Genomic DNA, 56,319 nt, shown 5'->3' with positions numbered 1-56,319 from the left:
ACCAAAGAGACCCTGAGATCAGAGCGATTTAATAAAACTTTTTTAGAGCTGGGCATTGATCCGGAAAGAGTGTCGCGAGAGTTTGAGGACGATTATGTACGCATTACTCCTACTAAAACCAATCTTTTTGCTGGCTCAGAGAAGGTCCTGACCTATCTTCAACAAAAATATACGTTACATATTATATCCAATGGTTTTAAGGAATCGACGTTAATGAAGATGTCCGTTTGTAACCTCAACCCTTATTTCAGCAATGTGATTATCTCCGAAGACGTGGGTGTGAACAAGCCAGACAAACGGATTTTTGAATATGCGCTTGAGAAAGCAAGCGCCGGCAAGGAAGAATCTATCATGATTGGCGACAGTTTGGAGGCTGATGTACGTGGTGCGTTAGACTTTGGCATTAAAGCAATCTACTTTAACCCATTAAAAGCCGAAAAACCAGAAGATGTGGAATGGGAAATTCATCAACTGGAAGAGTTATTACATCATTTTTAACCTCGTTTTTTAGCATATGGGAGCAATTAGCGACTACCGATGGATTCAACAAATTGTTGATAAATACAAGGCAAAACTTAAGAAAATTGATGACGCTCAATGGCAAGTAACTCCTCCGATTCACGGTTGGTCATACAGCGAGGTCTACTACCACATATTTGACGCAAGCATTCTTTCGCTGATCCAGCTTACGGAGAGCGCTGAAGGCCGTGGCAAGAGTAAACCAACTGCCTTTGCAGTCAAACTCATACTCTTTCTAGGCATGTTGCCGCCGGGTAAAAGATTTACGGCTCCTAAAACACTTGCTGAACGCGTAAAAAAAGTTGAAAAGGACGACATGCTAGTGCTCATGGAGGTCTTTTTAAAACAACTGCAGACGGCTTACCCTAAGCTAAAGAAAGCTGATCTATCCATCAAAGCTCCCCATCCTAAAATGGGCTACCTCAACCCCAATCACTGGCTTAGGTTCATTGCAATCCATTTAAACCATCATTTGAAACAACTACAGAGAATTGAGAAGAGCTATTAAATTTACATCTTTGCAGCAATGAAAATTCCTGCGATAAAAGGTTTTGACGAAGAGGCATTCCAAAAGTATTTTAAGAATACTGGTTGGCTAATGTTTGGTAAAGTGATGTCTCTACTAATTACCATTATCGTAGCCCGTTACCTAAAGCCAAAATCATTTGGAGATCTGAATTTTGCAGCGGCCTTAACAACTATTGTGGCAGCAATAGGAGCTTTAGGGCTTGATTCTTTCATCATTCGAGAAATCATTCATGATTCTTCTAAAAAAGATGAGATTCTAGGTACGTCGCTATGGTTGCGGATTGGAGTCAATTTGGTTCTGCTACCATTAAGCATTGGTGCCTATTTACTCTTCCATCATTTCTCAAGAAACCCCGGAAATCCATTGACGTGGATCGTATTCTTTTATGCTGTACCTGGGGTTTTTAAATCTTTCAACATTATTGATTCCTATTTTCAATCACAAGTACAATCAAAATATGTTGTTCACGTTCAGAACATTGGAGTAATCGTATCTACGGTAATGAAAATCATGCTTGTTTGGCTAAATGCCCCATTGATATGGTTTGCAGCAGTCATCACTTTTGATGCCGCTTTCCTCGCCACGGGTCTGGTGCTTATGTATCACCGCCAAGGATTTAAACTTAGAACCTGGTCGTTTAATTTTGACAGGGCGAAAATGTTACTAAAGCAGTCTTACCCCCTCATGTTCTCTGCGGCAATGGTGACAATTTACATGAAAATTGATGCAGTAATGCTAAAAAGCGTAGGAAGTACTGCTGTGGGGATCTATAGTGCTGCGGCCGGGCTCAGCGAAGCTTGGTTTTTTATTCCCATGGCTATAGTAACATCCGTATTCCCTGCCATAATAAATGCTCGCAAAACTGACGTCGAACGATATAACAAACGCCTCATTAATCTGTATGATCTTCTGGTCTATATTAGCCTTCCTGTAGCGATTTTCGTAAGCTTCTTTGGTTCAGAAATTATTCACATCATCTACGGCAATCAATATGAGGGGGCAGGACAAATGCTGTCGATACATATTTGGTCAGGTGTCTTTGTTTTCTTAGGGATCGCAAGTGGTCAGTACTTAGTCACAGAAGGATACACTAACATCTCTTTTCAAAGAACAGCAATGGGTGCATTAATAAATATCTTACTAAACCTTTGGTTAATTCCAGTATACGGCGGTATAGGCACTTCCATTGCTACACTTATAGCATATTTTATTTCTACTTTTTATATCTTATTGATCCCTAAAACCAGAAAGCAAGGGATACTGATGCTTAAATCGCTTTTTTTAATCCACTTATTTGAAAAAATAACTGCCAGAGGCGCCACACGATAAACGTATTCTTTTAACTTTGGTGCAGAAACCAATAATAAGCCATGAAATCCTTAAAGAAGGCAATAAGAACATTAATTTACATACCAATCAACTTTCTGGCTAAAGTAAGGCTTAGGTCTAAGATAAGAAATACTTTAAATAAGCTTCAAATCATCATCGGCGCACACAATACCGATTATGAAAACTGGCTTCCTACCAATATCGACAGCTTAAACCTACTGGAAACTGCTTCTTTTCAACATTTGTTTGGTGATAAGAAGGTAAGTCGTTTTTTAGCTGAGCATGTTTTTGAACACATCAGCTACGCTGATGCACTAATAGCCCTTAAAAACTGCTGTAATTATTTAGAGAAAGGTGGTGCGGTGAGAATCGCGGTTCCCGACGGCTTTCATCCGAATCCCGAATACATCAATATGGTAAAGCCACTAGGCTTTGGCGAAGGTGCTCATGATCATAAGCTGCTTTACGACTACAAAAAGCTTTCGAAGGTGTTCGAGGAAGCTGGTTTCAAAGTTAATTTGCTGGAATACTATGACGAGCAAGGCACTTTTCATTACAACGAATGGGACAGCAAAGACGGACATGTGATTCGCTCCAAAAGATATGACAAACGCTTTAATGAGCCCTTGGGATATTCTTCCTTGATCATTGATGGCATTAAAGAATAATTATTGTGAAAAATAAACTATCACGACTAACGCTGCTTCAACCAGGAAAATTAAAAGTACTACTTTCACTGGGTTTTAAAGGATATTTGGCAGATAAGGGTTGGTTTGGCGCTTACGAAACCAAATCTGCAATTGATGAAAATGGGAATGCGATACCTTGGGTAACCTATGCGTTTATTGATTTCATCAAAGATCGCATCACTAAATCTCAGGATATTTTTGAGTTCGGCTCTGGTAACTCTACCATCTTTTATGCCAAGCTTGCCGGATCTGTATATTCAGTAGAGCACGATAAGGACTGGTTTGAGAGAAGTTCAAAAATCAGCCTCCCAAATGTGAAAATGATCCAGTGCGATCTTGTGCCAGGTGGAGATTACTGCAAAAGTGCAGGCCCTACCGGAAAAAAGTTTCATATCATTATTGTAGACGGTCGTGACCGCGTAAACTGCTGTAAGAAAGCGATTGAATCTTTGACTGAAGATGGTGTAGTTGTACTTGATGACTCAGAGCGCAGTGAATACATAGAAGCGCATATCTTTCTGAAAACTCATGGGTTTAAATACCTTCCTTTTTCGGGCATTGCTCCTGGAGTAATTATCTCTAAATACACCTCAATATTTTACAAGCCAAATAACTGTTTGGATATTTAAACCGATTAAGATAGATGGCGATTGTAACTGATAATATAGCTGATGCCTACAATGATTTCTATACAGGGAATGAGGTAGAATGGCGCATGCTTGGTGCAAAATCTAAGGCACGAAATATAATTGAAGTCTGTGAAGGCATTAAGCCCCGAAAAATACTTGAAGTTGGCGCTGGAGATGGCAGTATTCTGCATTACTTAAACGAGTGGAACTTTGGCGATGAACTGTATGCACTAGAAATTGCCGAAAGTGGTGTTTCAATCATAGAGAAGCGGAAACTTTCCAAAGTTAAAGAAGTGAAGAGATTTGATGGCTACACCATACCCTATGGAGATAACAGTTTCGATTTAGTTATCCTAGCGCACGTACTGGAACATGTAGAACATGAAAGGATACTGCTTCGTGAACTGAAACGAGTTGCCAAATTTATTGTCATTGAGGTCCCCCTAGATTACCGCTTCGGGGTAGACAACAGGATGAAGCATTTTCTTGATTACGGGCACATCAATATGTATACACCAACCTTAATCAGATTTTTACTGCAGAGCGAAGGACTTTTTATTAAGGCAGACAAAACATCATTAACGCCTGTAGAAATTATTAAATTCTGTGATTTTAGTGTTTTAAAGAGACAAAAGACTTTTCTTAAAATTCTCAAAATTGAACTTGAATACAAAATTAAAAAAAGCTTAGGTAAGCTTTTAGGCAAGAACAAGACCGAACGATTTGGAAATGCCTACACCGTACTTACAGAGGCCTCCACTCAGAATTTGCAAATATTTTAACATGCAAACCTTTGCACCCATTGCTTTATTTGTTTACAACAGGCCACAGCATACCAGTCGTACGCTAAAGTTCCTTCAGCAGAACGAACTTGCTGCGGAGAGTAGGTTGTTCATTTTTTCTGATGGAGCAAAAACTAAAGCTGACCTCAAAGAAGTTGAAGAAGTCCGGGAACTGATCAAAAAAGTTGAGGGATTTAAATCTGTAGAGATCATTGAACGAAAAGAGAATATGGGTTTGGCCGATTCCATAATCGCAGGTGTAACAAAATTGGTCAAAGATTACAAGCAAGTGATCGTATTTGAAGATGACCTAATCTCTTCACCTTACACGCTGACCTATTTCAATGAATCGCTGGAATGCTACCGAAATGTGGAGAAAGTCATGCACATAGGCGCTTACATGTATAACCTAAAGAGAGAAGATCTCCCTGAGACGTTTTTCTACCGCGCTGCCACCAGCTGGGGCTGGGCAACCTGGGAAAGAGCATGGAATCATTTTGAACCTGATATTGAAAAGCTAATGGCCCAATTTGATGCTGCAAACAGACATGCCTTTTCAATCGAGAATACAATGAATTTCTGGAAACAAATGCAGGACTTCAAAAAAGGTAAAAACAATTCCTGGGCAATCAGGTGGTATGCTTCGATTTTTCTTAGAGACGGGCTGACGCTAAATCCATCTCAGTCACTCGTAAACAATATTGGTCATGATGGTTCTGGAATACATTCGGGGATTAATGACATCTACAATGTTATCATCAATCCTAAACGCATCACTGAATTTCCTCATAATGTGACTGAAAATCAAGAAGCATATCTTGCGGTAAAAGCTTTTCTAGGAAACAGAAAGGGCTCTTTATGGCAACGAATAAAACGGTTTATTACTGAAAAATTGAATTAATTTAGCTTCCTTGCTTCCAAAATTAGATAAGGAGAAAGTTGCTTTGAATCAAAAGGAATAACTTTGGTTAACAACTTTCCTGCAATCCAGATGCCCTTTTTCAGTAACCTGGTCACCATTGACTTTTGTTGCTCATTTTCCAACCACACACTGAACCTCCCGAAATAGCGAGATTGTATTACCTCCATACCCGCCTTTTTACAAATTTCTGCTAAAAATTGCGGATTCATGCAATCTATATTGTGCTTATCGTAGTTTTCCTTGTCGTAATTTTTTTGAAACCATCCATTTACCGCTTTAAAATTAGGGAGCGTAACGAAAAGTGTTCCTCCAGGCTTTACGAAGGCAATGTGTCTATTAATGATATCTGCTGTGTCCTTAAAGTGCTCTATCAATCCACAGGATAATACCAGATCAAACTGCTGCCTGGGTGTATAGTTGAAGAGATCTGTTTCTACGATCTCTATATCTAATGGGTTAAGCCCATTCGCCGCTAAAAGTTCACGAGTGACAGGTTCGTGCACAAAATAGTCTAGCAGAGTCACCTCCAATTTGAAGTACTTTTTCAGGAACACCGCATAATAGCCAGGAAAACCTCCCAACTCAATAGCAGTTTTGACCCCCATGTCTTTTATAATTTTTGCAAGCTCGTTAGAAAACAAGTAGTTTGATGGAATGGTGGTCGACAACCCCTTTTTACTTTCCCAATAATCTACCCAAAACTTTCTGTCGGTAAGCAGGTTCTCCATTCTAATTCTTTAAGTCTTTAAGTATTTCTGATACTGCGCGTTCGATCTGTCGATCCCTTCCCTCCAACCTGTGCAAAAAGGTATTCTTTACGAAAATATCTGGCTTCACAACTTCCTTTTCAAGATCCTGCCCATCCAAGGTATAACATCCCCAAGAAGGCAAACGGTAAGACGAGCCATCAACGAGTCCTTTTGCAGAGGTAAATATAATCCATCTATAGGACTCTGTGCCGATAATTTTTCCCAACTTTAACTCTTTAAATCCAGCAGCAGTCATTTCACTTCCAAAGCACGTTCTACTCCTGATCCAGAGGTGTCCTGAGGTTTCATCTTGCGGACATACTTGCCTTCCGCATCGCAGACAAAAACTTCACCACGAGAGATAAATGCCAGTTTATTCCCGTCTGGTGAAAGATCAAATGCGCTGATCGTGCCCTTAACATCGAACTCCTGACTCTTCTCCAACACGTTGTTTCTAAAAATATTGATGGCGATCTTCTCACTTTTCTTTGAAGCGACGTCATATAGATTAAGTTGATAATCTTTTTCAAAAACTATTTTGTTTCCTGATGCCGACACAAAGGAACGCTTAATGGACGATATAAAGCTGGTTAATTTGGTTTTTTTTTCATTTAAGAACGTATATAAGTTGTACTCTTCATTCGCTTCGTCAGAAATAAAGTATACACTCCCCTTCTTATCGATAGTAGCCCATAAGTCCTTGCCAATGTAGTCTGTATACTGCTTATAGCTTTTGGTCGTTGGATTATAGGACTGAATATCCGGATTAAATGCTCCTTTATAACGCTTACGGTTGACGAAGTTTTTACTTTCCCAGGTATCATTGAAGAATAGCTCGCCAGTTGGAGACTCTGTGATGTTATGCGTGGTATTGAAATAGTTGCCGAATAGCCTATTAGCCATTCCACCATTTACTGCAACCTTATAATTGCTGTAATTGTTATAACGACCATAGGTAAAATACAGCGTTTTGGAATCCCAGCCCCAGCCATCAAGCTCGTCAGGAGCGTCGTTATAGGTTAATTGTTTGACTGCGCCGCCAGAAAGGGGCATGACGTAAACATCATAATTGCCAAACTGATTATACGAAAAGGCAAGCCATTTACCATCGGGGGAAACTTTAGGGTTAATCTCATCGCCAGCCATTGCGGTAATTCTATTGGCCGATCCGCCAGTAGCAGCTACATTCCAGAGGTGACCCTCATAACTAAAAATCACCGTTTGATTATCTGGAGTCAGAGCTGGATAGGCCGCAAAGTATGGCTCGTTTTGAGCGAACGTTGCAGCGGCCGTTGATGTCAAGGCTACAGCTACAGCGCAAAATATTTTCTTCATAAAGGACTTGGCTGAAATATTTGAACGAAAATACGCAAGAATTTAATAAAGGTTAAAACTTTATGTAATTTTCACCTTTAAATCCGTTATAAGAGCAATTAGACCCAATACCATTGAAAGTAGTACACCTGAATACATACGAAGGAAATGGTGGAGCCGGACGAGCCTGTTTGAGGTTAAACAGCGCACTAAATGCTATCGGCATAGAATCTTCTGTTATGGTATACTTTCAATTTAAAGAAAGTAAACTAACTGGAACATTCAGCAAGGGCCCAATACAAAGGGTAATAGCAGCAGCAAATATATTAGGGGAGCGATACTTATCTAAGGCTGTTGTTAAAGCCTTGAAGACACCATTTTCTTTAAGCTGGTTTGGTCGCTCGATTGTTGACCACCCGGAAGTACAATCCGCCGATATTATTCACTTACATTGGGTTAATCACGGCTTTCTTTCCCCAAAATTTCTTGCAGAACTTGATGAGCTAGAAAAGCCCATCGTCTGGACGTTCCATGACAGTAACGCATTTACCGGGGGTTGCCACGTTCGCTATTCTTGTGAGCACTACCACAAAGAGTGTGGGAATTGCCCTTTACTGAAGATCAGTGGTAAGAATGACCTCTCTCATAAAACTTGGCTGCGGAAAAAGAAAGCTTATTCAGAATTGAATTGTCACATTGTAGCCCCAAGCAACTGGATGGCAGAATCTGTTAAATTAAGTAGTTTAATGGGATTTAGAGCTGTTACCGTGATCCCTAATACAATTGAGACAGATGTCTTTAAACCATATGTGAAATCCGAGGCCAAGAAGGTATTGAAAATCAACCCGGATAAGTTCGTCTTGATGAGTGGATTTATGCCATCTAAAAACGACAAACATAAAGGTACTTCCTACCTTATCGATGCCTTAAATGATCTTTCTACACGTCCAGGAATTATTAAAGAGAATATAGAACTGGTCATCTTTGGGAATAAGGAAAATGTTGAAATGCCTCAGTTCCCTTTCAAAACTACCTTTTTGGGAACCATCAGCAACGATGATCACCTGGCTAAATGTTACTCTGCCGCTGATGTCTTTATTACCCCCTCCCTTGAAGATAACTTACCGAATACGGTAATGGAAAGTCTTTCCTGCGCTACGCCAGTAGTCGCTTTTACTACAGGAGGGATTCCTGATATGGTGAAACACCTTCAAAACGGATACTTGGCAGAATACGAATCTTCCGAAGACCTTGCTACCGGTATTGAATGGCTGTATCACGAAGAAAATGCCGCAGATATTCAAAAAGAGGCGAGAAGAACTATCCTTAATTACTTCTCAGAACCAGTAATTGCAGAAAAGCATTTTGATTTGTACCAGTCCCTCTTGGATTTAATGCCGAAATAAAACTATATTAGACACACCTCATGCAACCGAAGTTAAGTGTCATAACCATCGTTTACAACAATGTAAAAGACATTGAACGGACGATGCTGTCTGTACTCAACCAAACTTACCCCAATATCGAATACATTGTAATTGATGGCGCTTCTAAAGACGGCACAAAGAAAGTTATCCGTAAATTTCAGAATCGACTCGCCAAACTCATTTCAGAACCTGACCATGGCATTTATGATGCGATGAACAAAGGACTTGCATTGGCCACCGGAGAATACGTACTTTTCATGAACTCCGGCGATGAAATCTATTCCACTGAAACAGTTGAAGACGTGTTTCAATCAGCTGATTCTGCAGATATTTATTACGGGGAGACAGAAATGTATAACGAACAATGGCTAAGCTTGGGTCAGCGCAGACACCGTGCTCCTGAAAACTTCAACTGGCGAAGTTTCAAATACGGGATGAGCGTTGGTCATCAGGCGGTCTATATCAAGCGCTCCATTACAGAACCCTATGACTTGCAATACAAATATAGTGCTGATATAGATTGGGTTATCAAGGCTGCAAAGAAAGCTTCCAGTATTGTAAACACACACATCTATGTTGCTAAATATTTGGTAGGCGGCATGTCTAAAAAGAAACATTTCGCCAGCCTAAGAGAACGTTTTAGCATCTTCAAGAAGTATTATGGCCTGATACCTAATTTGATTAACCATCTGGTCATCGCATTAAATCTACTGACTTATTTTGTGAAACACAGGAAAACAAATGACTAATTAAAAGCTTTACAAACAATCTTTTTCCCCGGATGTATTTATAGTAGAGCTTGTTTGTCAAGCCTGAAAAAAACTATTGTTAAAATTATCATTATGGGACAATTAAGTAACCGCACAATTGCTGTGCTATCAGATAGTGGTTTCGAAGAAACTGAACTAACCAGTCCGGTTGAAAGACTAAAAGAAGAAGGTGCAACAGTGCATATTATATCCTCGAAGGCAGGAAAAATTAAGGCCATGAAGGGCGACAATGAATGGACAATTGATGTCGATGTTGACAAAACCATTTCCGAAGCGAAAGCAGAGAACTATCACGGACTTTTGATACCAGGAGGGGTTTTAAATCCCGATTCATTGAGAAAGAATGATGAAGCTATCGCTTTTGTCAAGGACTTTTTCAAGGCTGGCAAACCAGTGGCTGCCATATGTCATGGCCCACAGGTATTAATTACCGCAGAAGTTGTATCGGGTAGAAAAATGACCTCTACCAAGACCATTAAAATAGATTTGCAGAATGCAGGTGCAGAATGGTACGATGAAGAAGTCGTCATAGACCAGGGTTTAGTGACTAGCCGCAGTCCGAAAGATTTACCAGCCTTCAATGACAAGATAGTCGAAAAATTCGCCGAGAGCATACACGAAGGACAGCATTCTTAGTATTTTAAGCCCTGTGCTATCAAAATGGGATCCTCCCACGAAGATCCCATTTTTTTTATGCTCAGGGCTACGGATTTGTAGACCAGAGACCTGCTTCTTTTACAAATACCCTGCGATTCAATTTTAATTGCGCAATAATAAACTCAGCCAGATCCTCAGGCTGCATTACCCGCTCAGGATTACCGTCGGTCAACTTCAAGTCCTTGGCCATATCACTTGCAACAGTGCTAGGGATTAATGTACTTACCCTTATGTTGTGCTTTCGCACTTCCTGCATCAACGATTCAGACATACCGATCAATGCAAACTTAGAGGCACTGTAAGCACTCGTTATCGCAGCGCCATTTTTACCTGCTGTAGAAGAAATATTGATGATGTCGCCTGACTGCTTCTCAATCATTTCAGGCAATACCGCACGCGCAGTATAATATGCGCCAAACAGGTTGATCTTAACGATTTCCTCCCATCTTGTAGGCTCCAGCTCCAGAAACTTCCCAAAGCTGGCCGTACCGGCGTTATTAATTAAAATATCTATTGTACCCAGTTCATTCTTTACCTTTAAAACCGCCGCGTCAACGGCGCTAATATTGGTAATGTCTACCGTAGCAACGGAAATCTTCACTTCGTATTGTTTGAGTTCTTCGGCAAGCGTTTCCAGATCAGAAAGTGTTCTGGCTAACAATCCGACATTAACTCCTTCCTGAGCCAATGCAATAGCTATGGCCTTTCCAATCCCTTTACCTGCACCGGTTACTATCGCGTTTTTTCCTTTTAATGATTCCATGATATATGTATTGACTACTACAAATCTAGACAAAAAAAAGCCTGTAAACTTTCGCTTACAGACTTAATATTATACTGTCCGGCCCTTCTTAACGAAAGGAGGGCGTTATGTTATTGGAATTGCTTTCCTTTAACTTTACGTTCGTTTTCGGTTAAGAAGATTTTGCGTAGACGCATGCTCAATGGAGTGATTTCGATGTACTCATCAGCCTGGATATACTCCATAGCTTCCTCTAATGAGAATTTGATTGCAGGCGCTATTCGGTTACTATCATCCGTACCAGATGCACGCATGTTAGTCAACGCTTTACCTTTTACTATGTTCACCACTAAATCATTATCTCGGATGTGCTCACCCATGATCTGACCTTCGTAAACATCTACACCCGGATCAACAAAGAACCGTCCTCTGTCTTGCAATTTATCGATAGAGTAAGCAGTTGTACTACCTTTTTCCATAGATACCAATACACCATTCAATCTTCCAGGGATGGTGCCTTTCCAAGGCTCGTAAGATTTGAAACGGTGAGCCATAATTGCTTCACCACCTGTTGCAGTAAGCACATTGTTTCTTAAACCAATGATACCACGTGCAGGAATCTCAAATTCTAAGTGTTGTAAATCACCTTTTGGCTCCATGATCAACAACTCACCTTTACGCTGAGTTACCAATTCAATTACTTTACCAGCAACCTCACCCGGTACATCAACGATTAAAGTTTCAACCGGCTCACATTTCTTACCATCAATCTCTTTAATGATAACTTGTGGCTGACCAACCTGAATCTCATACCCTTCGCGACGCATAGTCTCGATCAATACAGATAAATGGAGGATACCACGACCATATACAAGGTATGCATCAGGAGATTCTGTTTCTACAACTTTCAGCGCAAGGTTTTTCTCCATCTCTTTATACAAACGCTCTTTAATACGTTGAGAAGTAACAAATTTACCTTCTTTACCAAAAAATGGTGAGTTGTTAATGGTAAACAACATGTTCATTGTTGGCTCATCGATTTTGATAACCGGCAATTGTTCAGGAGCATCAAAGTCAGCAATGGTATCACCGATATCGAAACCATCGATACCAACAACAGCGCAAATATCACCAGATTTTACTTCTGTTGTTCTGACTTTACCAAGACCTTCAAAAATATAAAGTTCCTTTACCCTTGATTTAACCATTTTACCATCACGTTTGATCAAGGTAACCGGTTGATTTTCTTTAATTACACCGCGGTGAACACGACCAACTGCGATACGACCTACGAAAGAAGAATAATCTAACGAAGTGATCTGCATTTGAAGTGTACCTTCCAACATTGGTGGAGCGGGGATGTTAGCAACCACTGCATCCAACAATGCGAAAATATCTGTAGTGGGAACTTTCCAGTCTGTACTCATCCATCCTTGTTTAGATGAACCGTATATTACAGGGAAGTCTAACTGATCTTCTGTAGCCTCAAGGTTGAAAAATAATTCAAAGATCTGCTCATAAACTTCCTCAGGGCGACAGTTTTCTTTGTCAACTTTATTAACAACCACAATTGGTTTCAAACCTAATGCAAGTGCTTTTTGCGTAACGAAACGTGTTTGAGGCATTGCACCTTCAAAAGCATCGCACAACAATAAAACACCATCGGCCATTTTTAATACGCGCTCAACCTCACCACCAAAATCCGCGTGACCAGGAGTATCAATGATATTGATCTTAATATCTTTGTACTGCACTGAAACGTTTTTCGAAACGATCGTAATACCACGTTCGCGCTCCAGGTCATTATTGTCAAGAATTAAATCACCTGTTTGCTCGTTATCACGAAAAATGGAACAAGAGTGTAATATCTTATCAACCAGCGTTGTCTTACCGTGGTCAACGTGTGCTATAATAGCTATGTTTCTTATTTTTTGCATAAAATGCGTGTAAATTTTGGCGCAAAGATAATGTTTAATATCGATATATCAACGTGTTAGTACAGAGAAAGGTTTGACAAAGGACTGAGCTTGCCTTCGCATCTGGTTCGAACTGCATTGCGACCGTTGTCGCGAAAGCAAGCCCGTACCAACGCGATAGCAAAGGGGAACCAACACGGTACCAACCTCGAATAAACCACATACAGACATATTCGTGGTTTTTAGTTAGAAACAAACTTAATAATTACCTGTTGTTAATATAATATGCACCTGCATTCAGCAAAACAATTATGAACGATCAAAATATTAACCCTGAACCAGTTAAAAAAAACGACAGCTGTCAAGCGCCAAAAAATAATAAACTTAACAAAACTGGCCTTGATCAATGGAACGACCGCTTGGATAACAACCTGGAATCTGAAGGCGAAGCTAATATGCAAGCGGATGAGAACGCGGAAGATTTTAAGGATTCAGCAGATGGTAAGGCTACAAACGCTTAGCTGGAAAAGCCCATTTTAAAAATGCAGGTAACGCTTTGGACCAAGTAGCCACATTATGCTCACCACCTACCATCTCATAGTAACGAATGTCTTCAGGTCTTTGGTAGCCCTTTTTAATCAATTCTTTGATAATATCAATGGTATCATCAATAGAATCTATAATGCCATTCTTGTTGCGGTCTGCTTTTTCATCTTCTGTGCCTGTCATTAGCCAGAATTTGATATTTGGTTTGATAGGAGATTCTCTTATTACCTCGTGCATAATGCGATCAGAATCCGTGTAGCCATATTTTAAGTCCTTCTTTCGCCACCAGAAGGAGCCAGACATAACCCCCACAATGTTGAAAAGCGCTTCATTGTTCCAGACAATATCAAATGCACTTAATCCTCCTAAAGAAAACCCTGCAAATGCGCGGCTTCCCTTTATTGGAAAACTGACTATTTTCGCTAACAACGGAAATAACTCTTTGGCAACGAAACTACTGTAAGCTGCTGCTTTCGCGCCACGGTTAATGAAATCAGGCCTTCCAACAATTCCGTATTCATGTAATCTTTCTTCGGATGCTTTAATGGCCACTACCAATATCGCTCCTACTATGCCTTTAGAGTATAAATCAGAAAGCGTTTCCTGAATCTTTAACTCCACAGAATCCTGACCGTCATTTAGTAGGAGCAAGTTTAGCTCTTCGTTGCCTAAAAGGTTGTACGGCAAGAATACATCAAATTCAACATCCCTTTCGAGATGGACGGATTTTAAAGCATGTTCGGTTTTAACAATTTGTGGAATTAATACATCGACATTCATATTTCTACTACTTCTCCCTAACTTATTTTGAATTGCAAAGTTACCATTAAACCTTAAAAATTATTCAGCCCTTGTAATTTCGTTTAACACTAAAATTCCATAACTTATAGCACCTAAATGAATTGCCATGCAAGAAGAATATAAAAAATGGTATAGTCATAATCTTAGCGGGAATTTCGAGATCCTTATCTATGGGCATAGCGGCTATCCGATAATCCTGTTCCCAACAAGTATGGGAAGGTACTATCAGAACAAAGACTTCAAGATGATCGATTCCATCCAATGGTTTATTGAGGAGGGAAAAATTAAGGTTTACTGCGTCGACAGTATAGATAAAAAGAGTTGGTACAATAAGACCGCACATCCTGCTCAGCGGGCTGGTAGCCACCTCTGGTACGACAGGGCTATTCTAGAGGAAGTAGTTCCATTGGCAAGGCACGAGACAGGTCATACTAAAATAATTACCGCAGGATGCAGTTTCGGCGGCTACCACGCCGCAAATTTCGCTTTTAGACATCCATGGCTAGTGAGCCATATGTTTAGTATGAGCGGAGCCTTCGACATCCGCAGTCAGCTGGACGGTTTTTACAACGATGACGTCTATTTTAACAACCCAGTTGATTATTTGGTGAACGACAGCAACCCCGATTTGTGGAACATGAAGATTGTACTGGGGACGTCCGATCGGGACATCTGCAGGGCCGACAATGAAAGGCTATCTGGTATCCTTAATGCGAAAGGAATAGATCATTGGTTAGACATCAGGCACAATGCGGACCACGACTGGCCCATCTGGCGCACTATGCTACCAGATTACTTATCACAATTATAAAACTTTTATAAGGGTTTCATCATTAAAACATTTAGAACTAAATATTAAATACAATTATGAAGAAAATCGGAATCTTATTTGGCAGGGAACGATCGTTTCCCGAGGCAATTGTAAAGCGCATTAACGAAATAGCAGAAAAAAACATTAGCGCTGAGTTTGTTAGCATCGACAAGATCCTCCAGGCAGAGGCGCTGGATTACGCCGTTATCATTGATAGGATTTCTCAGGATGTACCCTTCTATCGTTCCGCACTAAAAAATGCAGCAATCACAGGTACCGCTGTCATAAATAACCCATTTTGGTGGAGCGCAGATGAGAAATTTTTCAACAATGCTCTGGCCGTAAAAATAGGAGTTCCCGTCCCCAAAACGGCATTGATCCCATCTTACGAAATGCCGGATGATACCTCGGATCAATCATTTAGCAACCTAGCCTTTCCTATGGCCTGGGAGCAGATTTTTGAATACACGGGTTTTCCTGCTTACATGAAACCGTTTGACGGCGGAGGTTGGAAGGAGGTTTATAAACTACATGATAAAGAAGACTTTTTTGACAAGCATAGTCAGACAAGACGTACGGTGATGATGCTGCAGGAAGAAATTGAATTCACCGAATATTTCAGGTGCTATTGCATTGGCGGAAAGCATGTTCGCATCATGCAATATGAACCAAGAAACCCTTTCCATTTGCGTTACCAAGTAGACACACCCCCTTCCAGCGAAGCGCTGTTGCAAACCATTCATGATTACGTATTGAAACTCAACGAATATTTGGGATATGACTTTAATACCGTAGAGTTCGCGGTAAGGGATGGAATTCCATATGCAATTGACTTCTGTAACCCTGCTCCAGATGCGGAGGTGACCAGCGTTGGACAAGCAAACTTTGACTGGGTTGTGGAAACCACTGCTCAATATGCTATTGAACGCGCTAAGGCACAGGTTGAAGGTCAGGATAATTTAACTTGGGGAACTTATGTAAAAGCCTCTGCGGGTGGGCTACCCTTAAACGCGAGCTCAACCACAAACGCAACTGACAAAGCAAAGCCGAGAGCTAAAGCCACAGCAGGAATTGCAAAAAAAACTCCAACTAAACCTAAAAAATAAAACAGGGTCAACTATGAAAAACATATTTACGCTTGGGATAGAAGAGGAATACATGGTGATTGACCCTGTTACCCGTGAATTAACCTCACATGACCAAAAAATTGTTGAGGCAGCGCAGAAGATCCATAAGGACCAGGTTAAAGCAGAAATGCACCAGGCTGTAGTGGAAGTAGGCACCGGGATTTGTAAGAATACCGATCAAGCCAGGGAGGAAATCTCACAGCTGCGGTATACCGTGTCTCAACTTGCGGGAGAACAAGGCCTACGCATTGGAGCATCTGGTACCCACCCCTTTTCACATTGGGAAAAACAGCTAATCACGGAACACCCAAGGTATAGCGAGATTGTAAACGAACTGCAAGAAGCAGCCAGGTCAAATTTAATTTTCGGCCTGCATGTGCATGTCGGTTTTCAATCCAGGGAGCTAGCAATACACATTGCCAATCAGGTTCGTTATTTCTTGCCCCACGTATTTGCCCTTTCCACTAATTCTCCCTTCTGGGAGAACAGAAACACCGGCTATAAATCGTTCCGGACCAAGGTATTTGACAAATTTCCAAGAACGGGCATTCCCGACATCTTCAATAGCATTGAAGATTATGACAACTACGTCAAACTGCTGATCAAGACTAACAGTATTGATAATGCTAAAAAAATCTGGTGGGACATCCGTGTGCATCCCTTCTTTGAGACTATTGAATTCAGGATTTGTGATTGTCCGATGCTTATTGATGAGACCATGGCCTTTACCGCTTTATTTCAATGCCTATGTGCTAAGCTTTATAAGCTTAGACTACAAAACATGAAATTCATTAGTTATTCCAGAGCCCTAATAAATGAAAATAAATGGAGGGCAGCCCGTTATGGAATTGATGGAAACCTAATTGATTTCGGTAAAGAGATGGAGGTGAATTGTCGCAATCTAATCTTGGAATTATTAGACTTTATAGATGATGTTGTAGATGAATTGGGTTGCAGACGTGAGATCAACTATGTGCTCAAAATACTGGAAAACGGAACAGGTGCTGACAGGCAATTGGCAGTTTACGAACAAAAGGGTAACTTTGAGGCGGTGGTTGATTACATCACTTCACAAACATTAATAGGAGCAAAATAGTGAATATAGCCTATAGGAAAAGGGTTAAAATAGCCGTCATTGACATGAATAACGGAACCGCAAACCAAGGAATGCGAGGAATACAGGAAATCTTACTGCGCTATAAAAATGAGCATGATCTGGATCTCAGGCTTGACGTTTTCGACCTGAGGCAAAAGGGCGAGATTCCAGATTTGAGTTTTGACATCTATATTTCCAGCGGCGGACCGGGTAGCCCATTTGAAGGTAAGGGCATGAAGTGGGAGAACGATTTCTTCGATCTTTTAACCGATTTAGAAAAATTCAACAAGCAAAGTTATTTTGTAAAGAAACATGCTTTCTTAATTTGCCACTCCTATCAGTTGGGTTGCAGAAAATTCAATGTTGGTGAAGTTATTGCAAGGCGATCGACCGCTTTCGGAATTTTCCCTGTATTTTTGACAGCTGGAGGCGCTGACGATTTAATTTTTGAAGGCTTGGCTAGCCCGTTTTTTACTGTTGATAGTCGTGACTGGCAGGTAGTTAGTGTTAGTGAACCCGGCGATAATCTAAACGCGAATGTGTTGGCTTTGGAGAAAGAAAGGCCACATGTAGATTTAGAAAGATGCATTATGTCTGTTCGATTCACCAAAGAAATTGTGGGCACTCAGTTCCATCCGGAAGCCGATCCTGTAGGGATGAAAATGTACTTATTGCGTGATGATAAAAAGGAGTCAATCATCGCCAATCATGGCCTGGAGAAGTATGAGGATATGCTTTCCAGTTTAGAGGATGTAAATAAACTGCAGCTCACTCAAAGCATAATACTACCCAATTTTATAACCGAAGCATTGACCGCTTTAACAGAAGACGCTTAGCGATGATTAACGAATACCGTAAATCTTTTAACGAGAATTTTTCTGACAAGAAATTCCGGGAGTTTCAGGACGCTTTGACGGAAGGATTTCCAAAGATACCCTTTAGGATAGCTGAAACGCCTGTTTTCATTCCAAAAGAGCTATCAGAGAAACTAATCGCAGCTGGTGAAGAAATCATCAAATTAATTCGGCAACCGGATTTTAAGGAATTAACAGCTGCATCTGTCCCCGAACTTTGGCGCGTTCCCGACGAAAACGATCACCCGCACTTCTTAACATTTGATTTCGCAATAAGTAAGGATGTCAATGGCGAGTTAACACCGATGCTGATCGAGATGCAGGGGTTCCCTTCTTTATATGGATTCCAGCTACATCTGGCAAAAAAGTACAAGGAGGCTTTCGGACTGGATCACAATTTAACTCCGTTGTTTGGGGATTTTGATGAACAAGCATATGTCGAACTGCTGAAACAAGTGATCCTTGGCGATCATGAACCACATGAAGTAGCCTTGATAGATGTAGATGCGCTGAACCAAAAAACTGCTATAGACTTTCTTGTAACACAGAAATATATAGGAATGAAGATCCTGGCGTTGACAGATATTTTTAAAGAAGGGAAGTCATTGTTTTATCTGGAAAATGGAGAAAAGATTCGATTAAAAAGAATTTACAACCGGTTGATATTCGACGAAGTGGCCGACAAAAAGAATATTTTTAAGGATAGTTTCGATCCCCGGGAACAGCTTGACATTGAATGGGTAACCCATCCAAATTGGTTTTATAGGGTCAGCAAATACACTATGCCTTTCCTGAAAAGCGAGTTTCTACCTGAAACACATTTTTTAAATGCCCTCCCTGCGACACCGAAAGACTTAGAAAATTACGTACTTAAGCCCCTATTCTCCTTTGCTGGAATGGGCGTATTGATCGATGTTAAGCCAGCTGACATTAAAGCAATCGCAGATCCGGAAAACTGGATACTTCAACGCAAAGTAAAATATGAGCCAGTGGTGGAATCACCTGATGGCGGCGTAAAAGTAGAATTGCGCCTGATGTATTTGTGGCCGGATGGAGGTGAGCCCCAGCTCTGCATTAATTTGGCACGGCTTAGCAAGGGTAAGATGATTGGGGTTAGGTACAACAAAGACTTTGATTGGGTGGGTGGCACAGTTGGACTCATTACCCGTTAAATTGACATTCGCGAGACGTCCTGACCTTAATCATTCGTTATTTTTGTAGTATGGATGTACAAATGATCTTGATCCTACTAATTTTCGCAAGCGCAGTATTTTATATTGGCCGCATCATCTTTAAGGCAGTTTCAGCGAAAAGTGGCGGTTGCGCTTCGAACTGTAAGTGTGGTGTAGATTTTTCTAATATTAATCCTGAAAAGCAATAGATTCCGGGAATGGACGCCCTTTTAGAACCTTTCAAGATTTACCTTCAACACAAAGTTTCCATTACCGATGAGCAGTTTTATTTGATCTCAGATCAGCTAAAAGTGAAAAGCTTCGACAAGAACGAAATGATCCTCATGAAAGGAGATGTTTCTTCTAAGGGATATTTTATATTGAGCGGACTATTGCGGAGCTATTCTATAGACGGTAAAGGCAAAACCCACATAATCCAGTTCGCACCTGAACAGTGGTGGCTCACCGAAAGAAACGGCATGTTGTTTAATGAACCATCAGACTTCCTTATTGATGCTATTGAGGCCACCAAAGCGGTTATTGTTCACAAGGATTTTATGAATGAAGCCGCGAAATATGTCCCATGCATCAACGACCTCAACAACAATATGCTCAACAATTCCATTAGGTTTATGCAGAAGAGGATCAATATGCTGTTGAGCGCCACCGCTGAAGAGCGATATCTGAACTTTATTACCTTATATCCAAACCTGACCTTAAGGGTGCCGCAATGGATGATAGCATCGTACCTAGGAATCACTCCAGAATCTCTGAGTAGAGTCCGTAAAGATTTAGTACACAAGCAATTTCGCAGTTAGTTTTTCTTAACATAGGTCAATGCAGACTTAATTCTACCGCCATATCTTTGTTTTGTTAATTTGACAACAACCTAAAAATATATTATGGCATCAACTACTTGGGCTTTAGATCCAACCCACAGCGAACTACAGTTTAAAGTAAAACACTTGATGATCACTACTGTTACCGGTAGCCTAAGTGTTTTCAGCGCATCATTGACTTCTGAAGCCGATGATTTTCAAGGCGCACAAGTTTCTTTCGAAGCAGAAACTAATTCAATAAAAACGGGTAATGCGGACAGAGACAACCACCTGATTGGGGCTGACTTCTTCGATTCGGAAACTTTCCCTAAAATCAAGTTCAGTTCAACTTCATTCGAGAAAGATGGTGACGACTACGTTCTAGAAGGTGACCTAACTGTTAAAGGAACTACTAAGCCTGTAAAGTTAAATGTAGAGTTTGGTGGTATCGCTGCTGATCCATGGGGAAATACTAAAGCTGGTTTTACATTAACTGGTAAAATCAACAGATCTGATTATGGCTTAACATGGAATGCGGCTTTGGAAACTGGTGGTGTAATGGTAAGTGAAGAAGTAAAATTGGCTGCTGAATTACAATTTGTTAAATAAGTCTGATAGAAAATACAAGCATCCAGTCAAAAAAGAAAAGAGACTAAATATTAACAAATTTAATGCCCGGCTGTATAAAGGTGAAAAAGCTGTGTTTACCTTCCCTTCTAATTTCAATACCGGATTTGTAATTATTAAAGGGGGTATTCGGATTAATCATAAAGTAATAGCTGGAGTCGATCAATTTGTCCACTTTTCTAATGAAGGATCTGAGATTAAAATTGAGGCCCTGGAAAACTCCATTATTCTCGTTCTAAGTGGCGAGCCTCTAAACGAGTCAATTGCACAATATGGGCCATTTTTGATGAACAATCCTGTGGAAATCCAGCAAGCAATAATTGACTATAACCAAGGTAACCTCGGTTATTTAGAAGAATAACATCCTGATTTGATTTTATAAGTAAACCGGCATCGTAAACGATTGCCGGTTTTTTATTACTTAGGTTCTCTGAATAAGGCAAACAGCATAGGCAACTACCCCTTCTTGTCTTCCGATAAAACCCATCGTTTCATTTGTTGTTGCTTTAATCGAAATGTCATCCACTGATATTCCTATGGCCTCAGCAATGTTCCGTTGCATTCTAGAAATATAAGGGTTGATCTTGGGTGCCTCCAGACAAATCATTGCATCAATGTTTCCAATCTCCCAGCCTTTTTCAGCTAGGAGTTTAACACTTTCCTGTAAAAGAATGACGCTACTGATACCCTTCCATCTTGGATCGGTATTTTGAAAATGGAAACCAATATCTCTTAGATTTGCTGCACCAAGTAGGGCATCACAGATAGCATGTAATAATACGTCAGCATCAGAATGCCCAAAGGCACCCTTATGATGCTCAAGATTTACTCCGCCCATTACAAATGGGTGGTTATCTTTTAACTGGTGGACGTCAAATCCAAAGCCAACTTTTATCTTCATACTAAATACTTGTTAAGGTGCATAATCTATCGCGTTTCGCCAAAATTAAAAAGTAAGCCAAATCTTAGTGTATTCGCCAGAGGACTCTTTTGTGGGTTTGCTAAAAGGTAAGAGAAATCAATATTAAACACATTATATTTTAGTCCGGCACCAAGTGTAAAATAACGCTGGTTACCTTTCATAGGATTTTCATAAAAGTAACCCGCCCGGAATGCAAATTGCTGATTGTACCAATATTCTAAACCCGCCGCGATACTGACTTCCTTTAATTCTTCAGAAAATCCTCCAGGAGCATCACTAAAGGATCCAAAGATTCCAGAGGGCACAGATCGGTTCGGGTCCTTGCCTGAAATAATGTTTCCATTCGCGTCATATATTGGTTGGGTTGGAACAAGCAGCTTATTTAGATCCAGCGCAAAGCTAAACATACTGTAATCATCGATAAGAAATGTTGTAGCGCCGCCAATCTTGAGGTTAGTCGGAAGAAATGCTTTATCACCAACAGCGCTATATCCGATTTTTGTACCTATGTTAGAAATGTTAGCTCCAGCGGAAACAATAGCGTCTGTTCCGAAAAGCACCGAATTCGTTTTATAATAGGCCGAAATATCTACCGCTAGGGCCTTGCCAGCGGTTGTTTGTTGCCCTCCTACTGATTGACCTGAGGAAAGATTTGAATAGATGTAGCGCAATGTCGTTCCAAGTGAAAATGAATCGCCAAACCTTTTAGCATAAGTTACATCAAAAGCAAACTCATTTGGATTAAAAATCCCCAGGTCTTGTTGATTGATATCCACAAACTGTATTTCGCCCAAAGAAAAATACCGTAAGGATGACCCGATCGCATTTGTCGCATCAATCATGTAATAACCACTTAAGTAGCCAAGATTAATGTCTGTAACGATGCTTTTTAGCCATGGACTATAGGAGGCTGAAAATCCATAAGGCTTTTCTAAAAAAGCTAGTTTCGCAGGGTTGATGCTCATGGCATTTGCATCGGGATGGATGGCAACTCCCGCATTGCCCATGCCACCAGCCCGGGCATCAGGAGTAATTAACAAAAATGGAACAGCTGTAATGATGGTATTGGACTCACTTCCATTGGTTAGTGTACTTCTTCCAACAACTTGAGCAGTTAGGTCTTTAGCCGTTGTTACTAAGAAAAAGAAGAATACACTCTTTAAAAAGCACCTATAGCCCATCTAATGTAATAATTGAAAAAGCATTGAACGCAAGTTAGCATTGTACACACTAATTTCAAAGTAGTCCACCAATATAATCCTCGCGAAAAGCCTATCATAAAGTTTTTTTGGCTCCTACACTATTTTTTATGTAATTTTAAAGCTAGTTTGATGAATTAGCACGCTATGAAAAAAAAGATATTTTATTCACTTGCCTCACTCGTTGTGATTTCCTGCGCTTTTACATCCTGTAAATCATCTAAACCTGGAACTTCAGACAAGACAGGGATGGCCTATAATAAAAAGGAGTACGGGGGGTTTGCGGTTAATAACAAGTTTAAACGCGGCCCCGGACCTGGATTAGTGGAGATTGAAGGTGGTGTTTTTGTAATGAGCGGAAGTGCGATAAATACTCCGGGACAAGAGCTAAGTACGTATAACCGTAAGAGAGAGACTACCGTATCTTCGTTCTATATGGATGAAACAGAAGTTTCAAACACCAACTGGTTAGAGTACTTAAATTGGATTAGAACCAACTATCCAACTGATTATGAATATTATTACAATGAGCTACCCGATACGTTAGTGTGGAGAAGACCATTGTCTTACAATGAGCCATATGTAGACAATTATTTGAGGCATCCTGCCTACCAGGATTACCCTGTTGTGGGAGTTACATGGGAGCAAGCAAACAGGTACTGTGCATGGAGAACGGACAGGGTCAATGAACTTTTACTTCGTGATCAAGGTTACATGACCAGCTTCAAAGATTTAAATGGCGGCAATAAGAATGGTCCTACAGTAGCTGTGGGTGCTAATGCTGCCGCTTCACAATCAAATGCGCCATTTAATACAACTATGTATTTAAATAACCAAATTGATGATAAAGGTAAGAAGGCCATGAAAGACCTTAATCCTAAAGGAACTGTGAATGCAGCCAATGGGGCAGCTACGGCTACCACCGGAAATGGTGCCGCAACGAGAAACGTCAGGCTAGAAGATGGTATAATTAAACAGCCGTATCGCCTCCCAACGGAAGCGGAATGGGAGTATGCAGCGTTAGGTCTAATAGGAAACACGGAGTATGAGAACATCGCAGAGAATAAAATCTATCCTTGGAATGGCTTAGGCCTGAGCTCTGCTAAAAAGAAAACCCGTGGTTTGATGTTAGCCAATTTCAAAAGAACAAAAGGTGATTATATGGGCGTGGGTGGCTCCCTTAACGATAAGGGAGGAATAACGGCCGCTGTAAGGTCATACTTACCTAATGATTTTGGATTGTATAACATGGCAGGGAATGTAAACGAATGGGTAGCTGATGTGTATCGGGTTAATACTTTTGAAGCAGCTGATGCTTTCAATCCATACCGTGGTAACTTTTATCAGGATAAAAAAATAGCTGATCCAATGACAGGCAGACTGGAGAAAGACAGTCGCAACATGCCAGTTTTAGTGGCCGCGCAAACCCAGAAGAAACAAACATGGGCGGAGAAACAAGCTGCTGCAAATGCTCCAGTTGACTCTGCAGCGGTGAATACTTATGCTGACCAACGGGGTTATCGTGATCCAGCCGGTGATCTTTACGGTGAAATCACACTTGTAAATGATAAATCAAGAGTTTACAAGGGAGGTTCCTGGGATGATCAGGCCTTATGGCTTAATCCAGCAACCAGACGATTCTTACAACAGGATGAAGCTACCGCGGACATTGGATTCCGATGCGCTATGACTATGCTCGGTGCCTCTGAAATTCGTTCAACTGGGAAACCACAGTTTGCGCCAAAAGTTCAAAAGGCATTCAATAGCAAAAAAAGATAACTCTATTTATAAAGTGATAAACAACGAAGGGGCTAATGGCCCCTTTGTTAATCAAACTCAATCAAAACCGCATTCTTCTCGGTTTTATCGCCAATATTGATTAATATTCGTTTTATGATACCATCTGTCGGAGACTTGATCATGTTTTCCATCTTCATGGCTTCTAGAACCAATAAATTGTCGCCTTTTACTACGCGCTGTTCTTGCACCACCAAAATCTTTAACACAAGACCCGGCATAGGTGCTTTAACCTCTGCCACCTTCTTAGTTTTAGAATAGTCAAGTCCCAATTGTTTTAGTAACTGGTCATACTGATCCTCAATCGCTAGATGATAAATATTACGGTTTACTTTTAAGACAAGGGTCTTTTCCGATCTGTTCTCTTCAATCAATTCAACATTGAAAGATTTGTTATTGTAAATGACACTGGAATGTCTTGCATTTAGGCTTCTGTAATCAAAAATAACTGCTTTCTGATCCATCGAGATTTCTGTATTATTTACCTCGAGTTCAAAATCAAACTTCCCATTAACCTTTACCTTCATTTCTTATTGAGTTAAAGCGTACTGTATCAAATTCGCACCCATTTTCAGCGCATTAGAGCGACTTTCCTGGGTATCCTCTGGATACGTACCAAAATCCTCCCATCCATTACCTAAATCGCACTCAAACGTGTAGTAACAAACCACTCTGCCTTTCCAAAGCAACGCAAAACCCTGTGGACGTTTGCCATCGTGTTCGTGAATTTTTGGCAAACCATTTGGAAACATAAATTTCTGCTTGTATAATTCATGGTTCGCAGCGAGTTCTACAAAACTAAGCTCAGGAAATACCTTTTTCATCTCTTTGCGAACAAACTTATCTAGTCCATAGTTATCGTCGATATGGAGGAACCCTCCTCCAATTAAGTATTTTCTTAGATTAGAGGCTTCAGCCGTGTTAAATACAACATTCCCATGCCCTGTCATATAAACAAACGGGTAGTTGAACAGAGTTGCGCTGCCAACTTCCACAATTTCTTCCTCTGGAGCAAAGTTTGTTTTAAGATTTGTATTGCAGAATGCAACCAGATTTGGCAGCGCTGTCCTATTCGCATACCAATCTCCACCTCCGCTATATTTCAGCTTAGCAATTTTGTAAGTAGGTACAGTGAAACCTGCTACCAGGAAAAATAATGCAAAAGCAAGGACTTTAATTTTCATCTATTTAGGTAATTGACTTCAAAACACGCGGCAAGTGCCGCAGTTTCTGTACGCAATCGTGTGTTACCTAAAGTTAGGGGTTTAAAATCATTATCCAAAGCCACTTGTATTTCTTCTGGTGTAAAGTCGCCTTCAGGACCAATGAGAATTGTATACTTTTTATCTATCATGCGGATCTGGCTAATGTACTGCTTTGCTTCCCCTTCTACGCAGTGGGCAATCATTTTAGTTCCATCAAACCGCAGATTCAAAAAGTCCGAAAGATCAATACAAGGATTCAATTTTGGATGGTAGGCTTGCAGAGATTGCTTTACTGCAGAAGTGATCACTTTGCTTAAGCGTTCTTCCTTAACAACTTTACGTTCAGATCTGGAGCATATAACCGGTGTGATCTCATCAATTCCCAATTCTGTGGCTTTCTCAAGAAACCATTCCAACCGATCCATATTTTTAGTTGGAGCTACAGCGATATGTAGATAATGGTTTCTCTTTTGATAGTTTAAAACTGTATCAATAATGCTTACGGTGACATTTTTCTTATTGTCAGAAACTATCTCCGCCTTGTAAAAGCCACCCCTTCCATCAATGAGCGAAATCACGCTACCTTTAGAAAGACGCAATACTCTTATGCAATGCTTGCTCTCTTCTTCATTTAACGTGTATTCAGTGGACTCTATATCTGGTGTGTAAAATATATGCATCACCAAATTTTAGTGATTGTCAACCATCTCACTTTTCGTGATTACCAGTTCTAACTTAATCGTCTCAATATTCTGCTCTGTCTTCTTAAGTATTGTAAATAGATACCCGTAACACTCTTCACTATCTCCCACCTCCGGAATCTTACCGAAAGCATGTGAAACAAGTCCACCTACAGTATCAAAATCCAGGTCTTCAGGTAAGTCGTGAGGCAGATGCTCATTTACATCATACACAGTCGCATATGCGTTAATGATGAATTCACTTTCAGATATTTTCTCAACCGTAGGTTTTTCCTCATCATACTCATCTTGAATTTCTCCAACGATCTCTTCAACTATATCCTCCAATGTAACCATACCTGCAGTACCACCAAATTCATCGATGACAATGGCAATCTGAATGCGTTTTTGCTGAAGTTCACTCAGCAGGTCATTGATCTTTTTAGTCTCTGGCACAAAATAGGGCTTTCTTATAATATCGCTCAATGCCCATTCTTTATTACCTGCCAGCAGAGGCAATACGTCTTTCGCATGAACAATACCTATAATCTTATCAATGATCTCATCGTAAACCGGCATCCGCGAGTAGCCTTCTCCAATGATCGTTTCTACCACTTCTTCTTTCGACGTATTTAATTCAATTCCTGATATTTTGGTTCTGGGAACCATAATATTTTTTACCACACGCTCGTTGAAATCGAAAACGTTTTTGATAAGCTCGTGCTCATTATATTCTAAAGCACCACTCTCCTTTCCTTGGTCAAGTAGGTATTGCAATTCTTCATTGCTGTGTAATGAATCATGGCCACCAGCAGTGTTAATGCCAAAAGGCTTTAGTATAATGGCTGCGAGACTATTCAATGTCCAGATAAAAGGCTTAAATACTACATAAAAAATTTGTAGTGGAACTGATATAAATAATGTGGTAGCTACAGGTCTTTGTATCGCAAGAGATTTAGGAGCAAGCTCACCAAATACGATATGCATAATGGTGATTATAGAGAAAGCAACAACAGTAGCTGCAGAATGAATGAAAGCATCACTTACGGCTAAATGAAAACCTACAAAAATATTCAGAAAGATGGTGTGCATCACATTCTCACCCACCCAACCAAGACCAAGGGAAGCAAGTGTGATACCAAGTTGTGTAGCGGCTAAATAACCATCAAGATTATGAACTATACTCTTTGCCATCTTGCCAACCCGGCTTCCGGACTTAGCTTTAATCTCAATTTGCGAAGCACGCACTTTTACGATTGCGAATTCAGCGGCAACAAAAAAACCGTTCAGCAGCACTAAGAATAATGCTAAAATTAGACGCCATCCGACAGAATCGCCGTCGGCTTCTACGGGCGTTGCTAAGGCCAAAGTTGAAGCTGGTATGACTCCATTAACGGATGTCAATACGAACATACAAATCGAGTGGGAAATCATTCAGGTGACTTTCTAAATTTTTGGTCGTAAAGCGCTATGCTTTCCTGTATCACCTTGTGCGCATATGGCACGCCTAGGAGATGTTCAATAGTGACTTGCTTTTCTTCTAAAGCTTTATAATCCTGGAAAAATTTTACGATCTCTTTCATCGTGTGTGGAGGAAGATCAGCAAGATCATTAATGTAATTCACGGACATGTCGTTTTTAGCTACGGCGATGATTTTGTCATCTTGCTCGCCATTGTCAACCATGTGCATTACGCCTATTACCTTAGCTTCGATAATAGTCATTGGGTATACATCCACTGAGCACAATACAAGAATGTCTAACGGGTCATTGTCGTCACAATAAGTTTGTGGAATAAAGCCATAATTAGCTGGGTACATGACTGAAGAAAAAAGAACCCTGTCAAGTTTGATAAGGTTCGAGTCTTTGTCTATTTCATATTTTGCTTTTGAGCCTTTAGGGATTTCGATAATCGCATTAACGATTTCAGGTAAGCTCTCTCCAGGAGAAACGCTATGCCAAGGATGGGTGTCGTAGTTACTCATTGTTACTGTTCATTGTTAATTGTGTCGTCATCATTGCTCTTTACAACTTTCTTCTTAACGAAGGTTATGATTAGTGGAATAGTTGTAACAGTAATAAAACCTATAATTATGTATAATAAATAATCGGTAATCTCCCTTTCAAATCTCTTGCCAAGAAAATAACCGAGCAACGTTAAGGAGCTAATCCATAAAACGCCACCCAAAATATTATATAAAGCAAATTTTTTAAAATCGAGCTTTACGATGCCTGCAAATATTGGAGCAAAGGTTCTAACAATGGGCACGAATCTACCCATGATCAGTGCGAATGCGCCCTGTTTGTTATAATATGCCTCTGCCGCTTTTAAATATCGTCTTTTAAAAAAAAAAGAGTCCTTCCTGTCATAAAGCATGGGACCAGTCCTTCGCCCAAACCAATATCCGGTAAAATTACCCGACACTGCGCAAACGATCAAACCCAGAATAAGCACATAAATATTAACGTCAAGTTTGCCCGTTGCAACAAACATCCCGGCGAGGAAAAGCAGGTAATCTCCTGGTAAAAAGAAACCAAAAAAAAGTCCTGTTTCCGCGAATATAACAAACATCACAACATAAAAACCACCCTCTTTAAGTAATTTTTCGGGGTCAACAAAGTGTTGTAACGATGTCCAGAAATCCTGCATATTTCGATTATTCGTAAAACTACAAATAATTATGAATAGTAGTCACTATATCAAATTTAAAATCACTGAAGGATAAACTCCTAAAAACACGGTGATTACTACAGACAAAATCAACACCAATTTGTACTGAAAAGGTGTATTGAGATCAATTTCACTACCTTCCTTGAAGTACATTGCCACAATAACTTTGAAGTAATAATAAAAACCAACTAGGGCATTGAGAATCGCAAAAGCTACTAGGTAAATCTGATACTCTCCCATTACATTCAGGAACATCAAATATTTACCTATAAAACCAGCAGTTAGTGGAATCCCGGCAAGGGAAAGCATCGCGACAGCAAGAGCAAGGGAAGTCATTGGATTGCGTTTAGCTAAACCGTTGAAGCTGTCGAAGTGATCGTTACCTGTTTTCTGTTTAACAAGTATTAACACAGCAAAAGCAATTATGCTGGCGAAAGTGTAAGCAGCAGCATAAACCAACACATTATTTGACGAATTTGCTGACAACGTTACTAAAGAAAAAAGCAGGTACCCTACATGTGAAATACTTGAGTAAGCAAGCATTCTCTTGAAATTCTTCTGAAATAATGCGGTAACATTTCCAATAAATAGTGTTAGACACACAATTACGATCAGTGGTGGAAGCCAGAAATCATGAAGCGGCGCGAACGTCCCCGCAAATAATCTTAAAAAGGCGGCAAAACCAGCGGTTTTTACTACTGTTGACATAAATGAAGTAATGAGTGTAGGTGACCCCTCGTATACATCAGGAGTCCAGAAGTGGAAAGGAGCTGCACCGATTTTAAAACACAATCCAATCAAGATTAAGATTACACCCGGGTAGAACAGTGGCGACATGTCTCTGTAATGTCCAACCAAATACTGATTAATCTTTATCAGATCAAACGTGCCAGTAGCACCATAAACTAAAGTAATTCCGAATAGTAGAAATCCTGTTGAAAATGCTCCCATAAGAAAGTATTTTAAGGAAGCTTCATTACTAGCAAAATCACCTTTTCGAATACCTGCAAGGATGTATAGACTAACGGACATAATCTCCAGACCAATAAATAGCATCGACATGTTCTGATAAGAAACCATGATGACTATACCTGCAAGAGAAAATAGGATCAGTGTGAAGTATTCTGCGATATTATCACTGTTTGCTGCAAAGTAATTTTGCGTCAGTAAAAAGATAAATAGTGTACCTACAATAGTTATTCCAGCAAAGGCCAATGCAAAATTGTCCATCTGCATCATTCCATAGTAGGTGATGTTGGTATTCCATGACGTAAACACAAAAGCCAAAGAAGTAAGCAGTCCAATTATAGTAAGGGGCAATAACGCTTTTTTCGCCTTGAACAAGCCCGCGTAAAGCACTACTAAAGCCGTAACAGCAATTGTTATGATGATATTCATTTGCTTAATTTACCGATGTTAATTTTTGTGTAACCTGATCTATTAATTGTTGTACTGCTGCCTCTGAAAGATGTAAAACTGGTTTTGGATATACACCAATTATGATGATTAAAGCACATATAATATATAAAACTACTTGCTCCGTGCCTTTGATGTCTGTAAATCCGCTAGTGAGTTTGTTTGTTTCACCGAGCATTACATTCTGATACATTCTCAGCATATAAACTGCTCCGAAAATGATTGTGAGTCCTGCAAATACAGCGAACCAAAGGTTATATTGATAAACACCTATTAGTAATAGGAACTCACCAATAAAGCCATTAGTACCCGGTAAAGCTACGGTGCCCAAAATGATTATTAAAAATACTATTGCAAGTTTCGGCGCCTGTTTGGCAATGCCGCCCAGATCAGAAATCCTATTGGTTTTCAGCCTGCTTGAAATGATATCCAGCACAAAAAAGAGTCCGATGACATTTATACCATGACTTAACATTTGAACCATTGCTCCTTGCATCCCTTGAGTATTCAATGCGAAAATACCAGCACTAATCAACCCAACGTGGGCAATTGATGAATAGGCAACTAACCTCTTTGCATCTTTCTGCATAAAAGCAATGATCGAAGCATAAATAATTCCGATCACGGACAGAATGATGGCGAAATGTCCCCATTCTTGAACCCCAATAGGAACAATAGGCAGCAACCAACGAATCACTCCGTAAATTCCCATTTTCAACATGATCCCAGAAAGTAACATCGTTCCTGCAGCCGGGGCCTGAGTATAAGTACTTGGCTGCCAAGTGTGGAAAGGAAAGATCGGCATCTTGATCGCAAATGCTACAAAGAATGCCCAGAATATCCAACCCTGCTGACTACGATCAAGATTCAAATTATAGAAAGCCTGAATGTCAAAGTTGTGCGCGGGGTTCTGAAGAAAAAGGTAGATAATTCCAATTAGCATAAATAAAGATCCTGCGATGGTGTACACAAAAAACTTCATATTTACCTTGATCCTGTCTTTACCACCCCAGATCGCACAAATAAAGTAGATTGGAATCAATGCGGCTTCCCAACCGATATAAAACAAAAATGCGTCTAAAGCCGTGAAAACAAGAAGCAGTCCACTTTGCATAAACAGAATCAACGCAAAAAAACCATGCGAATTTTTATAATCGTGTTTGTAAGCGGCCACTATAATCAAAGGAATCAATGCATTGGTTAACAATATAGTTATAATACTTATTCCGTCTATACCCGCATGGAAACTGATTCCAAGGACTTGAATCCATGGATAGTTCACAATAAATTGTGTAGTCGCATCCGGACTGAAATTACCGATAACAATAAATGTCAACGACAGAGAGACCATTGCCGAAACAAGTGCAACATACTTGGCTGCCTTCCCGGAAAACGCCGTTACTATGGCTCCGACTAGAGGTAAAAATATTAAAAGTAGTAAAAGTTGTTCCATTATGTTTTCTTGGACGATCTTTTATAATGATAAATAAGTATACAATAACAATGAGATGATTCCTACCACCATCATGAAAATATAGAACCCAACATTTCCCGATTGTAGTAAACGAAGGCCCTTACTAGCCTCAGAAGTTCCCCGACCAAAGCCATTCACGATTCCGTCGATAATCTTAACATCTACTATTTTATAAAAAAAAGTAGATAGGGCATCTAAAGGCTTACGGATTATCGCGTCATAGATCTCATCAAGATAAAACTTATGATAGGAGATACTTGCTAAAACCGATCTCCTTGCTTCATCAGGCACAGGAACATGATTCTGCTTTACATATCTAGAGTAGGCAATTCCAATAGAAATTAGCACTCCAGCTATTGTAATTCCCATTAACATAAATTCAATAGCGTGATCTCCAGCCTCTGGATGGTGCATAATTACAGGAGATAGCCATTGGGACAACCAGTGATGACCTCCTAAAACTTCTGGAATGCCAATGAATCCACCTACAGCAGACAGTATCGCTAAAACAATCAATGGAATGGTCATAGACTTAGGTGACTCATGGATTTTTTCTTCAGCATGATGTGTTCCTCTGTAAGTTCCGAAGAAGGTTAAGAACAACATTCTAAACATATAGAAGGTAGTCAGAAAGGCCGTAAATACCGCAATTACCCACATTATTTTATCGTGTTCGTATACCTGAGCCAAAATCTCATCTTTAGAGAAAAAACCAGAAAAAGGCGGTAAACCTGCAATCGCCAGTGTACCTATCAACATCGTGATAAATGTAACGGGCAACTTCTTGCGCAGGCCACCCATATGGCGCATATCCTGCTCATGATGCAAAGCATGAATAACCGAACCAGCGCCCAAAAATAAGAGTGCTTTAAAAAATGCATGAGTAATAACATGAAAGAAACCGCCGTCGTAAGCCCCAACCCCTAATCCCAGAAACATATAACCCAGCTGAGAAACAGTAGAGTAGGCTAACACCTTTTTGATATCTGTTTGAGTAAGCGCTATTAAAGCACCAATAAGTGCCGTCGCTAAACCAACTACCGCTATGATATGCTGCACTACTGGCGCGAGGTCAAATAACACATTAGAACGGGCGATCATGTAGATACCTGCTGTCACCATAGTAGCGGCGTGAATCAGTGCAGAAACCGGAGTCGGCCCAGCCATTGCATCTGGCAACCAAGTAAACAATGGTAATTGTGCAGATTTACCACAGGCACCTATAAATAGGAATAATGCAATCAAGGTAATTGATCCATCGCCAGGAAGCATATTCGCTGCCTGAGGAAAAATCTTCGAGAACTCTACGCTACCAAAAGTAGAAAACATCAAAAATACTGCTAAAAGAAATCCTAAGTCCCCAATTCTGTTAATTACAAAAGCCTTTTTTGCTGCAGACGCATAACTAGTGTTGGTATACCAAAAGCCGATCAACAGATAAGAGCATAACCCTACCCCTTCCCAACCAATAAACATCACAATATAGTTCGAACCTAAAACTAGTAATAACATGAAGAAAATAAAGAGATTCAGGTAACTGAAGAATTTACCAAAACCTGCGTCATCATACATGTATCCAATAGAATAAATATGAATCAAAAATCCGATACCAGTAATAATCAACAGCATTATCGAACTTAGAGGATCTATCAGAAACGAAAGCGGTATTTTTAAACTACCAGCTGAAATCCAATCGAAAAGAAAAATCTCATGAGATTTCTCGACACTTGAGCCCAAAGCAAAGAAAATCCCTATGCTTATTAACAAGGAAATTAAAATTACGCCGCTTCCTACAACACCGATCAACCTCTTGGAAAAGGTATTTCTTCCCAATCCATTGATTATAAAACCAAGTAGAGGAATCAACGGAACCAGCCAAACTAAATCTATTATCATCTTATAACTTATACTTTATTACCACTTAAGGCGATTCAAAACATTGATATCTGTTGATTGTGTATTCCTATAAACCATTACAATTATACTCAACCCTACTGCAACCTCGGCAGCTGCCAAAGCCATGATGAAAAATACAAAAACTTGTCCGGATGGATCGTTGCTATGTACCGAGAATGCGGTAAGCAACAAGTTTACGGCATTCAACATCAATTCAACCGACATAAAAATCACTATCGCATTCCTACGGGTTAAAACCCCTACAACACCGATCGTGAAAATGATGGTACTCAACCATATATAATGGTTGAGCGGTACGCCCTGCAATTCCTGTGTAATGTTCTGCACTATACTTTTTCTTTTTTAGTTAACAATACCGCTCCAACCATCGCAGTAAGCAATAAGATAGAAGACAGCTCAAATGGTAGCATGAAAGGACCAAATAGCTCTTTACCAAGATTCTTTAGTAAGCCTAGATTAGTGTTCTTAAGAATAACAGGATCAGAGATTGACGTAGCCTTCAAAGATCCAATAAGGGTTACTACGAGGCAACACCCTGCAATAACACCAACGATCTTGACCATATTTGATTTAAGAGGCTCATTGTCCTTATTTAGGTTTAGCAACATCAGTACAAATAAGAAAAGCACCATAATTGCCCCCATGTATACAATGAAGTTTACTACTGCTAAAAACTGTGCATTCAATAGGATATAATGAACAGTAAAAGTGAAAAATGTAACAATTAAATAAAGTACGCTATGCACTGGGTTTTTTGCAAAAATAACCAGCAGTGAAAAGATCACACTTAAAGTAGCTACAAAATAAAATACTGAAATGCCCATTTATTTGTTAGTTAGTGGTTGTTCAACCAATTTGTCTTTACCATAGATAAAGTCCTTGCGCAGATAATCAGAGGGAACAATTGGTCCGTCAAGATAGATCGCTTCCTTAGGACATGCTTCCTCGCACAGCCCGCAGAAAATACATCGGAGCATATTGATCTCGTAGACAGCAGCATATTTTTCTTCCCTATATAAATCCTTTTCCTCAGGCTTGCGCTCCGCGGCAATCATAGTTATAGCCTCTGCAGGACATGATAACGCACATAGACCGCAGGCGGTGCAACGCTCCTTGCCGTGCTCATCTCTTTTTAAAGAATGTAATCCTCTAAAGTTAATAGAGAATTCTCTTTGAACTTCAGGATACCGAATCGTAGCCTCTTTCTTAAACAAGTGGCTTATTGTTACAGAAAGACCTTTGGCAATTGCAGGCAGATATATGCGCTCCGCAAACGTTAATGGCTTTTGCTCTAGTATCTTTTTCTTACTGGTTAATGGTTCCATTAAACCTCCTTATTATACCGCAATGCGGATGATTAAAATTTCTCAATTATGGCAATCACAATACCTGTGATAATTATATTAGCTATGGCCAGTGGTATTAGTCCTTTCCAACCCAAATGCATCAACTGATCATATCTGAAACGAGGTATAGTCCATCTCACCCACATAAAGAAGAATATAAATGCAAATATTTTAGTAAAGAAAACTGCAGTTCCAATCAGCGGACCAACTACTGGACCTGTATGCATCAATACCCAATCCATACCCGGATAGTTATAGCCACCAAAGTATAACGTGGCCATGACTGCAGAGGAAACAAACATATTGATATACTCCGCAAACAAATAAAAACCTAATTTCATTGAAGAGTACTCAGTATGATAACCACCTATCAGCTCGGTTTCACATTCAGGTAAATCAAAAGGAGCCCGGTTAGTTTCAGCGAACGCACAGATGATGAATATCAAAAAGCCCAATGGCTGATAAAATATATTCCAGTGCCAGCCATGTTGTTGGTCAACAATTTCCTTCAAACTCATAGTATTGGTCACAAGCAACAAAGCAATGATAGAAAGACCCATTGCAATCTCATAGCTAATATTTTGAGAAGCAGCACGAATCGCACTCAATAAAGAATATTTATTATTTGAAGCCCATCCCCCTATCATAACACCATAAACACCCAATGATACAACACCAAAAATATACAAAATACCAACGTTTATATCGGTAACCTGTAATGGAACTATTCTGTCATTAACAACGATCGGGCTTCCCCAGGGAATTACCGCGGTTCCAATACATGCGGTAAGCATCGCAAGACCCGGACCAACCATAAATAACCACTTACTAGCGTTTGTTGGAATAATTTCCTCTTTCATGAACATTTTAAGTCCATCAGCGAGTGGTTGTAAAATTCCAAACGGCCCTGCTCTATCTGGACCTAACCTATCTTGTAAAAAAGCAGCTACTTTGCGCTCAGCATAGGTTGAGTACATCGCAATCACCAAGGTGATTACAAAAATGATGGTGACCAGTATAAATTTTTCTATAACAAAAGCTATATCCATTAGAATTTGGCTGTTTTTTCTAGTTCTACTTTATTCGCCTGTTGTAGTTGAGGGTTATTTTGAATAACAGGAAGCGGTTTCAATGTTTCGTAATGATTTGATGCTATAACTGAAGCGTCACTGATGTGTGTTGGATGTTCGATAACCCAGTCTGAAGTTTTCTTTTTATCGAAACGACAAGTGTTACAAATGAACTCTTCAACCTCTCCGTAAATGTCCTTTCTTGCAGTCACCCGCAAAACGTCATCTCCTTTGTACCACAGCGTTACCTTACCAGAACAAGTCGGACAATCTCTGTGTGCATCAATAGGTTTTGTAAACCAGACTCTATTTCTAAACCTAAAAGTCTTATCAGTTAATGCACCAACCGGACAAACATCTATTACGTTTCCAGAAAAGTCGTTATCTACCGCAGCTTGTATGTAAGTAGAGATTTCCGAATGATCGCCACGGTTTAAAATACCATGCACACGTTTATTAGTGATCTGATCGGCTGTAAAGACGCAGCGATAACACAATATGCACCTATTCATATGCAATTGGATTTTATCACCAATATCTATACGGTCAAAAGTACGACGCTCAAATTCATAGCGTGTTTTCTGCAAGCCGTGCTCGTAGCCCAGATTTTGGAGGTCGCACTCTCCTGCCTGGTCACATACCGGGCAATCAAGTGGATGGTTAATTAAAAGCATCTCTACCACACCACTTCTTGCTTCAATAACTTCCGGTGAGGTTATATTCTGAACTTCCATACCATCCATTACCGTGGTACGGCAAGAGGCAACAAGCTTCGGCATAGGTCTTGGATCTTTTTCAGAACCCTTGCTTACCTTAACAATACAGGTACGACATTTCCCCCCACTACCCTCAAGTTTACTGTAGTAGCACATAGCAGGCGGTACAATATCCCCACCTATCTGCCTTGCGGCATTTAATATGCTTGTACCGGGAGCTACTTCTACTGTTATCCCGTCTATGGTTACCTTAACTTTATCACTCATGACTGTTAATTTCCTGTCGTAACTTCTGCTTTAGCAATCGGTTCGGCATAATTTGCCAAACCATAATTTGTTTTCAACGCTTTTGCTGGTTCATTTACGTGCCATTCAAACTCATCTCTAAAGTGTTTTATAGCACTTGCAACCGGCCAGGCAGCAGCATCGCCCAATGGGCAAATTGTGTTACCTTCAATATTTTTAGCAACGTTAACCAAAAGATCGATGTCGCTCATTTTACCAAGACCATATTCCAATCTATGTAAAACTTTCTCCATCCAACCAGTACCTTCCCTGCAAGGAGAACATTGTCCACAGCTTTCATGGTGATAAAAGCGAGAAAAGTTCCAAGTGTTTCGAACGATACACTGATCTTCGTCAAAAGCAATGAAACCACCAGACCCAAGCATCGTTCCCGTAGCGAAACCGCCTTCAGACAATGACTCATAACTCATTAAACGCGGTTCCCCGTTGGCAAGCTTTAACGTTAGATTTGCTGGTAGAACAGGTACAGAGGAACCGCCAGCAACAGTTGCCTTAAGTCTTTTCCCATTTGCAATACCACCGCACCATTCATCAGAGTAGATAAATTCTTCGACCGGTAGGCCCAATTCAATCTCGTAGACACCTGGCCTTACTAAATTGCCCGATGCCGATATCAACTTTGTTCCCGTACTTCTACCAATTCCAATTTTCGCATATTCTTCTCCACCATCATTGATAATTGGAACAACAGCGGCAATAGACTCAACATTGTTTACTACAGTTGGACACCCGTACAATCCTGCTATTGCGGGAAAAGGTGGTTTAATACGAGGGTTACCCCTTTTGCCTTCTAGAGATTCCAACAACGCGGTTTCTTCACCACAAATATATGCACCACCACCGGGTTGAACATACAACTCTAAATCGTAGCCTGTGCCTAAAATATTTTTACCTAGAAATCCTGCATTTTTTGCTTCAGCGATTGCCTTTTCAAGAATGCGAATCTGAGGCATCATTTCACCTCTAACATAGATGTAAGATGTATTTGCTCCAAGCGCGAAGCTAGATACAATCATTCCTTCAATTAAAGCATGAGGAATATGCGTCATTAAATACCGATCTTTAAAAGTACCAGGCTCTGATTCGTCCGCATTGCATACCATATATCGAGCTACACCTTCTGGCTTAGCCAAAAAGCTCCACTTCATTCCGGTAGGAAAACCTGCACCACCTCTCCCTCTCAAGCCAGACTTTTTTACCTCTTCTACAACCTCATCTGGTGTTAGGGTTTTTAAGGCTTTCTCTACTGCACGGTAACCTCCATTTTGGCGATAAACATCCAAAGTGTTGATTCCTGGCACATTAATATGTTCTAATAACAGCTTTCGTCCCATTATTTATTACGTAAATCGTTAATCAAATCGTCTACCTTTTGTTCAGTCAAGTTTTCGTAAAAAGTGTATTCCGGACCAATTTGCAATACAGGAGCATAGCCGCAGGCGGCCAGGCATTCAACGCCCCTCCAACTAAATAAGCCATCGGCAGTTACTTCACCCTCTTTCACACCAAGTTTATTCTCAAGGTGATCCATGATTTTCTCAGCGCCAACCAAACAACAAGGTCCGGTTCTGCATACTTCCATGACAAACTTTCCTTGCGGCTTTAAAAAGTACATACTGTAAAAAGATGCAACTTCATAAACTTCAATATCCTGGATATTTAGATAAGCAGCAACTTTATCCATCGCTTCAGAACTTAGCCAACCTAATTCTGCCTGAGTTTCATGCAAAATTGGCAATAATGCAGACTTATGCTTTCCCTCGGGATATCTCTTAACAATCTCTCCAAACTTTTCAATCAAAGCCGGCGAGAACTGTACAGGTTGTTGTTCTTCTACTTTAAGCATCTAATTCTCCTGCGATAACATTCATGCTACTCATGTTGATAATTGCATCTGATAAAAGCATACCCTTACTCATAGGAGCAAACATTTGATAATTTATAAAACTAGGTCTTCTAAAATGAAGGCGGTACGGTGTTCTACCTCCGTCATTGATTAAATAAAATCCAAGCTCACCGTTACCACCCTCTACAGAATGATAAACCTCAGCTTTGGGAGCATCAATCTCACCCATAACTATTTTGAAGTGATAAATCAAAGCTTCCATATTGTTGTAGACTTCTTCTTTTGCCGGCAAATAAAATTCTGGCACATCTGCGTGAAAAATACCTGCTGGCTCTAGTTTGATCTTCTCTAAAGCCTGATCGATAAGCCTTAAGCTTTGCCACATCTCTTCATTCCTAACTAGGTAACGGTCGTAAATATCACCACTTGTTCCTACAGGAACTTCAAAATCGAAGTCTTCATAAGAAGAATATGGGTCACTTATGCGCACATCATAATCGACACCGGCAGATCGGAGTAAAGGCCCAGTCCATCCATAGTCTAAGGCCTGCTCTGCAGATACTTCAGCAACTTTAGCAGTACGATCGATGAAAATACGGTTGCGATCTAATAAGCTTTCAAATTCTCTAAGGGCAATAGGAAACTCTTTCAGAAACTTATTGATCTTGGTAAAGGCAATATCATTAAAATCTCTCTCAAAGCCACCAATACGACCAATGTTTGTGGTAAGCCTTGCACCGCATATCTCTTCATAAATTTCATAAATATGCTCTCTAAATTGGAAGAGATACAAAAAAGTTGTTGTTGCTCCTGTATCTTGAGCGATAATGGTATTGCAAATGATGTGATCTGAAATACGGGCCAATTCCATAATGATCACGCGAAGGTAATCAACACGTTTAGGCATTTTGATATTTAACAGCTTCTCAACAGTCATGTGCCAGCCCATATTGTTGATGGGTGACGAACAATAGTTTAGACGATCTGTCAATGGAGTGATCTGATAGAATGGTCTGTGTTCAGCGATTTTTTCAAACGCACGATGAATATAACCAATAGTGGAGACACCACTTACGATGCGCTCTCCATCTAGCTGCAATACATTTTGGAAAACTCCGTGCGTTGCAGGGTGAGTTGGCCCTAGATTAAGAGTCACCAATTCGTTCTGCGGATCATTATCTGTATATACTGGCTGACTGTGATTCATATGTTCTTATCTACCAAAGTATTCATCTTTTTTATCTACTCTATTCGGATCTTCAAGTGGATATTGCTTCAACATCGGGTGGACGCCAAGCTCATCCATGTTCAAGATCCTTCTTAGATCGGGGTGACCTTCAAACTTAACCCCAAATAGGTCATAAGTTTCGCGTTCCATCCAGTTAGCAGCGTTCCATAATCCTGTCAGCGTAGGTATTGTAGGGTTGTGCTCATCTATAAAAACCTTAACCCTAATACGGACCTTTTTTACCATGCTGTGCAGATGATAAACTACTGCAATACCATGCTTTTTTTCAGGATAGTGAACTGCGGTGATATCGGTCAAAAAATTGAAATCAGCGACCGTATTGGTCTTTAAAAACTCCAGAACACTAATGATGATATCCTTCTGAGTCTCAAAAGTCAACAGACCATAAGGCTCATTAACTCCAATTATTTTTTCGCCAAATCTTTCAGTCAACGACTGGATTAGTTCATGATTGATACTTTCAGCCATTATTCTATACCGTATGAAGCCAACATTTCTTTGTACTGATCAGAATTCCTTCTTCTGCCAGACTCATTTCGCACCAGCTCCTGAATTTTCCCGAAGCCATCCAGTATAGCTTCTGGTCTTGGCGGACAACCCGGAACATATACATCAACTGGGATAATTTCATCAATACCCTGCAATACAGAGTAAGTATCAAATATACCTCCACTTGAAGCACATGCCCCTACAGCCATGACCCAACGGGGCTCAGCCATCTGGAGATATACTTGTTTCAATACTGGGCTCATTTTTTTGGCAATAGTTCCCATCACCATCAAAAGATCTGCCTGACGCGGCGAGAAGCTCAGTCGCTCTGATCCGAATCGACCAAAGTCATAATGAGAACCCATGGTTGCCATGAATTCTATCCCACAACAAGAGGTCGCAAAAGGCAAAGGCCATAAAGAGTGTGAGCGTGCCAACCCAATAACCTTGTCCATTGAGGTTGCGAAAAAACCAGATCCTTCAATACCCGGAGGCGCGTCTACTATGTTGATATTACTCATGATATAAAACAAAAAAGGCTCATCCTGTACAGAATGAACCACAAATTTACAATTTTTAAAGGCAAATGAATTAGGCTTCAATCATTTAGAAACGATCTAAATAAATTAATCCCAGTCGAGTGCCTTTTTCTTAATGACGTATATAAAGCCTAATAGTAGCGTTCCCATGAAGATAAACATCTCAACCATTCCATTCATTCCAAGGTCCCTAAAATTGACCGCCCAAGGATACATAAAGATCACTTCAACGTCAAACAATACAAACAGAATAGCGACTAGGAAGTATTTTATTGAAAAGGGTTGACGCGCATTACCCACCACCTTAATTCCCGCCTCGAATGTTGATAATTTATCTGCAGTTTTACGTTTAGGCCCTAAAAAATGAGTAGCTATCAGAGTAACTACGACGAATCCCAACGCAACAACTATCTGAAAAATAATTGGCAAGAAATCGACCGCTCCGCTTTGAGTTTCCATATGATTATATATACGACAAAAATAAAAGAAAAAGGCAGGATAACAACCCTGCCTCTTCTTTTATTATATAAATCCTCTATTTTTTCTTAACAGGAGCTTTTGCCTTAGGCGCTGGAGCTGTTAAAGACTTAATCCCTTCCAATGCCGTAGAGTTGGTCGGCTCAATTGCTAAAGTCTTATCCCAATATAATTTAGCTTTTTCTTTATCGTCCTTGTAAGAAGCGAATCCAGCAATATTGTTGTAAGCCTCTATCATCATTTTCGGAGAGGGAGCTGGATCGAATTTCTTCTGAACTCTTGCCTCCGCAGAATCCAAAAATTGCTGATAATAAGGTAGTTTGGCACCTGTCTGATCCGTGCCATCATCTAAAAAATTATTTACACGAGCTCTCCATAAGTAAGTCTCTATTGTTCCTGGCGACGACCTTGATAATCTTGCAAAGGCAGAATCTGCTTTCACAAGAATGGTCTTTGAAGGATTAGTTTTGGCACTATAACCTTCTCCATAATAGAAATACCCCGCCCTACCCTCGTTGAAAAGATTATATCCAGAACCTTTGCCTTTTGGATTTAAACGATTGACTATTTCATAGGTTGAGGCAGCTTTACGATAATTTTTAGCATCATAAAACGACTGAGCAACATCAGCTAACGCTTCCACTTTTGTAGAGTCCATCGTTACCGCTTTCATGATATTTTTTAACGCCAAACTATCATTCTTTGCTTGCATCTGAGCCTTACCTAAGTACAGGTAATCATCCGAGATAATTCTTGAAGTATCTTTCACTGAGGCAAAAAATTCATTCATATACTGTAAGCTTTGCGGATAATTTTTATTTTCATAGGCAGAGTATCCTCTCAACCTTGCAATAATTAATTTACTGCTACCCTCCATATTCATAGCCGCTAACTCACTAGTTTCTTTTTCTAAAGTTTGGAAGTCTTTAGCATAAAATAAGAATTGAGCATAACGTAGTCTTGATTCAGAAGACTTATCAGTAAGCTCCAAATATTTCTTGTAATTCGCTACCGCATCTGCAGCCTTCGCGGCAAAATTTTGTGGCTCTTGGTTCGCCCATTGCATATAAAGCTCAGCTAGCTCTCTGTAAGCAGGACCATAATTCACGTCTGTTGCAATTACATTTTTTAACTCTGTCTCAGCCTCCACAAAAGATCTTGATTCTTTATACATTCTACCAATCTGTACAGTTGCACGTTGTAAAGTCTGATTGATACTCAATGCGCGCATATAGTTTTGAAGTGCATCTGAGTTTTTGCTTTGCAATGCGAAGTAATCACCTAAAGCAAGAAAGATTTCCGGGTCTTTATCTTTAGTTTCCAATTCATCTGCTTTTTGAAGATTCGGCAACGCAGCAGCGAAATCAGGTTTATCTAAGGCAAGGTAAGATTTTCCAATATACAAGTATGGGGTATAATCCTTTTTAGAAGCTACTTCAATCGCTTTATCGAAATTGGTTTTAGCCGAGGCCGCATTATTCGAAATGAGATCGACATGGCCTAGACCCACATAGTTTAATGGATACTTAGCATCAGCAGTTACTCCTTGAGTAAACGCAGCCCGAGCTGAATCTAAATATTCTCTCTGTAAATACACGTTTCCAAGGCTATAAAAATTCTCCGGCTTGGCGGCCGATTTTACCAATGCTTTAAGCATCGATGTGGCTTTCTGATACTGTTCTGCATCTATAGCCTTTTTTGCATCATCTAAACTTTGAGCAAAAGTGGCAGAACCCATCACTACTAAACCTAAACTTAAGGCTATTGCTTTCTTTGTCATTTTCATTGGTTCTCTTTTTTAATTTTAATTAAGTAACGAAGTCGGCGTCGACTTCATGGTTCTATATTCTCTCAAGTTAATCTAAATTGATAAAATCAATATCATCTCAGTGTAACTGTTTTCTTAGTTCTCCAAATATATAATTTAGTTTGGATTCTTCAAGTTAAATTCTCGAGGCATCATTTTATGTGGTCCCAACCCCGACTTTAATACAATAAGCTGTCCACGCTGGCTCATTACCCAGTTCGCAAAACCCGTGCCCAATCCATCTTTTGCCTCGCAATTGATAATGTAAACATTCCTCAAGAAAGGGTAAACACCATTAATGAGATTGGTTTGGATAGGCTTATAAAATTGGTCGTCTCCTCGTTTACCTTTAATATTTTTTACCCCCATCATCTTTACCCTGTCAATATATTCACTCATCCCTCCATTGTTAGCCAACAACCAATTTACGCCAACTACGCCTATGTAGTTTTTATGATCAACTACATATTTGATCACATCATTGTTGTTTGTTAAGGTGTACACCCCAGTGGATGGTAACTCTTTTATGTCAGCTAAGGTCATAAAATAACGCAATGTACTCGACCCCGCATTGTCAAACACCAATGCGCTACCACTTGTAGATTTTCCATTCAAGATGTCAATAACCTGCGAAACGGTTATGTTAGAATCGACATTATCGTTGCTGGTAATCAAAGCAATTCCATCGATGGCAAATCTTGAAGTCTTGGGAGCAATGCCTCGTCTTCTAAAAACTGTATCCTCTTTATGGGTAAGCATTCTCGACAGCACAACCAGTCGGACGCTGTCGTTTATAAAGGCAGGTATGATGCTGGCCTCGTTTCCAAGAGTCACTTTGAAGGTCGCATTTTTATAATCACTTTTAAAAATAGCGATCTGGTCCGCGATTACTGACGAAAAAGATTCATCAACAAATATTCTAACGTCACCCGAGGTCCTTCTTTCTATAGAAGGATCGAGGGTTCCTGATTTCTTATCTGGATTTCTACACGACGCAAACGTTAAAAGCGCAATAATTAAAGTTAGGTACTTCATTATTCTTGTTCCTTTTGCTTAAGTATGCGACTAAACCTGATTGCTGCATATACAATCAGCAGTACGCCAAGTAAAATGCGATAGGTACGCTCAATGTCGACTGGAAAGTCTTTCCAAACTATCAATCCAACGCCAAGTACCATGTAAAAGGCAAACATGACAAGCCCTAAAATAAACAGAAATCGCTGTTGAGGCGATTTCTGTTGAAATGATCTTAAGTTAAACATTACTATTGTGATAGTGTAAAACTAATTGGAATGTTATATTTAACACGCACTTTTTTACCATTTTGAATACCAGGTATCCATTTCGGACTCGCTTTAAGAACCCTCACAGCTTCTTCGTCAGTACCTCCACCAAGTTTTCTATCCACTTTAATATCGGTCAATGAACCATCTTTCTCAACAACGAACGAAAGGAATACTTTACCCTGGATATTATTCTCCTGTGCCATTGGCGGGTATTTCACTGTATTCTTAAGGTAAGAATAGAACTTCGCCATACCTCCAGGGAACATTGGTTGTGATTCAAGACTCACGAAATCGTAAACTCTTGTATCTTCGACCACTGCGGCCTGTTTCGGACCATCACCTGCTGCTGTAGCAATAACAATATCCGCATCAGGATCACCTTCCATTGTTTTCTGACCAGGATCAGCTTTCTTCAAATCCTCAATTGTAGGTGGATCTTGTTCTTGCACCAAATTATCGGGCTTAACAATTGGAGGAGGAAATTTAATCTGATCTTGTTTCGGTGGCGGTGGCTCTACTGGTGGCGGTGGCGGAGTCTCCGGGTTAACAGGTGGTGGAGTCGCAATTGCAACCTCGACCTGTTTTTCAACAATTTCCTCAGGCTCAGATCCTTTGAATAAGGATACGATCTTTGGGGATAGAAACAACAGTATAAATACTGTAGAAGCTATCAGCAATGATTTCGCTGTATTTGAAGAACTTTGCTGACGGAGTACATAGGCTCCATAAGTTTTATTCTTGTCTGCAAATACAACATCAAGCCATTCCTTTTTTAATAAATCTATTTTAGAACCAAACATAGCTTAATTTTTATTATTTATAATTTACAATATTCCGGCCGCTCTCATGGCATCCTTTTCACTATCCAGAATATATACATCGTCGATTGCAGGAGCAGTCTTGATGCCGGTGATGTTTAATTCGTCCATAATGTCAACAAAGTTCTTGTAATTCGAAACATCTGTAGGCTTAATGATCACAATAAGCTGTCTTCTTCTGGTCTTCATCAAGTTATCCTTATTCTTAAGAATTGACTGTCTGATATCACCAAATCCTTCGATATTTGGCTGGGATTTACCCGCTTCTCCCATGTACCAGGCAACTTTATTATTTTTACCTAATAAAATAGTCATTGTTTCCGAAGCACGCAATTCAAGTCTTACCTCATTTTCTTCTTGATCCGGCTTTGCGATGTCCATCGCGATTGGTTTAGACAGGGAGGTAGTTAGCATAAAGAAAGTAATTAACAAGAACGCTAAATCTACCATGGCAGTCAAATCTACCTTAGTACTTGCTTTCTTGGTTCTTACTTTCCCGCCTTTTTTGCCCCCCCCGCTGGAGGTATCTAATTCTGCCATAGTATTTTTTTATCTGGCACCGCCTTACTCGGTGGATGTAATTAAACTGAATTTATTAATTTTTTGCTTTTGAAGAATTGCTATTATCTTTTTAACAACAGAATACTCCTCTTGACCATCTCCCCTTAAAGTTACCCTCATTTGAGTCTGATGCAGTTCAGCAACAGAGTTACGAGACTGTAGCAGCCATTCAGATAACTGATTGTTAACCGAATCTGTTGGTATTCCGATGCTGGCATCAAGATACTTTGAACGCTCATCTCCAGACATATCGATGAATCCTGGAAGGTTAGCCATTGGAACGCCAAAGGCACCAATTACTCCAAATCTTTCTCTTTGTTCAGGTGTAAACTTAATGTTGTAGCGCTCGCCCATTTTATCAAGGGTAGCCATCTTCACATCTTTTCCTACTACTTCGTAGAACACCTTACCTTTTCCAATGGATAAGATAGCAATGTCCACATCCGGAACTTTAAACTTATAAGTCGAAGTCGGTATAGTTACCTCCAAAGGATCAGGCTGACGCGCTGTTGCTGTTAATATAAAGAACGTAAGTAATAAGAAAGACACGTCGCACATGGCGGTCATATCTATCGCAGTACTCTTTCTTTGGACCTTTGCTCTTGGCATAATTTTTAAAAATTACTTATATTTTTACTAATGATGTTAATTCTTCCGGTTTTCCATAAAGCCGGTAAAAAAAATTCATTATTTCTTATTTATGCGTACTTGCATAAGTTTGAATGATGCTAAAACCAGCTTCATCAATTGCATAAGTTAATTTATCAATTTTTGAAGTAAGAATGTTATACATGATAATCGCGAAAGTCGAAGTCGAGATACCTGTTGCAGTATTGATTAGGGCCTCAGAGATACCAGTTGCTAATGCAGCCTGATCTGGAGCTCCAGAGTTCGCTAATCCACCAAACGCCTTGATCATACCTGTTACCGTACCCAATAGACCTGTTAATGTACCTACAGATACTAATGTTGCAATTACAGTCAAGTTCTGCTCTAACATTGGCATCTCAAGAGTCGTGGCCTCCTCAATATCCTTTTGGATCGCTAAACACTTTTGATCTGTATCCATGTTGTTTTCAGTCTCCATCTCACGGTATTTTTTCAAACCAGATTTGATAACATTCGCTACTGAACCTTTTTGTTTGTCGCACTCAGCAACTGCTGCTTCAATGTTGTTAGCATTTAAGAATGCCTGAACTTTTTTAACGAAACCATCTAAACTTCCTGTTCCTGTTGCTTTACTAATAACAATAAAACGCTCTACAGAGAAAACGAATACCATCAATAACATACCCATCAAAATTGGCACGATAAAGCCACCTTTGTAAGCCATACCTGCGTAGTTTCCTACTTTAGGTAAATTCTCTGCATTATCATCAATAAAATTAGTTGGTTGTCCAAGTATGAACTTGTAGATACAAATTCCAATGATGATACAAATTGGAATAGTTAACGTTGCAAATAAATTTGAAGCCGAAGAAGAGCTTTCTTTTTTCACTGTTGTCGGTTTTGGTGCGTTTGCCATTTTTTTTTTAGTTTTTAGTTTTTAGTACTTTGTTTTTTAAATTTAGATTTATTATTCCGTATACACACAACGACTATCAAAAACAATTGTTGCAATAACAAATTTATAACTTTGATTTTAATTCCAAATTAAATAATCGTTATGTATCCAATCCGTTTCTTTCGACGTTTTCCCCTGTTCGTAATACTTTATAATTAAAAAAAGATTGCCTCTTTGCTGAGACAATCTTTCACAATTAAAACTAAAAAAAAACTAAAATGCAAATTTTACGTTAAAAAAAATGCATTCCTCACCATTTTAGCAACTATAAGGAACAGCTATCCCAAATATTCTTTGCGCTATCCACCCGCCTTCTTCACCTTAAAGCCCTCCTTTAGAAGCATATCTACAATCTTGTCCCGAAAATCTCCTTGAATCAATATTTCTCCATCTTTTGCTGAACCTCCCACGCCACATTTCGTTTTCAGTTGCTTGCCAAGTTTTTCTACTGCTTCTTCATTCATCCTAAAACCCGTAATTAAAGTTACTGCTTTGCCTCCTCTATTTTTTTTATCAAGCATCACGCGTAGATCTTGCTGGTTATTTGCTACAAATGAATTATCCTGTTCGTTATAATCTGACGGAATAACAAATGACGGGTCTGTCGAATACATTATTCCCCCAAGGTCACTCAAAGTTTTCTTTTTCGGTTTCATATTATGTTATACTATCGGGGAATTATTACGCTTAAAGATAGGGGTACTATGGAAACTTTTATATCTCTACCCATAAACAATGGTTCACCATCTATATGTATTGCTCCTTCTTCAGAGCGCCTGATAGTTACATCGCGACCTTTAATGATCTCTACAAACTTCGACCGGTCTGTTGTCGCAGTTAGCATCTCGTAGGCTAAAACAGGGAGCTTCATCATCGAAAACTCCTTTACAATACATATATCCAAAAAACCGTCTATTACAGAGGCTGTCGGCGAAATGTGGGCATTGTTCCCATATTGCGAAGAATTAGCGATGCTAATTAAAAAAGCTTTAAAAGTGTAGTCTTTGCCGTCTATCACCAGATCGTAGGTTTGTGCTTTATAACTCAACACTTCTTTAAGTCCAAGCTTTAGATAACCGGTCAGACCTCTTGATTTATCTTCCGCGAAAACAGCGCTTATATGTGCGTCGAACCCTATTCCCGCCATATTAAAAAAACCTTTCCCATTAAATGATCCGGTATCGATATTAACAATATTGAGTTCGTTAATCACTTGGACCGCCTCAGCGGGTTTGAGAGGAATATTTAAAAAGCGTGCCAGACCATTGCCCGATCCAAATGGAATTATCCCCAAAACTTTGTTAAACTCCTTTGCTTTGGAAGCCACCTCATTAATTGTTCCGTCTCCGCCAACAGCTACTATAAGGTCAAAATTATTATTAGCAGCCTCTTCAGCAAGCTCCCCTGCGTGTCCCGCATATTCTGTAAAACTGTAGCTGGGGATGAATTTCAAAGGATCTAATAACTTGCCTATCAGCGAAGGAAGCTTTATTTTGTTTTTTCCTCCTGAAATCGGGTTTATGATAAATAAGATATTGGATCTGGACACAAGCTGCAGGTTAATAGCCCCGCAAAATAATCGATATTTTTTGACTATTTTAAATATATGTAGTAATTTAGCCGAGTCAAGTGGACTGATTTGCGATGCTATTTTTATAGATAGCGGGATTGCAACCACGTAAAAAAAAGTGCTAACATTACATACACTTCAATTTACTGCCTGTTTTCAGGATCAGTTACATTTGTATAATTGTTTAATCCAAAAATAAATTATATACAATGTCATATCTTTTTACATCCGAATCAGTTTCTGAAGGTCACCCTGATAAAATTGCAGATCAAATCTCAGATGCACTTATTGATAACTTTCTAGCATTTGACGCAGAGTCAAAGGTTGCCTGCGAAACGCTGGTTACAACAGGACAAGTGATCCTGGCCGGAGAGGTAAAATCTAAAACTTACCTAGACGTTCAGCAAATCACCCGTGATGTCATCAGAAAGATAGGCTACACGAAAAGTGAATATATGTTTGAAGCCAACTCATGCGGAATCCTTTCTGCCATTCATGAACAGTCACAAGATATCAATCAAGGAGTAGATAGAACAAGCAAGGAAGAACAAGGAGCAGGTGACCAGGGAATGATGTTCGGTTATGCAACTAATGAAACCGAAGACTTCATGCCGCTGGCATTGGATCTTTCTCATAAATTATTACAAGAGCTGGCAGCACTGAGGCGTGAAAACACTGCTATCACTTACCTGCGTCCTGACGCAAAATCTCAAGTGACACTAGAATACAATGACAACAATAAACCGGTTAGGATCGATGCGATTGTAATCTCTACTCAACATGACGACTTTGATGAAGAGGCAACAATGCTGGCGAAGATTAAAAAAGATCTTGTTGATATTCTTATCCCAAGAATTATTTCAAAAAATCCTCAATATGCGCACTTGTTCAATGACCAAATTGAATACCACATCAATCCAACAGGAAAATTCGTCATTGGCGGACCACACGGTGATACGGGCCTAACTGGACGTAAAATCATTGTAGATACTTATGGTGGTAAAGGTGCACACGGTGGTGGCGCATTCTCAGGTAAAGATCCAAGCAAGGTGGACAGAAGTGCGGCATATGCAACTCGTCACATCGCTAAAAACCTGGTTGCAGCAGGTGTTGCAGAAGAAATTCTGGTACAAGTAAGCTATGCTATCGGGGTTGCAAAACCAATGGGAATCTATATCAATACCTACGGTACTGGTAAAGTGCAAAAAACAGATGGTGAGATCGCCAAGATTGTGGAGGAACTATTTGATATGCGCCCTTATTTCATCGAACAACGTTTGAAACTAAGGAATCCAATATATAGCGAAACCGCAGCATATGGTCACATGGGTCGTAAGCCGGAAACTGTAACCAAAACTTTCCGAACGCCATATGGAGAAGAAAAAGTAGTTACCGTTGAGCTCTTTACCTGGGAAAAACTTGACTTTGTAGACAAAGTAAAAGAAGCATTCGGCTTGTAGTCTAAAACCATTCCTCTTAGAAACTGTTATCAAGGAAAACAAATTTTTATGGAACGTCCGGTAGAAATGAACACGCTGAGTCAAATTTTAGAAAAATTGAGGCTTAAAGGGTTAGATAATGAAATTAAGATGACCGACCATGGTAGGATGCAAGGAGCCGGACTGAATAAAATATATAAGCCCGAAGACCTTACAATTATCAAAACATACCGTTTTGAAGGGGATTCAGATCCAGCAGACAATTCAGTGCTTTATATTCTGGAAGATAAGGATCATCAGATAGGCTATATTCTAGACGCTTACGGCATGTACAGTTCACAGGAAAGTCCTGGATTTGACGATTTCCTAAAAAAGATACCAACTGCAGATCGTGATCTGCAAGAGCTGTTAACATAACCCATAATAAAATATTAAAGCCCCGTTTGAAAAACGGGGCTTTTTATTGTAACTAGAATTTATTTACTTTTGCTTACCAAACAAGCAAATCTGATTCATGCGTGCTAAACAATACTCCTGGGAACTCGCCTGGAGCTATCCTACATTTAGGACTAAATTTATATTGGGAACAGTAATCCTTATTGGTATCTTACTATTTATCCCAACTTTCTTTACAAATATTGAAGATAGGGAAGGGATTGTTCTTCATGACTGGCTTTTAAAGTATATCCCATCTATAGATGTTTCCCTTCTTATTTTCTTGGTTTTATACGCGACTGTGATTATGTTTCTCGTAAGGATGTCAATGAACACAGAAATATGTTTAAAAACGTTATGGTCCTTCATATTTCTTTGCCTGTTTAGAATGGTAACCATCAAAATGGTTGCCCTAAATCCTCCCCATGGATTAATAGAGCTAGTGGATCCATGCTCAATTGTCTTTTACCGGTCGAATGTGATCACAAAAGACCTTTTTTTCTCCGGCCATACCGCGATATTAATTTTAGGTGGCATATGCATGAGCAGACCAAAAGATAAAATTATTGCATTTAGCGCTGCATTTATAATAGGAATATTATTACTGTTACAACATGTTCACTATACAGTAGACGTATTAGCAGCACCTTTTTTCAGTATGATCTGCTGCTTCCTAGGTAAATCTGTAGCAAAGATTAGCTAAATCTTTTCGCCACCTCGTCCCAGTTTACCAGATTCCACCATGCGGCAATGTAGTCCGCGCGTTTATTCTGATATTTTAAGTAGTAAGCATGTTCCCATACATCAAGTCCTAGCAATGGTTTGCCTTTAGTAGCAACGTCATCCATTAGTGGATTATCTTGATTAGGAGTACCTCCGATCTTTAGAACACCATTGTCTGATATCAGCCAAGCCCATCCCGATCCAAATTGCCCCGTCGCAGCTTTTGAAAACTGCTCTTTAAAAGAATCGAATGATCCAAATGATTTATCGATAGCTGCTTTAAGCTTACCCTTCGGAATAGCAGAAGACATGGGTTGCATTGAAGCCCAAAAGAAATTATGATTCCAGGCACCTCCGGCATTGTTTCTCACCTTAGGAGACAACTTAGAAGCATTTGCAAAGAACTCCTTTTCAGTTTTGTAAGTCAAATTTTCAGTTTTTATTGCCTCGTTTACATTTTTGATATAGGCGGCATGATGCTTTGTATAATGGATTTCCATCGTCATTGAATCAATCGATGGCTCTAATGCAGCATATTTGTAAGGAAGCGAATTCTGTTTAAAAGCAAAACCTTCAAGATTACTTGCTTCTGTCACAGGAGCAGCAAGAACATTAAGCGGAGATCCTGCGATCCCACCAATCGTAACTACCCCAGCAGCAGCAAAACCTAAACTGATAAACTTTCTTCTCTTTAATGGTTCCATAACTTCTTATTTTTTTGAAAAACAAATGGTGCTATCCATTGTTTTTGACATCCTAAAAATGATACTGTGTTGATTATTTTCTGCAACACTCCCCACCGTTTTTGATAGTGGATTTTTAATGCCTAGTTGTTCAACATCTGCAAAATAGCGCTTAGAAAACATACGATTTATCGTTAAATTCACATATCGGTCTGACTGAACACTTAAATTCTTATGTGCGCAGTTAGCATTTTAAGTGTACACTTAACGATTTATGTGCACACTTACCAGTTTAAGTGTGCAGTTAACCCATTTTAGGTGTAAAACCTTCTTTTTTTTAACATCAGTATTGTAGGTTCGTTTCAGCAATCAACCAATGCTGCTTCTAATTATGCTACTAAATACTTCTACATTTCCCTATTTCAGGACTACAAAGAAGAGCCTAGATGGTTCATTACTAGTTGCCTCTGCTATGTCTCGGCTTCGTGTCTGCTTCGTATCTGCTTCGTGTCTGCTTCGGCTCGGCCCGAAGGAAACAGCCATAAAACACATAGCAAAGCGGTATCCGAAAAGTTTCAGTACAAACCACATATCAACCAGAACGTTTCATCAAAAGACAAAGTTGGAAAGGTCTAAAATTAAAATAGCGGAATGCCGGATCAAGTACGTCGACTACATGAGTTGTGGTTTGGTTGTAGTCGCCATAAATAGGTCCATAAGCATCATTCTTCGTTTGTTGGAATTCGAAGGGTAAATCATCTGCAATTTCCGATGGTACAAGGTCAATATCCTCGATAACCTATAATGATTTGGAATTACCTGTAACAGTAATCAAAATCACTGGTCCTGGTGCTTCTTATGGTTACTCTCCTAAAATCATTGGCTTGTCTCTTCGGCTCCATTCACTCCAACTTCCAACATAAAGCTTAGGAATTTCAAGCCCTGCATAATCCATTGCTAATAAAGTATGACAAGCAGTTACTCCAGAGCCGCAATGAACAATAGTAGCTTCTGAACTAACATTACCAAGGATCGTCGCGTATTTCTCTTTGAGCACTTCAGCTGGCAGAAATAACCCTTCAGCATCTAAGTTTTCGGTAAAAGGAACATTAATAGCCCCTGGAATATGTCCTGCAATCAAATCGATTGGTTCTGTTAACCCTGCAAAACGGTCAGCATCCCTTACGTCGATTACAACATTTTTAAGATCTCCAGCCACAGCTTGCACTTCATCAATGTTTGCGGTAGGTAATTGCCAATTGCTATTTCTTAGATATTTCGAAGGTTTTGCCGGTTCCGTTGCTGCAGATACTGGAAAACCAGCAGCAACCGCAGCCTGGTATCCTCCGTTTATCACCTGAACATTTTCATGCCCTATCGATCGCAGCATCCACCAGAACCTGGCAGCAGCATTTGCGCCATTTTTATCGTCATAAAGAATCAGGTGACTTTCGTTCGCAACACCAAAGGATTCTAAGACTTTCAAAAAGTCTTCCAGTACCGGAAGAGGATGCCTCCCGCCGTTCTTATAATCATGGATATTCGCTAAATCAGTATTAAGATCTATGTAGAAAGCGCCTTCCAAGTGTTCTTTATCATACCTGGGCTTTGAGCCTGCACTTACCTCAAACAGTATAAATTTTGATTTGTCTAAAGCGGCTAACTCATTAGCACCCAATATCGGCTTAATCATTTTTAAGGCTTAAAGAATATGTTTATTTATCGTATATTTTTACTTCACAAACGCAACTTATCAATAAATTCAGCAACCTCTGAGTTGCTGTAATCTGCGGCCCCTACCTGCTGAAAAACCACATTACTGGATTTATTCAATATAACGGTAGTAGGCATAGACCCAGAAAAATATTCTACTGGTATTGCACTTGCAGGTGCATAAACTGGTAGCATAAATTTACGCTTTTTCATAAATTCAACTGACGATTCTATTTTCCCATCTACATCGACCATCAGGAAAACAACGTCATTATAACCCTTGTACTTCATGTATAACTTATCAATCGAAGGCATCTCAGCAATGCAGGGAGGGCACCAGGTAGCCCAAAAATTGATGAATACAACTTTTCCTTTTAGATCTGAAAGCTTAACGAGCACTCCATTCTCATCTCTGAAAGCGGCATTACTTGTAATTAACAGCTTAGTCTTAACAGCCCTACCCTCAGGAACATCCGGCTGAAATAAACCGATACGCATTAGTCCCTGAATCACTATTCCTTTCAATTCAGGACTAAAGAACATCGCGATAACAAAAGCAGCCATTACAACGGCGCTTACATTAGAAAAACTAAACCATTTAGTGCTATTTCGATTTTGAGAATTAGTAGCCATAAAGCTTAAAATTAATGAGGTAGAATTGCCTCAAAAACACCACAAATGTAATAAAGTTATGGGATTCGCGGTTCCAAACGTCTACAGTAAGTTTGGGGGGATATTTCTCAGTTACGCATACTCCGCTTTAAATATTAACTTAAACGTAGTACCCTTATCAACCCCGGATTCTACCGTAATTTTTATCCGATGGTAAACTGCAATACTTTTGACAATAGCTAACCCAAGGCCGTAGCCAACCTGCGAATTAAGATTAGTCTTCATGAAACGATTAAAAATAAAGGGAATATCTTCATTTGGAATCCCGATTCCTGAATCGCAGACATTAATTTGATAACGGCCATCATTCAAAAATATTCCACTGACTGAGATAGTCCCGTCCTGGCGATTGAATTTTATTGCATTATGAATCAGGTTAAAAAATAATTGAAACATGAGATCCTTGTTGACATCCTGAAGTACCGCATCCGCAGAAATATCTAAAACTAAACTGATGTTTTTCTCTTCAAACCTATGCCCTATTTCCTCGATTATTTCATGGAATAGCTGCAACGGTTTGATCTGTTCCTTTCTGATATATTGTTCGTTTTCAATCCTGGAGATCAGCAGTAAAGAGCTGGTAATCTTTTTTAACCTGTCTACTGTTTTCATCATCTCTACAATTGCTATAGCAGAAGACTCGTCCAAGCTTTCTTCAGCTAGTAAATTTTCCATTTTGTTCTGTAGGATAGTGATTGGTGTCATCAATTCGTGAGAAGCATTGGAGGTAAATTCGCGTTCTTTATAAAAAGCTTCATTGATCTGACTTATTAGCAGAACTAGAGACTCGTCTAAATATTTAAAGTCGGTCGTACTGGTTTTAATTCGTTCATGCTCAGTTCTAAATGGAAATTCTTTATTGATTAGCTTTGTGTTGATGATACTGGCAAGTGGCTTTACAAT

Annotated in this window: 64 protein-coding genes (2 of these 64 running past the window's edge); 23 read left to right on the top strand and 41 right to left on the bottom strand. The window is 39.7% G+C overall.

All coding sequences use genetic code 11. The features are described 5' to 3' along the window. The 7 genes in view from ACHFIZ_RS10605 to ACHFIZ_RS10575 are tightly spaced (at most 41 nt apart) and all read left to right on the top strand, a layout consistent with a single transcriptional unit that may run on beyond the window. On the top strand, window positions 1-498 hold the 3' portion of the coding sequence (locus ACHFIZ_RS10605; RefSeq protein WP_410885598.1) for a YjjG family noncanonical pyrimidine nucleotidase. It extends 192 nt beyond the left edge of the window; only the last 498 of its 690 coding nucleotides appear in the window; the start codon falls outside the window, past its left edge; the stop codon is at window positions 496-498. Between the two features lie 16 nt (window positions 499-514). Beyond that, window positions 515-1,027: a DinB family protein gene (locus tag ACHFIZ_RS10600; RefSeq protein WP_410885596.1), complete on the top strand. Its 513-nt coding sequence runs from the start codon at window positions 515-517 to the stop codon at window positions 1,025-1,027. Between the two features lie 18 nt (window positions 1,028-1,045). After that, window positions 1,046-2,377 carry a flippase gene (locus tag ACHFIZ_RS10595; RefSeq protein ID WP_410885594.1) on the top strand — a complete coding sequence of 444 codons (1,332 nt, stop codon included), beginning with the start codon at window positions 1,046-1,048 and terminating at the stop codon, window positions 2,375-2,377. A gap of 41 nt (window positions 2,378-2,418) precedes the next feature. Next, complete coding sequence (locus ACHFIZ_RS10590; RefSeq protein WP_410885592.1) at window positions 2,419-3,045, top strand: hypothetical protein; 627 nt, start codon at window positions 2,419-2,421, stop codon at window positions 3,043-3,045. 5 nt (window positions 3,046-3,050) lie between these two features. Beyond that, the gene (locus ACHFIZ_RS10585; RefSeq protein WP_410885590.1) at window positions 3,051-3,695 is read left to right on the top strand and encodes an FkbM family methyltransferase; all 645 of its coding nucleotides are present in this window, start codon (window positions 3,051-3,053) and stop codon (window positions 3,693-3,695) included. Window positions 3,696-3,709: 14 nt separating this feature from the next. Beyond that, window positions 3,710-4,477: a class I SAM-dependent methyltransferase gene (locus tag ACHFIZ_RS10580; protein ID WP_410885588.1), complete on the top strand. Its 768-nt coding sequence runs from the start codon at window positions 3,710-3,712 to the stop codon at window positions 4,475-4,477. Between the two features lies 1 nt (window position 4,478). Continuing rightward, the gene (locus ACHFIZ_RS10575) at window positions 4,479-5,378 is read left to right on the top strand and encodes a sugar transferase (protein ID WP_410885586.1); all 900 of its coding nucleotides are present in this window, start codon (window positions 4,479-4,481) and stop codon (window positions 5,376-5,378) included. Here ACHFIZ_RS10575 and ACHFIZ_RS10570 read toward each other — a convergent pair. The 3 genes from ACHFIZ_RS10570 to ACHFIZ_RS10560 are packed head-to-tail and all read right to left on the bottom strand — an operon-like array spanning window position 5,375 to window position 7,483. Further along, entirely contained in the window at window positions 5,375-6,127 is a 753-nt protein-coding gene (locus ACHFIZ_RS10570; protein ID WP_410885584.1) for a class I SAM-dependent methyltransferase, read from the bottom strand. The genes ACHFIZ_RS10575 and ACHFIZ_RS10570 overlap by 4 nt on opposite strands. 1 nt (window position 6,128) lies before the next feature. Beyond that, window positions 6,129-6,374 (bottom strand): hypothetical protein, encoded by a 246-nt coding sequence (locus tag ACHFIZ_RS10565; protein WP_410885582.1) that lies wholly within the window; start codon window positions 6,372-6,374, stop codon window positions 6,129-6,131. A 26-nt stretch (window positions 6,375-6,400) separates the two neighbouring features. After that, entirely contained in the window at window positions 6,401-7,483 is a 1,083-nt protein-coding gene (locus ACHFIZ_RS10560; RefSeq protein WP_410885580.1) for a hypothetical protein, read from the bottom strand. A 113-nt stretch (window positions 7,484-7,596) separates the two neighbouring features. Between ACHFIZ_RS10560 and ACHFIZ_RS10555 the strand changes: the two genes are divergently transcribed. The 3 genes from ACHFIZ_RS10555 to ACHFIZ_RS10545 all read left to right on the top strand — a co-directional run bounded on the left by ACHFIZ_RS10555 (window position 7,597) and on the right by ACHFIZ_RS10545 (window position 10,295). Next, window positions 7,597-8,868 (top strand): glycosyltransferase family 4 protein, encoded by a 1,272-nt coding sequence (locus ACHFIZ_RS10555; protein ID WP_410885578.1) that lies wholly within the window; start codon window positions 7,597-7,599, stop codon window positions 8,866-8,868. Window positions 8,869-8,888: 20 nt separating this feature from the next. After that, window positions 8,889-9,638 carry a glycosyltransferase family 2 protein gene (locus tag ACHFIZ_RS10550; RefSeq protein WP_410885576.1) on the top strand — a complete coding sequence of 250 codons (750 nt, stop codon included), beginning with the start codon at window positions 8,889-8,891 and terminating at the stop codon, window positions 9,636-9,638. Window positions 9,639-9,731: 93 nt separating this feature from the next. Further along, a complete protein-coding gene (locus ACHFIZ_RS10545) occupies window positions 9,732-10,295 on the top strand; it encodes a type 1 glutamine amidotransferase domain-containing protein (RefSeq protein WP_410885574.1) in 564 nt (187 codons plus the stop codon). A gap of 67 nt (window positions 10,296-10,362) precedes the next feature. On the opposite strand, the gene ACHFIZ_RS10540 is transcribed toward ACHFIZ_RS10545, so the two are convergent. Further along, complete coding sequence (locus ACHFIZ_RS10540; protein ID WP_410885572.1) at window positions 10,363-11,079, bottom strand: 3-ketoacyl-ACP reductase; 717 nt, start codon at window positions 11,077-11,079, stop codon at window positions 10,363-10,365. Between the two features lie 110 nt (window positions 11,080-11,189). Next, the gene (gene typA, locus ACHFIZ_RS10535) at window positions 11,190-12,995 is read right to left on the bottom strand and encodes a translational GTPase TypA (protein ID WP_410885570.1); all 1,806 of its coding nucleotides are present in this window, start codon (window positions 12,993-12,995) and stop codon (window positions 11,190-11,192) included. A gap of 290 nt (window positions 12,996-13,285) precedes the next feature. On the opposite strand from typA, the gene ACHFIZ_RS10530 reads away from it, so the two are divergent. Then, window positions 13,286-13,495, top strand: coding sequence for a hypothetical protein (locus ACHFIZ_RS10530; protein ID WP_410885568.1), 210 nt, complete (start codon window positions 13,286-13,288; stop codon window positions 13,493-13,495). Here the strand turns inward: ACHFIZ_RS10530 and ACHFIZ_RS10525 are convergent. Continuing rightward, window positions 13,482-14,300 carry an alpha/beta hydrolase gene (locus ACHFIZ_RS10525; RefSeq protein ID WP_410885566.1) on the bottom strand — a complete coding sequence of 273 codons (819 nt, stop codon included), beginning with the start codon at window positions 14,298-14,300 and terminating at the stop codon, window positions 13,482-13,484. The two genes, ACHFIZ_RS10530 and ACHFIZ_RS10525, sit on opposite strands and share 14 nt — an antisense overlap. Window positions 14,301-14,427: 127 nt before the next feature. Here ACHFIZ_RS10525 and ACHFIZ_RS10520 point away from each other — a divergent pair, with 127 nt between their 5' ends. From ACHFIZ_RS10520 to ACHFIZ_RS10485, 8 genes are all read left to right on the top strand, one after another. Next, on the top strand, window positions 14,428-15,132 hold the full coding sequence (locus tag ACHFIZ_RS10520) for an esterase family protein (RefSeq protein ID WP_410885564.1): 705 nt from the start codon (window positions 14,428-14,430) through the stop codon (window positions 15,130-15,132). 56 nt (window positions 15,133-15,188) lie between these two features. After that, window positions 15,189-16,238, top strand: a complete 1,050-nt coding sequence (locus tag ACHFIZ_RS10515; RefSeq protein ID WP_410885562.1) for a RimK family alpha-L-glutamate ligase — start codon at window positions 15,189-15,191, stop codon at window positions 16,236-16,238. A 13-nt stretch (window positions 16,239-16,251) separates the two neighbouring features. Continuing rightward, complete coding sequence (locus ACHFIZ_RS10510; protein ID WP_410885560.1) at window positions 16,252-17,355, top strand: carboxylate-amine ligase; 1,104 nt, start codon at window positions 16,252-16,254, stop codon at window positions 17,353-17,355. Between the two features lie 44 nt (window positions 17,356-17,399). After that, on the top strand, window positions 17,400-18,191 hold the full coding sequence (locus tag ACHFIZ_RS10505; RefSeq protein WP_410885558.1) for a GMP synthase: 792 nt from the start codon (window positions 17,400-17,402) through the stop codon (window positions 18,189-18,191). A gap of 2 nt (window positions 18,192-18,193) precedes the next feature. Continuing rightward, on the top strand, window positions 18,194-19,381 hold the full coding sequence (locus ACHFIZ_RS10500) for a hypothetical protein (protein ID WP_410885556.1): 1,188 nt from the start codon (window positions 18,194-18,196) through the stop codon (window positions 19,379-19,381). Between the two features lie 218 nt (window positions 19,382-19,599). Then, a complete protein-coding gene (locus tag ACHFIZ_RS10495; protein WP_410885554.1) occupies window positions 19,600-20,199 on the top strand; it encodes a Crp/Fnr family transcriptional regulator in 600 nt (199 codons plus the stop codon). A gap of 84 nt (window positions 20,200-20,283) precedes the next feature. Beyond that, entirely contained in the window at window positions 20,284-20,808 is a 525-nt protein-coding gene (locus tag ACHFIZ_RS10490) for a YceI family protein (protein ID WP_410885552.1), read from the top strand. Then, complete coding sequence (locus ACHFIZ_RS10485) at window positions 20,798-21,187, top strand: pirin-like C-terminal cupin domain-containing protein (protein ID WP_410885550.1); 390 nt, start codon at window positions 20,798-20,800, stop codon at window positions 21,185-21,187. The genes ACHFIZ_RS10490 and ACHFIZ_RS10485 overlap by 11 nt, the downstream gene beginning before the upstream one ends. Before the next feature lie 60 nt (window positions 21,188-21,247). On the opposite strand, the gene ispF is transcribed toward ACHFIZ_RS10485, so the two are convergent. Together ispF and porV are read right to left on the bottom strand one after the other, a co-directional pair. Next, window positions 21,248-21,727, bottom strand: coding sequence for a 2-C-methyl-D-erythritol 2,4-cyclodiphosphate synthase (ispF, locus tag ACHFIZ_RS10480; protein ID WP_410885548.1), 480 nt, complete (start codon window positions 21,725-21,727; stop codon window positions 21,248-21,250). A 26-nt stretch (window positions 21,728-21,753) separates the two neighbouring features. Continuing rightward, the gene (gene porV, locus ACHFIZ_RS10475; RefSeq protein WP_410885546.1) at window positions 21,754-22,929 is read right to left on the bottom strand and encodes a type IX secretion system outer membrane channel protein PorV; all 1,176 of its coding nucleotides are present in this window, start codon (window positions 22,927-22,929) and stop codon (window positions 21,754-21,756) included. A gap of 165 nt (window positions 22,930-23,094) precedes the next feature. Between porV and ACHFIZ_RS10470 the strand changes: the two genes are divergently transcribed. Next, window positions 23,095-24,726 carry an SUMF1/EgtB/PvdO family nonheme iron enzyme gene (locus ACHFIZ_RS10470; protein ID WP_410885544.1) on the top strand — a complete coding sequence of 544 codons (1,632 nt, stop codon included), beginning with the start codon at window positions 23,095-23,097 and terminating at the stop codon, window positions 24,724-24,726. A gap of 47 nt (window positions 24,727-24,773) precedes the next feature. On the opposite strand, the gene ACHFIZ_RS10465 is transcribed toward ACHFIZ_RS10470, so the two are convergent. The 29 genes from ACHFIZ_RS10465 to ACHFIZ_RS10325 all read right to left on the bottom strand — a co-directional run bounded on the left by ACHFIZ_RS10465 (window position 24,774) and on the right by ACHFIZ_RS10325 (window position 49,730). After that, window positions 24,774-25,271, bottom strand: coding sequence for an acetyl-CoA carboxylase biotin carboxyl carrier protein subunit (locus ACHFIZ_RS10465; RefSeq protein ID WP_410885542.1), 498 nt, complete (start codon window positions 25,269-25,271; stop codon window positions 24,774-24,776). Between the two features lie 3 nt (window positions 25,272-25,274). Continuing rightward, a complete protein-coding gene (locus ACHFIZ_RS10460; protein WP_410885540.1) occupies window positions 25,275-25,928 on the bottom strand; it encodes a DUF4159 domain-containing protein in 654 nt (217 codons plus the stop codon). After that, complete coding sequence (locus tag ACHFIZ_RS10455) at window positions 25,925-26,629, bottom strand: 16S rRNA (uracil(1498)-N(3))-methyltransferase (protein WP_410885538.1); 705 nt, start codon at window positions 26,627-26,629, stop codon at window positions 25,925-25,927. Before ACHFIZ_RS10455 ends, ACHFIZ_RS10460 begins: the two co-directional genes overlap by 4 nt. A 9-nt stretch (window positions 26,630-26,638) precedes the next feature. After that, window positions 26,639-28,042 carry a hemolysin family protein gene (locus ACHFIZ_RS10450; protein ID WP_410885536.1) on the bottom strand — a complete coding sequence of 468 codons (1,404 nt, stop codon included), beginning with the start codon at window positions 28,040-28,042 and terminating at the stop codon, window positions 26,639-26,641. A gap of 17 nt (window positions 28,043-28,059) precedes the next feature. After that, a complete protein-coding gene (locus ACHFIZ_RS10445; protein ID WP_410885534.1) occupies window positions 28,060-28,614 on the bottom strand; it encodes an inorganic diphosphatase in 555 nt (184 codons plus the stop codon). A gap of 2 nt (window positions 28,615-28,616) precedes the next feature. Further along, window positions 28,617-29,279: a DedA family protein gene (locus ACHFIZ_RS10440; protein WP_410885532.1), complete on the bottom strand. Its 663-nt coding sequence runs from the start codon at window positions 29,277-29,279 to the stop codon at window positions 28,617-28,619. A 45-nt stretch (window positions 29,280-29,324) separates the two neighbouring features. Beyond that, window positions 29,325-30,698, bottom strand: coding sequence for an NADH-quinone oxidoreductase subunit N (locus ACHFIZ_RS10435; RefSeq protein WP_410885530.1), 1,374 nt, complete (start codon window positions 30,696-30,698; stop codon window positions 29,325-29,327). Window positions 30,699-30,702: 4 nt separating this feature from the next. After that, the gene (locus ACHFIZ_RS10430) at window positions 30,703-32,169 is read right to left on the bottom strand and encodes a complex I subunit 4 family protein (RefSeq protein WP_410885528.1); all 1,467 of its coding nucleotides are present in this window, start codon (window positions 32,167-32,169) and stop codon (window positions 30,703-30,705) included. A gap of 21 nt (window positions 32,170-32,190) precedes the next feature. After that, on the bottom strand, window positions 32,191-34,083 hold the full coding sequence (nuoL, locus tag ACHFIZ_RS10425) for an NADH-quinone oxidoreductase subunit L (protein ID WP_410885742.1): 1,893 nt from the start codon (window positions 34,081-34,083) through the stop codon (window positions 32,191-32,193). Between the two features lie 21 nt (window positions 34,084-34,104). Beyond that, window positions 34,105-34,434, bottom strand: coding sequence for an NADH-quinone oxidoreductase subunit NuoK (gene nuoK, locus ACHFIZ_RS10420; protein WP_410885526.1), 330 nt, complete (start codon window positions 34,432-34,434; stop codon window positions 34,105-34,107). Then, a complete protein-coding gene (locus ACHFIZ_RS10415; protein ID WP_410885524.1) occupies window positions 34,434-34,931 on the bottom strand; it encodes an NADH-quinone oxidoreductase subunit J in 498 nt (165 codons plus the stop codon). Before ACHFIZ_RS10415 ends, nuoK begins: the two co-directional genes overlap by 1 nt. Next, window positions 34,932-35,432 (bottom strand): NuoI/complex I 23 kDa subunit family protein, encoded by a 501-nt coding sequence (locus ACHFIZ_RS10410; protein ID WP_410885522.1) that lies wholly within the window; start codon window positions 35,430-35,432, stop codon window positions 34,932-34,934. Between the two features lie 32 nt (window positions 35,433-35,464). Beyond that, entirely contained in the window at window positions 35,465-36,502 is a 1,038-nt protein-coding gene (nuoH, locus tag ACHFIZ_RS10405; protein WP_410885520.1) for an NADH-quinone oxidoreductase subunit NuoH, read from the bottom strand. After that, window positions 36,502-37,506 carry a 2Fe-2S iron-sulfur cluster-binding protein gene (locus ACHFIZ_RS10400; protein WP_410885518.1) on the bottom strand — a complete coding sequence of 335 codons (1,005 nt, stop codon included), beginning with the start codon at window positions 37,504-37,506 and terminating at the stop codon, window positions 36,502-36,504. The genes nuoH and ACHFIZ_RS10400 overlap by 1 nt, the downstream gene beginning before the upstream one ends. Window positions 37,507-37,511: 5 nt before the next feature. Further along, entirely contained in the window at window positions 37,512-38,879 is a 1,368-nt protein-coding gene (nuoF, locus tag ACHFIZ_RS10395) for an NADH-quinone oxidoreductase subunit NuoF (protein ID WP_410885516.1), read from the bottom strand. Then, window positions 38,879-39,391, bottom strand: a complete 513-nt coding sequence (gene nuoE, locus ACHFIZ_RS10390) for an NADH-quinone oxidoreductase subunit NuoE (protein WP_410885514.1) — start codon at window positions 39,389-39,391, stop codon at window positions 38,879-38,881. The genes nuoF and nuoE overlap by 1 nt, the downstream gene beginning before the upstream one ends. After that, complete coding sequence (locus ACHFIZ_RS10385; RefSeq protein WP_410885512.1) at window positions 39,384-40,598, bottom strand: NADH-quinone oxidoreductase subunit D; 1,215 nt, start codon at window positions 40,596-40,598, stop codon at window positions 39,384-39,386. The genes nuoE and ACHFIZ_RS10385 overlap by 8 nt, the downstream gene beginning before the upstream one ends. A 6-nt stretch (window positions 40,599-40,604) precedes the next feature. Continuing rightward, window positions 40,605-41,108: an NADH-quinone oxidoreductase subunit C gene (locus tag ACHFIZ_RS10380; RefSeq protein WP_410885510.1), complete on the bottom strand. Its 504-nt coding sequence runs from the start codon at window positions 41,106-41,108 to the stop codon at window positions 40,605-40,607. After that, window positions 41,108-41,650, bottom strand: coding sequence for an NADH-quinone oxidoreductase subunit B (locus ACHFIZ_RS10375; RefSeq protein ID WP_410885508.1), 543 nt, complete (start codon window positions 41,648-41,650; stop codon window positions 41,108-41,110). Before ACHFIZ_RS10375 ends, ACHFIZ_RS10380 begins: the two co-directional genes overlap by 1 nt. Window positions 41,651-41,755: 105 nt before the next feature. Then, the gene (locus ACHFIZ_RS10370) at window positions 41,756-42,127 is read right to left on the bottom strand and encodes an NADH-quinone oxidoreductase subunit A (RefSeq protein WP_410885506.1); all 372 of its coding nucleotides are present in this window, start codon (window positions 42,125-42,127) and stop codon (window positions 41,756-41,758) included. 76 nt (window positions 42,128-42,203) lie between these two features. After that, window positions 42,204-43,931, bottom strand: coding sequence for a tetratricopeptide repeat protein (locus tag ACHFIZ_RS10365; RefSeq protein WP_410885504.1), 1,728 nt, complete (start codon window positions 43,929-43,931; stop codon window positions 42,204-42,206). A 138-nt stretch (window positions 43,932-44,069) separates the two neighbouring features. After that, window positions 44,070-44,987 carry a PstS family phosphate ABC transporter substrate-binding protein gene (locus tag ACHFIZ_RS10360; protein ID WP_410885502.1) on the bottom strand — a complete coding sequence of 306 codons (918 nt, stop codon included), beginning with the start codon at window positions 44,985-44,987 and terminating at the stop codon, window positions 44,070-44,072. Next, window positions 44,987-45,214 (bottom strand): hypothetical protein, encoded by a 228-nt coding sequence (locus ACHFIZ_RS10355; protein WP_410885500.1) that lies wholly within the window; start codon window positions 45,212-45,214, stop codon window positions 44,987-44,989. The genes ACHFIZ_RS10360 and ACHFIZ_RS10355 overlap by 1 nt, the downstream gene beginning before the upstream one ends. A gap of 2 nt (window positions 45,215-45,216) precedes the next feature. Then, window positions 45,217-46,038, bottom strand: coding sequence for an energy transducer TonB (locus ACHFIZ_RS10350; RefSeq protein ID WP_410885498.1), 822 nt, complete (start codon window positions 46,036-46,038; stop codon window positions 45,217-45,219). A 24-nt stretch (window positions 46,039-46,062) separates the two neighbouring features. Continuing rightward, window positions 46,063-46,596: an ExbD/TolR family protein gene (locus ACHFIZ_RS10345; protein ID WP_410885496.1), complete on the bottom strand. Its 534-nt coding sequence runs from the start codon at window positions 46,594-46,596 to the stop codon at window positions 46,063-46,065. Window positions 46,597-46,620: 24 nt separating this feature from the next. After that, a complete protein-coding gene (locus tag ACHFIZ_RS10340) occupies window positions 46,621-47,226 on the bottom strand; it encodes an ExbD/TolR family protein (RefSeq protein WP_410885494.1) in 606 nt (201 codons plus the stop codon). Between the two features lie 85 nt (window positions 47,227-47,311). Beyond that, complete coding sequence (locus tag ACHFIZ_RS10335; protein WP_410885492.1) at window positions 47,312-48,142, bottom strand: MotA/TolQ/ExbB proton channel family protein; 831 nt, start codon at window positions 48,140-48,142, stop codon at window positions 47,312-47,314. 338 nt (window positions 48,143-48,480) lie between these two features. Continuing rightward, window positions 48,481-48,837, bottom strand: a complete 357-nt coding sequence (locus ACHFIZ_RS10330) for a translation initiation factor (RefSeq protein WP_410885490.1) — start codon at window positions 48,835-48,837, stop codon at window positions 48,481-48,483. A gap of 11 nt (window positions 48,838-48,848) precedes the next feature. Continuing rightward, window positions 48,849-49,730, bottom strand: a complete 882-nt coding sequence (locus ACHFIZ_RS10325) for a diacylglycerol/lipid kinase family protein (protein WP_410885488.1) — start codon at window positions 49,728-49,730, stop codon at window positions 48,849-48,851. A gap of 230 nt (window positions 49,731-49,960) precedes the next feature. On the opposite strand from ACHFIZ_RS10325, the gene metK reads away from it, so the two are divergent. From metK to ACHFIZ_RS10310, 3 genes are all read left to right on the top strand, one after another. Beyond that, window positions 49,961-51,211 (top strand): methionine adenosyltransferase, encoded by a 1,251-nt coding sequence (gene metK, locus ACHFIZ_RS10320; RefSeq protein ID WP_410885486.1) that lies wholly within the window; start codon window positions 49,961-49,963, stop codon window positions 51,209-51,211. A 48-nt stretch (window positions 51,212-51,259) separates the two neighbouring features. Beyond that, a complete protein-coding gene (locus tag ACHFIZ_RS10315; protein ID WP_410885484.1) occupies window positions 51,260-51,607 on the top strand; it encodes a hypothetical protein in 348 nt (115 codons plus the stop codon). A gap of 97 nt (window positions 51,608-51,704) precedes the next feature. Further along, window positions 51,705-52,328, top strand: a complete 624-nt coding sequence (locus tag ACHFIZ_RS10310; RefSeq protein ID WP_410885482.1) for a phosphatase PAP2-related protein — start codon at window positions 51,705-51,707, stop codon at window positions 52,326-52,328. Here the strand turns inward: ACHFIZ_RS10310 and ACHFIZ_RS10305 are convergent. The 4 genes from ACHFIZ_RS10305 to ACHFIZ_RS10290 form a co-directional block, all read right to left on the bottom strand. Next, on the bottom strand, window positions 52,321-53,052 hold the full coding sequence (locus ACHFIZ_RS10305; protein ID WP_410885480.1) for a superoxide dismutase: 732 nt from the start codon (window positions 53,050-53,052) through the stop codon (window positions 52,321-52,323). The two genes, ACHFIZ_RS10310 and ACHFIZ_RS10305, sit on opposite strands and share 8 nt — an antisense overlap. Before the next feature lie 841 nt (window positions 53,053-53,893). Then, complete coding sequence (locus ACHFIZ_RS10300) at window positions 53,894-54,724, bottom strand: sulfurtransferase (protein ID WP_410885478.1); 831 nt, start codon at window positions 54,722-54,724, stop codon at window positions 53,894-53,896. 44 nt (window positions 54,725-54,768) lie between these two features. Continuing rightward, the gene (locus tag ACHFIZ_RS10295) at window positions 54,769-55,377 is read right to left on the bottom strand and encodes a TlpA family protein disulfide reductase (RefSeq protein WP_410885476.1); all 609 of its coding nucleotides are present in this window, start codon (window positions 55,375-55,377) and stop codon (window positions 54,769-54,771) included. Window positions 55,378-55,488: 111 nt separating this feature from the next. Next, on the bottom strand, window positions 55,489-56,319 hold the 3' portion of the coding sequence (locus tag ACHFIZ_RS10290; RefSeq protein WP_410885474.1) for a sensor histidine kinase. It continues 492 nt past the right edge of the window; the window shows 831 of its 1,323 coding nt (coding positions 493-1,323); the start codon falls outside the window, past its right edge; its stop codon occupies window positions 55,489-55,491.

Source organism: Pedobacter sp. JCM 36344, from assembly GCF_046546555.1.
Lineage (GTDB): Bacteria > Bacteroidota > Bacteroidia > Sphingobacteriales > Sphingobacteriaceae > Pedobacter.
The sequence above is the reverse complement of the archived record's forward strand: the minus strand, read 5'-3'. Positions and strand labels throughout refer to the sequence as shown.

Excerpts from the sequence above, each read along its gene's own strand:
- ACHFIZ_RS10510 (WP_410885560.1), top strand. The coding sequence starts at position 16,252 with ATGAAAAACATATTTACGCTTGGGATAGAAGAGGAATACATGGTGATT.
- ACHFIZ_RS10340 (WP_410885494.1), bottom strand. The coding sequence starts at position 47,226 with ATGCCAAGAGCAAAGGTCCAAAGAAAGAGTACTGCGATAGATATGACC.
- ACHFIZ_RS10305 (WP_410885480.1), bottom strand. The coding sequence starts at position 53,052 with ATGGAACCATTAAAGAGAAGAAAGTTTATCAGTTTAGGTTTTGCTGCT.
- ACHFIZ_RS10520 (WP_410885564.1), top strand. The coding sequence starts at position 14,428 with ATGCAAGAAGAATATAAAAAATGGTATAGTCATAATCTTAGCGGGAAT.
- ACHFIZ_RS10540 (WP_410885572.1), bottom strand. The coding sequence starts at position 11,079 with ATGGAATCATTAAAAGGAAAAAACGCGATAGTAACCGGTGCAGGTAAA.
- nuoH (WP_410885520.1), bottom strand. The coding sequence starts at position 36,502 with ATGGATATAGCTTTTGTTATAGAAAAATTTATACTGGTCACCATCATT.
- ACHFIZ_RS10500 (WP_410885556.1), top strand. The coding sequence starts at position 18,194 with ATGATTAACGAATACCGTAAATCTTTTAACGAGAATTTTTCTGACAAG.
- ACHFIZ_RS10490 (WP_410885552.1), top strand. The coding sequence starts at position 20,284 with ATGGCATCAACTACTTGGGCTTTAGATCCAACCCACAGCGAACTACAG.
- ACHFIZ_RS10415 (WP_410885524.1), bottom strand. The coding sequence starts at position 34,931 with ATGGGCATTTCAGTATTTTATTTTGTAGCTACTTTAAGTGTGATCTTT.
- porV (WP_410885546.1), bottom strand. The coding sequence starts at position 22,929 with ATGGGCTATAGGTGCTTTTTAAAGAGTGTATTCTTCTTTTTCTTAGTA.
- ACHFIZ_RS10345 (WP_410885496.1), bottom strand. The coding sequence starts at position 46,596 with ATGGCAGAATTAGATACCTCCAGCGGGGGGGGCAAAAAAGGCGGGAAA.
- ACHFIZ_RS10495 (WP_410885554.1), top strand. The coding sequence starts at position 19,600 with ATGGACGCCCTTTTAGAACCTTTCAAGATTTACCTTCAACACAAAGTT.
- ACHFIZ_RS10355 (WP_410885500.1), bottom strand. The coding sequence starts at position 45,214 with ATGTTTAACTTAAGATCATTTCAACAGAAATCGCCTCAACAGCGATTT.
- ACHFIZ_RS10385 (WP_410885512.1), bottom strand. The coding sequence starts at position 40,598 with ATGAATCACAGTCAGCCAGTATATACAGATAATGATCCGCAGAACGAA.
- ACHFIZ_RS10515 (WP_410885562.1), top strand. The coding sequence starts at position 15,189 with ATGAAGAAAATCGGAATCTTATTTGGCAGGGAACGATCGTTTCCCGAG.
- ACHFIZ_RS10335 (WP_410885492.1), bottom strand. The coding sequence starts at position 48,142 with ATGGCAAACGCACCAAAACCGACAACAGTGAAAAAAGAAAGCTCTTCT.
- ACHFIZ_RS10505 (WP_410885558.1), top strand. The coding sequence starts at position 17,400 with ATGAATAACGGAACCGCAAACCAAGGAATGCGAGGAATACAGGAAATC.
- ACHFIZ_RS10450 (WP_410885536.1), bottom strand. The coding sequence starts at position 28,042 with ATGTTCGTATTGACATCCGTTAATGGAGTCATACCAGCTTCAACTTTG.
- ACHFIZ_RS10595 (WP_410885594.1), top strand. The coding sequence starts at position 1,046 with ATGAAAATTCCTGCGATAAAAGGTTTTGACGAAGAGGCATTCCAAAAG.
- ACHFIZ_RS10300 (WP_410885478.1), bottom strand. The coding sequence starts at position 54,724 with ATGATTAAGCCGATATTGGGTGCTAATGAGTTAGCCGCTTTAGACAAA.
- ACHFIZ_RS10410 (WP_410885522.1), bottom strand. The coding sequence starts at position 35,432 with ATGGAACCATTAACCAGTAAGAAAAAGATACTAGAGCAAAAGCCATTA.
- ACHFIZ_RS10375 (WP_410885508.1), bottom strand. The coding sequence starts at position 41,650 with ATGAGTAATATCAACATAGTAGACGCGCCTCCGGGTATTGAAGGATCT.
- ACHFIZ_RS10455 (WP_410885538.1), bottom strand. The coding sequence starts at position 26,629 with ATGCATATATTTTACACACCAGATATAGAGTCCACTGAATACACGTTA.
- ACHFIZ_RS10590 (WP_410885592.1), top strand. The coding sequence starts at position 2,419 with ATGAAATCCTTAAAGAAGGCAATAAGAACATTAATTTACATACCAATC.
- ACHFIZ_RS10295 (WP_410885476.1), bottom strand. The coding sequence starts at position 55,377 with ATGGCTACTAATTCTCAAAATCGAAATAGCACTAAATGGTTTAGTTTT.
- ACHFIZ_RS10365 (WP_410885504.1), bottom strand. The coding sequence starts at position 43,931 with ATGAAAATGACAAAGAAAGCAATAGCCTTAAGTTTAGGTTTAGTAGTG.
- ACHFIZ_RS10330 (WP_410885490.1), bottom strand. The coding sequence starts at position 48,837 with ATGAAACCGAAAAAGAAAACTTTGAGTGACCTTGGGGGAATAATGTAT.
- ACHFIZ_RS10380 (WP_410885510.1), bottom strand. The coding sequence starts at position 41,108 with ATGGCTGAAAGTATCAATCATGAACTAATCCAGTCGTTGACTGAAAGA.
- ACHFIZ_RS10530 (WP_410885568.1), top strand. The coding sequence starts at position 13,286 with ATGAACGATCAAAATATTAACCCTGAACCAGTTAAAAAAAACGACAGC.
- ACHFIZ_RS10445 (WP_410885534.1), bottom strand. The coding sequence starts at position 28,614 with ATGAGTAACTACGACACCCATCCTTGGCATAGCGTTTCTCCTGGAGAG.
- ACHFIZ_RS10370 (WP_410885506.1), bottom strand. The coding sequence starts at position 42,127 with ATGGAAACTCAAAGCGGAGCGGTCGATTTCTTGCCAATTATTTTTCAG.
- ACHFIZ_RS10560 (WP_410885580.1), bottom strand. The coding sequence starts at position 7,483 with ATGAAGAAAATATTTTGCGCTGTAGCTGTAGCCTTGACATCAACGGCC.
- ispF (WP_410885548.1), bottom strand. The coding sequence starts at position 21,727 with ATGAAGATAAAAGTTGGCTTTGGATTTGACGTCCACCAGTTAAAAGAT.
- ACHFIZ_RS10350 (WP_410885498.1), bottom strand. The coding sequence starts at position 46,038 with ATGTTTGGTTCTAAAATAGATTTATTAAAAAAGGAATGGCTTGATGTT.
- ACHFIZ_RS10525 (WP_410885566.1), bottom strand. The coding sequence starts at position 14,300 with ATGAATGTCGATGTATTAATTCCACAAATTGTTAAAACCGAACATGCT.
- ACHFIZ_RS10360 (WP_410885502.1), bottom strand. The coding sequence starts at position 44,987 with ATGAAGTACCTAACTTTAATTATTGCGCTTTTAACGTTTGCGTCGTGT.
- ACHFIZ_RS10440 (WP_410885532.1), bottom strand. The coding sequence starts at position 29,279 with ATGCAGGATTTCTGGACATCGTTACAACACTTTGTTGACCCCGAAAAA.
- ACHFIZ_RS10575 (WP_410885586.1), top strand. The coding sequence starts at position 4,479 with ATGCAAACCTTTGCACCCATTGCTTTATTTGTTTACAACAGGCCACAG.
- metK (WP_410885486.1), top strand. The coding sequence starts at position 49,961 with ATGTCATATCTTTTTACATCCGAATCAGTTTCTGAAGGTCACCCTGAT.
- ACHFIZ_RS10600 (WP_410885596.1), top strand. The coding sequence starts at position 515 with ATGGGAGCAATTAGCGACTACCGATGGATTCAACAAATTGTTGATAAA.
- ACHFIZ_RS10580 (WP_410885588.1), top strand. The coding sequence starts at position 3,710 with ATGGCGATTGTAACTGATAATATAGCTGATGCCTACAATGATTTCTAT.
- typA (WP_410885570.1), bottom strand. The coding sequence starts at position 12,995 with ATGCAAAAAATAAGAAACATAGCTATTATAGCACACGTTGACCACGGT.
- ACHFIZ_RS10315 (WP_410885484.1), top strand. The coding sequence starts at position 51,260 with ATGGAACGTCCGGTAGAAATGAACACGCTGAGTCAAATTTTAGAAAAA.
- ACHFIZ_RS10470 (WP_410885544.1), top strand. The coding sequence starts at position 23,095 with ATGAAAAAAAAGATATTTTATTCACTTGCCTCACTCGTTGTGATTTCC.
- ACHFIZ_RS10435 (WP_410885530.1), bottom strand. The coding sequence starts at position 30,698 with ATGAATATCATCATAACAATTGCTGTTACGGCTTTAGTAGTGCTTTAC.
- ACHFIZ_RS10430 (WP_410885528.1), bottom strand. The coding sequence starts at position 32,169 with ATGGAACAACTTTTACTACTTTTAATATTTTTACCTCTAGTCGGAGCC.
- ACHFIZ_RS10400 (WP_410885518.1), bottom strand. The coding sequence starts at position 37,506 with ATGAGTGATAAAGTTAAGGTAACCATAGACGGGATAACAGTAGAAGTA.
- nuoF (WP_410885516.1), bottom strand. The coding sequence starts at position 38,879 with ATGGGACGAAAGCTGTTATTAGAACATATTAATGTGCCAGGAATCAAC.
- ACHFIZ_RS10465 (WP_410885542.1), bottom strand. The coding sequence starts at position 25,271 with ATGAAGGTAAAGGTTAATGGGAAGTTTGATTTTGAACTCGAGGTAAAT.
- ACHFIZ_RS10310 (WP_410885482.1), top strand. The coding sequence starts at position 51,705 with ATGCGTGCTAAACAATACTCCTGGGAACTCGCCTGGAGCTATCCTACA.
- ACHFIZ_RS10460 (WP_410885540.1), bottom strand. The coding sequence starts at position 25,928 with ATGAAAATTAAAGTCCTTGCTTTTGCATTATTTTTCCTGGTAGCAGGT.
- ACHFIZ_RS10545 (WP_410885574.1), top strand. The coding sequence starts at position 9,732 with ATGGGACAATTAAGTAACCGCACAATTGCTGTGCTATCAGATAGTGGT.
- ACHFIZ_RS10550 (WP_410885576.1), top strand. The coding sequence starts at position 8,889 with ATGCAACCGAAGTTAAGTGTCATAACCATCGTTTACAACAATGTAAAA.
- ACHFIZ_RS10570 (WP_410885584.1), bottom strand. The coding sequence starts at position 6,127 with ATGGAGAACCTGCTTACCGACAGAAAGTTTTGGGTAGATTATTGGGAA.
- nuoE (WP_410885514.1), bottom strand. The coding sequence starts at position 39,391 with ATGCTTAAAGTAGAAGAACAACAACCTGTACAGTTCTCGCCGGCTTTG.